The sequence below is a fragment of the Vibrio sp. A1-1 genome, from assembly GCF_021728175.1.
GTDB classification, from domain to species: Bacteria; Pseudomonadota; Gammaproteobacteria; order Enterobacterales; family Vibrionaceae; genus Vibrio; species Vibrio diabolicus.
On record NZ_JAKKCL010000012.1, the window covers coordinates 115,344 to 173,014 of the forward strand.

52 protein-coding genes and 1 pseudogene (2 of these 53 cut by a window edge) are annotated in these 57,671 nt (G+C 46.7%); 33 read left to right on the forward strand and 20 right to left on the reverse strand.

The genetic code is table 11. The annotated features are described in order from the left end of the window. The 3 genes from L3V30_RS16940 to L3V30_RS16950 all read left to right on the forward strand — a co-directional run. A protein-coding gene (locus L3V30_RS16940; protein ID WP_005395330.1) for an OmpA family protein crosses the window boundary here: on the forward strand, positions 1-570 show its 3' portion. Its footprint begins 411 nt before the window's first position; the window shows 570 of its 981 coding nt (coding positions 412-981); its start codon lies beyond the left edge, outside the window; its stop codon occupies positions 568-570. Between the two features lie 136 nt (positions 571-706). Continuing rightward, positions 707-1,576, forward strand: coding sequence for a LysR substrate-binding domain-containing protein (locus L3V30_RS16945; protein ID WP_046873851.1), 870 nt, complete (start codon positions 707-709; stop codon positions 1,574-1,576). A 161-nt stretch (positions 1,577-1,737) separates the two neighbouring features. Further along, complete coding sequence (locus L3V30_RS16950) at positions 1,738-2,511, forward strand: aminoglycoside phosphotransferase family protein (protein ID WP_150917127.1); 774 nt, start codon at positions 1,738-1,740, stop codon at positions 2,509-2,511. On the opposite strand, the gene L3V30_RS16955 is transcribed toward L3V30_RS16950, so the two are convergent. After that, complete coding sequence (locus tag L3V30_RS16955; protein ID WP_237309360.1) at positions 2,508-3,383, reverse strand: LysR family transcriptional regulator; 876 nt, start codon at positions 3,381-3,383, stop codon at positions 2,508-2,510. The genes L3V30_RS16950 and L3V30_RS16955 overlap by 4 nt on opposite strands. A gap of 256 nt (positions 3,384-3,639) precedes the next feature. Here L3V30_RS16955 and L3V30_RS16960 point away from each other — a divergent pair, with 256 nt between their 5' ends. After that, a complete protein-coding gene (locus tag L3V30_RS16960) occupies positions 3,640-3,876 on the forward strand; it encodes a hypothetical protein (RefSeq protein ID WP_046873848.1) in 237 nt (78 codons plus the stop codon). 77 nt (positions 3,877-3,953) lie between these two features. Here L3V30_RS16960 and L3V30_RS16965 read toward each other — a convergent pair whose 3' ends face one another. Both L3V30_RS16965 and L3V30_RS16970 read right to left on the reverse strand, forming a co-directional pair. After that, positions 3,954-5,450 (reverse strand): MFS transporter, encoded by a 1,497-nt coding sequence (locus L3V30_RS16965; RefSeq protein ID WP_237309361.1) that lies wholly within the window; start codon positions 5,448-5,450, stop codon positions 3,954-3,956. A 332-nt stretch (positions 5,451-5,782) separates the two neighbouring features. Beyond that, positions 5,783-7,153, reverse strand: coding sequence for an L-serine ammonia-lyase (locus L3V30_RS16970; protein ID WP_005395319.1), 1,371 nt, complete (start codon positions 7,151-7,153; stop codon positions 5,783-5,785). Between the two features lie 131 nt (positions 7,154-7,284). Here L3V30_RS16970 and L3V30_RS16975 point away from each other — a divergent pair, with 131 nt between their 5' ends. Then, a complete protein-coding gene (locus tag L3V30_RS16975) occupies positions 7,285-8,127 on the forward strand; it encodes a YdcF family protein (RefSeq protein WP_237309362.1) in 843 nt (280 codons plus the stop codon). Here L3V30_RS16975 and L3V30_RS16980 read toward each other — a convergent pair. Further along, entirely contained in the window at positions 8,117-8,773 is a 657-nt protein-coding gene (locus L3V30_RS16980) for a hypothetical protein (RefSeq protein WP_048624711.1), read from the reverse strand. The genes L3V30_RS16975 and L3V30_RS16980 overlap by 11 nt on opposite strands. Positions 8,774-9,022: 249 nt before the next feature. Next, the gene (locus L3V30_RS16985; RefSeq protein WP_005395313.1) at positions 9,023-9,289 is read right to left on the reverse strand and encodes a DUF333 domain-containing protein; all 267 of its coding nucleotides are present in this window, start codon (positions 9,287-9,289) and stop codon (positions 9,023-9,025) included. Between the two features lie 278 nt (positions 9,290-9,567). Between L3V30_RS16985 and L3V30_RS16990 the strand changes: the two genes are divergently transcribed. Further along, entirely contained in the window at positions 9,568-10,086 is a 519-nt protein-coding gene (locus L3V30_RS16990; protein ID WP_005395311.1) for an NUDIX hydrolase, read from the forward strand. A 436-nt stretch (positions 10,087-10,522) separates the two neighbouring features. On the opposite strand, the gene L3V30_RS16995 is transcribed toward L3V30_RS16990, so the two are convergent. The 4 genes from L3V30_RS16995 to flgA all read right to left on the reverse strand — a co-directional run bounded on the left by L3V30_RS16995 (position 10,523) and on the right by flgA (position 12,921). Further along, a complete protein-coding gene (locus L3V30_RS16995; protein WP_237309363.1) occupies positions 10,523-11,269 on the reverse strand; it encodes a lytic transglycosylase domain-containing protein in 747 nt (248 codons plus the stop codon). Beyond that, a complete protein-coding gene (gene flgN, locus L3V30_RS17000; RefSeq protein WP_006741304.1) occupies positions 11,250-11,687 on the reverse strand; it encodes a flagellar export chaperone FlgN in 438 nt (145 codons plus the stop codon). Before flgN ends, L3V30_RS16995 begins: the two co-directional genes overlap by 20 nt. Positions 11,688-11,707: 20 nt before the next feature. Further along, the gene (gene flgM, locus L3V30_RS17005) at positions 11,708-11,989 is read right to left on the reverse strand and encodes a flagellar biosynthesis anti-sigma factor FlgM (protein WP_006741305.1); all 282 of its coding nucleotides are present in this window, start codon (positions 11,987-11,989) and stop codon (positions 11,708-11,710) included. A gap of 134 nt (positions 11,990-12,123) precedes the next feature. Then, positions 12,124-12,921, reverse strand: coding sequence for a flagellar basal body P-ring formation chaperone FlgA (flgA, locus tag L3V30_RS17010; protein WP_237309364.1), 798 nt, complete (start codon positions 12,919-12,921; stop codon positions 12,124-12,126). Between the two features lie 77 nt (positions 12,922-12,998). Here flgA and flgB point away from each other — a divergent pair, with 77 nt between their 5' ends. From flgB to L3V30_RS17070, 12 genes are read left to right on the forward strand one after another with little or no spacing between them, the layout of a single operon-like run. Then, on the forward strand, positions 12,999-13,361 hold the full coding sequence (gene flgB, locus L3V30_RS17015; protein ID WP_005395306.1) for a flagellar basal body rod protein FlgB: 363 nt from the start codon (positions 12,999-13,001) through the stop codon (positions 13,359-13,361). 2 nt (positions 13,362-13,363) lie between these two features. Continuing rightward, on the forward strand, positions 13,364-13,798 hold the full coding sequence (flgC, locus tag L3V30_RS17020; protein ID WP_005395305.1) for a flagellar basal body rod protein FlgC: 435 nt from the start codon (positions 13,364-13,366) through the stop codon (positions 13,796-13,798). Further along, positions 13,798-14,481, forward strand: a complete 684-nt coding sequence (flgD, locus tag L3V30_RS17025) for a flagellar hook assembly protein FlgD (RefSeq protein WP_005395303.1) — start codon at positions 13,798-13,800, stop codon at positions 14,479-14,481. The genes flgC and flgD overlap by 1 nt, the downstream gene beginning before the upstream one ends. 27 nt (positions 14,482-14,508) lie before the next feature. Then, positions 14,509-15,705, forward strand: coding sequence for a flagellar hook protein FlgE (flgE, locus tag L3V30_RS17030; RefSeq protein ID WP_046873843.1), 1,197 nt, complete (start codon positions 14,509-14,511; stop codon positions 15,703-15,705). A gap of 12 nt (positions 15,706-15,717) precedes the next feature. Further along, entirely contained in the window at positions 15,718-16,449 is a 732-nt protein-coding gene (gene flgF, locus L3V30_RS17035; protein ID WP_006741308.1) for a flagellar basal-body rod protein FlgF, read from the forward strand. A 27-nt stretch (positions 16,450-16,476) separates the two neighbouring features. After that, positions 16,477-17,262 carry a flagellar basal-body rod protein FlgG gene (flgG, locus tag L3V30_RS17040; protein ID WP_005395297.1) on the forward strand — a complete coding sequence of 262 codons (786 nt, stop codon included), beginning with the start codon at positions 16,477-16,479 and terminating at the stop codon, positions 17,260-17,262. Positions 17,263-17,294: 32 nt separating this feature from the next. Then, complete coding sequence (gene flgH, locus L3V30_RS17045) at positions 17,295-17,966, forward strand: flagellar basal body L-ring protein FlgH (protein WP_005395295.1); 672 nt, start codon at positions 17,295-17,297, stop codon at positions 17,964-17,966. Then, complete coding sequence (locus L3V30_RS17050; RefSeq protein WP_031780462.1) at positions 17,966-19,087, forward strand: flagellar basal body P-ring protein FlgI; 1,122 nt, start codon at positions 17,966-17,968, stop codon at positions 19,085-19,087. The genes flgH and L3V30_RS17050 overlap by 1 nt, the downstream gene beginning before the upstream one ends. Before the next feature lie 10 nt (positions 19,088-19,097). Next, positions 19,098-19,646, forward strand: a complete 549-nt coding sequence (locus tag L3V30_RS17055; protein ID WP_005395292.1) for a rod-binding protein — start codon at positions 19,098-19,100, stop codon at positions 19,644-19,646. Next, a complete protein-coding gene (gene flgK / locus L3V30_RS17060; protein WP_237309365.1) occupies positions 19,647-21,020 on the forward strand; it encodes a flagellar hook-associated protein FlgK in 1,374 nt (457 codons plus the stop codon). An 11-nt stretch (positions 21,021-21,031) separates the two neighbouring features. Continuing rightward, positions 21,032-21,931 (forward strand): flagellar hook-associated protein FlgL, encoded by a 900-nt coding sequence (gene flgL / locus L3V30_RS17065; protein WP_074189795.1) that lies wholly within the window; start codon positions 21,032-21,034, stop codon positions 21,929-21,931. Positions 21,932-21,948: 17 nt separating this feature from the next. Then, positions 21,949-22,989, forward strand: a complete 1,041-nt coding sequence (locus L3V30_RS17070; RefSeq protein ID WP_012842382.1) for a hypothetical protein — start codon at positions 21,949-21,951, stop codon at positions 22,987-22,989. A gap of 88 nt (positions 22,990-23,077) precedes the next feature. Here L3V30_RS17070 and L3V30_RS17075 read toward each other — a convergent pair whose 3' ends face one another. Then, positions 23,078-25,732: a DUF2339 domain-containing protein gene (locus L3V30_RS17075; protein ID WP_237309366.1), complete on the reverse strand. Its 2,655-nt coding sequence runs from the start codon at positions 25,730-25,732 to the stop codon at positions 23,078-23,080. Between the two features lie 423 nt (positions 25,733-26,155). On the opposite strand from L3V30_RS17075, the gene L3V30_RS17080 reads away from it, so the two are divergent. The 4 genes from L3V30_RS17080 to L3V30_RS17095 all read left to right on the forward strand — a co-directional run bounded on the left by L3V30_RS17080 (position 26,156) and on the right by L3V30_RS17095 (position 30,349). Then, positions 26,156-27,955: a sodium:proton antiporter gene (locus tag L3V30_RS17080; protein ID WP_237309367.1), complete on the forward strand. Its 1,800-nt coding sequence runs from the start codon at positions 26,156-26,158 to the stop codon at positions 27,953-27,955. A gap of 239 nt (positions 27,956-28,194) precedes the next feature. Then, positions 28,195-29,214 (forward strand): type 2 isopentenyl-diphosphate Delta-isomerase, encoded by a 1,020-nt coding sequence (fni, locus tag L3V30_RS17085; RefSeq protein ID WP_109168875.1) that lies wholly within the window; start codon positions 28,195-28,197, stop codon positions 29,212-29,214. Positions 29,215-29,406: 192 nt separating this feature from the next. After that, positions 29,407-29,670 carry a DUF3012 domain-containing protein gene (locus L3V30_RS17090; protein ID WP_005395285.1) on the forward strand — a complete coding sequence of 88 codons (264 nt, stop codon included), beginning with the start codon at positions 29,407-29,409 and terminating at the stop codon, positions 29,668-29,670. A 280-nt stretch (positions 29,671-29,950) separates the two neighbouring features. Beyond that, positions 29,951-30,349 (forward strand): GFA family protein, encoded by a 399-nt coding sequence (locus L3V30_RS17095; RefSeq protein WP_005395284.1) that lies wholly within the window; start codon positions 29,951-29,953, stop codon positions 30,347-30,349. Between the two features lie 96 nt (positions 30,350-30,445). On the opposite strand, the gene L3V30_RS17100 is transcribed toward L3V30_RS17095, so the two are convergent. Beyond that, a complete protein-coding gene (locus tag L3V30_RS17100; protein ID WP_065645657.1) occupies positions 30,446-30,796 on the reverse strand; it encodes a rhodanese-like domain-containing protein in 351 nt (116 codons plus the stop codon). Positions 30,797-31,065: 269 nt separating this feature from the next. Here L3V30_RS17100 and L3V30_RS17105 point away from each other — a divergent pair, with 269 nt between their 5' ends. The 6 genes and pseudogenes from L3V30_RS17105 to L3V30_RS17130 all read left to right on the forward strand — a co-directional run bounded on the left by L3V30_RS17105 (position 31,066) and on the right by L3V30_RS17130 (position 35,324). Beyond that, a complete protein-coding gene (locus L3V30_RS17105) occupies positions 31,066-31,356 on the forward strand; it encodes a co-chaperone GroES (protein WP_005373989.1) in 291 nt (96 codons plus the stop codon). Between the two features lie 32 nt (positions 31,357-31,388). After that, positions 31,389-32,987 carry a chaperonin GroEL gene (gene groL, locus L3V30_RS17110; protein ID WP_237309368.1) on the forward strand — a complete coding sequence of 533 codons (1,599 nt, stop codon included), beginning with the start codon at positions 31,389-31,391 and terminating at the stop codon, positions 32,985-32,987. Positions 32,988-33,092: 105 nt separating this feature from the next. After that, positions 33,093-33,302: a hypothetical protein gene (locus L3V30_RS17115; RefSeq protein ID WP_005464025.1), complete on the forward strand. Its 210-nt coding sequence runs from the start codon at positions 33,093-33,095 to the stop codon at positions 33,300-33,302. A 154-nt stretch (positions 33,303-33,456) separates the two neighbouring features. Next, positions 33,457-34,428 carry a leukocidin/hemolysin toxin family protein gene (locus L3V30_RS17120; protein WP_237309369.1) on the forward strand — a complete coding sequence of 324 codons (972 nt, stop codon included), beginning with the start codon at positions 33,457-33,459 and terminating at the stop codon, positions 34,426-34,428. 135 nt (positions 34,429-34,563) lie between these two features. Further along, positions 34,564-34,893, forward strand: a pseudogene (locus L3V30_RS17125) (LysR family transcriptional regulator); the annotation flags it as partial. Between the two features lie 59 nt (positions 34,894-34,952). After that, positions 34,953-35,324: a VOC family protein gene (locus L3V30_RS17130; protein ID WP_005395273.1), complete on the forward strand. Its 372-nt coding sequence runs from the start codon at positions 34,953-34,955 to the stop codon at positions 35,322-35,324. A gap of 101 nt (positions 35,325-35,425) precedes the next feature. Here L3V30_RS17130 and L3V30_RS17135 read toward each other — a convergent pair whose 3' ends face one another. Then, positions 35,426-35,647: a hypothetical protein gene (locus tag L3V30_RS17135; RefSeq protein WP_176319108.1), complete on the reverse strand. Its 222-nt coding sequence runs from the start codon at positions 35,645-35,647 to the stop codon at positions 35,426-35,428. A gap of 123 nt (positions 35,648-35,770) precedes the next feature. On the opposite strand from L3V30_RS17135, the gene L3V30_RS17140 reads away from it, so the two are divergent. Continuing rightward, positions 35,771-36,298 (forward strand): TetR/AcrR family transcriptional regulator, encoded by a 528-nt coding sequence (locus tag L3V30_RS17140; RefSeq protein WP_237309370.1) that lies wholly within the window; start codon positions 35,771-35,773, stop codon positions 36,296-36,298. 44 nt (positions 36,299-36,342) lie between these two features. Here L3V30_RS17140 and L3V30_RS17145 read toward each other — a convergent pair whose 3' ends face one another. Beyond that, positions 36,343-37,293, reverse strand: a complete 951-nt coding sequence (locus tag L3V30_RS17145) for a helix-turn-helix domain-containing protein (RefSeq protein ID WP_237309371.1) — start codon at positions 37,291-37,293, stop codon at positions 36,343-36,345. Between the two features lie 184 nt (positions 37,294-37,477). Here L3V30_RS17145 and L3V30_RS17150 point away from each other — a divergent pair, with 184 nt between their 5' ends. The 4 genes from L3V30_RS17150 (at position 37,478) to L3V30_RS17165 (ending at position 42,440) form a co-directional block, all read left to right on the forward strand. After that, positions 37,478-38,890 carry an ethanolamine ammonia-lyase subunit EutB gene (locus L3V30_RS17150; RefSeq protein ID WP_237309372.1) on the forward strand — a complete coding sequence of 471 codons (1,413 nt, stop codon included), beginning with the start codon at positions 37,478-37,480 and terminating at the stop codon, positions 38,888-38,890. Further along, positions 38,883-39,767 (forward strand): ethanolamine ammonia-lyase subunit EutC, encoded by an 885-nt coding sequence (gene eutC, locus L3V30_RS17155; protein ID WP_237309373.1) that lies wholly within the window; start codon positions 38,883-38,885, stop codon positions 39,765-39,767. The genes L3V30_RS17150 and eutC overlap by 8 nt, the downstream gene beginning before the upstream one ends. An 11-nt stretch (positions 39,768-39,778) precedes the next feature. After that, positions 39,779-41,182, forward strand: coding sequence for an ethanolamine permease (gene eat / locus L3V30_RS17160; RefSeq protein WP_085343305.1), 1,404 nt, complete (start codon positions 39,779-39,781; stop codon positions 41,180-41,182). Positions 41,183-41,369: 187 nt separating this feature from the next. Next, positions 41,370-42,440 carry a nitronate monooxygenase gene (locus L3V30_RS17165; protein ID WP_237309374.1) on the forward strand — a complete coding sequence of 357 codons (1,071 nt, stop codon included), beginning with the start codon at positions 41,370-41,372 and terminating at the stop codon, positions 42,438-42,440. Between the two features lie 31 nt (positions 42,441-42,471). Here L3V30_RS17165 and L3V30_RS17170 read toward each other — a convergent pair whose 3' ends face one another. The 7 genes from L3V30_RS17170 to L3V30_RS17200 all read right to left on the reverse strand — a co-directional run. Continuing rightward, positions 42,472-44,952 (reverse strand): GH92 family glycosyl hydrolase, encoded by a 2,481-nt coding sequence (locus L3V30_RS17170; protein ID WP_237309375.1) that lies wholly within the window; start codon positions 44,950-44,952, stop codon positions 42,472-42,474. A gap of 89 nt (positions 44,953-45,041) precedes the next feature. Beyond that, complete coding sequence (locus L3V30_RS17175) at positions 45,042-47,498, reverse strand: GH92 family glycosyl hydrolase (RefSeq protein ID WP_237309376.1); 2,457 nt, start codon at positions 47,496-47,498, stop codon at positions 45,042-45,044. Between the two features lie 72 nt (positions 47,499-47,570). After that, positions 47,571-50,276, reverse strand: a complete 2,706-nt coding sequence (locus tag L3V30_RS17180) for a GH92 family glycosyl hydrolase (RefSeq protein WP_237309377.1) — start codon at positions 50,274-50,276, stop codon at positions 47,571-47,573. Positions 50,277-50,323: 47 nt separating this feature from the next. Next, positions 50,324-52,744: a GH92 family glycosyl hydrolase gene (locus L3V30_RS17185; protein WP_237309378.1), complete on the reverse strand. Its 2,421-nt coding sequence runs from the start codon at positions 52,742-52,744 to the stop codon at positions 50,324-50,326. A gap of 119 nt (positions 52,745-52,863) precedes the next feature. After that, complete coding sequence (locus L3V30_RS17190; RefSeq protein ID WP_237309379.1) at positions 52,864-55,695, reverse strand: GH92 family glycosyl hydrolase; 2,832 nt, start codon at positions 55,693-55,695, stop codon at positions 52,864-52,866. A 136-nt stretch (positions 55,696-55,831) separates the two neighbouring features. Then, positions 55,832-57,232: a fructose-specific PTS transporter subunit EIIC gene (locus L3V30_RS17195; RefSeq protein ID WP_152813424.1), complete on the reverse strand. Its 1,401-nt coding sequence runs from the start codon at positions 57,230-57,232 to the stop codon at positions 55,832-55,834. 11 nt (positions 57,233-57,243) lie between these two features. Next, positions 57,244-57,671 carry the 3' portion of a PTS sugar transporter subunit IIA gene (locus L3V30_RS17200; protein ID WP_237309380.1) on the reverse strand. It continues 13 nt past the right edge of the window, so only the last 428 of its 441 coding nucleotides appear in the window; its start codon lies beyond the right edge, outside the window; the stop codon is at positions 57,244-57,246.

Here is a 57,671-nt window from a genome sequence, read left to right on the forward strand (position 1 = left end):
GAGTACAAAATCAACTACAACTGGAGCCTACGTGCTGAATACCAACGTTACCAAGATATGTCTGATGACGTGATTGAAGATATGGATTCAGATTTCTTCGGTATTGGTTTTAACTACAAGTTCGGCTCTGAACCAGTAGTTCAAGAAGAAGTGGTTGAGGAAGTAGTAGAAACACGCCCTGCAACACGCATTGTTGAGCATGTTTACCCTGCTCAAACAACAGCGACAGTACAATTCGACCTAGAAAGTGCAGAAGTGAAAGATGCATCGACCCTTTCTGGTACCGTTGATCTGATGAACACTTACCCACAAGCTCAAGTTGAGATCACGGGTTACAGTGATACGACGGGTTCTGCTGCGTACAACCAGCAACTTACAGAAAAACGCGCGAAAGCCGTTGCTGACGAGTTCCAAGCAAAAGGTATTGCGGCTGAGCGTATGACAGTGAAAGGTATGGGTGAAGCTAACCCAGTAGCAAGCAACGAAACACGTCAAGGTCGTCAAATGAACCGTCGTGTTGAAGTAGTTGTCCCAGCGTTTGAATACCAAACCACTGAGAAAGCAGAATAATTCCTGCTTAAGAGACAGTTCCAAAAGCCAGCGTGTATCACGCTGGCTTTTTTGATCCCGCTTAACAAACTCAGCACTTTCATCAATTTGTCATCACCAGTTCATACCATGGCTACTGAGTATTTGGGAGAGTGTTATGCAAAGCTTACCGCCGCTTAATTTGCTCCGAGCGTTTGAAGCCACGGCGCGATTACAGAGCTTCACTAAAGCCGCAGAGGAGCTAAATGTGACCCGTGCGGCCGTCAGTCAGCAGGTGAAATCGCTAGAACTGCAGTTAAATGCAACATTATTCGAGCGCAAGGGTACGCACCTTACGCTGACCAGCTCAGCAAAAGAATACTGGCCTGTGGTTAACCATGTGCTTCAAACCTTATCAACCTCGACCCATCATTTATTTACTCGCCCACAGAACAAGCAAATTACCTTACATGTCGCCCACAGTTTTTGCTCGCAATGGTTAATGCCAAGGATGGCCGATTTTCAGCGTCAATTTCCAGATGTTTCCTTTAAGATCTCGACAACCGCGAATACGGTTCCAAACGCCAGTGCGATTGCAGATATAGAAATTATTAACGGAGATGGCGATTGGCAAGATCAACAAGCTATTCAGCTTACCCAAGAAAACTGGATCGTTGTAGCAAGCCCCGGCTTTATTCAGTTAAATCCGATTGATGACCTCACGAAGCTGTCTCAAACACCTAAAATCTGCACCGGCGGTTATCATGAATCTTGGCAGGTATGGTTTGCGTACCAAGGTTATCAAGGCAAGGTGAGCAAAGTGATAGCCGAATTTGAACATTCATTGCTTGCTATTCAAGCTGCAACCAATCAACTTGGTATATTGCTGGTGAGAGACTTTCTTGTTGAGGATGAGTTACAACAAGGGATATTAGTACAAATCGGAGATTGGCGTATGCCCAGCTCCGGCGCACACTATATGATGGTTAGAGCATCAGAAAAGTCACACGTAAACACCTTTGCCCAATGGTTAATACAAAGCCTTTGATGTTTTACGGTCTATTTTTACAGCGGTACTTATTCTTGCGATTTACCTAACAAAATGCGCGGTTTCATATAGGGTCAGTCAACCTTCTCTAAAAGCTTTGAGTGTATGATGAGCTAGCTTTACGTTATCTGATGCGCGCTTAATCCACACAGGATACTGTTATGGAAACAATGCAAGGCGGTAGAGAAAATGCCATCTATCGAAAAGGGAATTTGATATCTCGTCCTGCCAGTTATTGGACGATGACTATCCATCAGCTACTTACCTATCTTCATTCACGAGGCTTTACGGCATGCCCTAAAGCGGTTGGTATTGAGAAAGGAAAAGAGTGGGTTAGCTATGTTGAAGGAGAGACTTACAACTATCCATTGATTGGCAACATTGCTTCTGTTTCCGCGCTCCAATCTGCGGCAAAAATGTTACGCGATATGCACGATGCATCTGAGAGTTTCCTTAAGCAATATCAAAATGAAACGCTGCACTGGATGCTGCCACCACGAACACCACAAGAGGTGATTTGTCATGGTGATTTCATGCCATATAACGTGGCACTCCGTGGAGAGTTTGTCGTTGGTGTGTTTGATTTTGATACGGCGCATCCGGCGCCAAGAGTTTGGGACGTCGCTTTTTCGGTCTATGGTTGGGCACCATTTAAAACCGATGAGCGCGATAAAATGGGCTGTTTGGAGCAACAAATTCAGCGTGCAAAACTTTTCTGTGACGCTTATGGCTGTTCGAGATTGGAACGGGAAGAGCTGGTGGAGGTGATGACACATCGACTCTCCGCGTTAGTTGATTATATGAGAGGGGTCGCAGCTCAAGGTGATGATAGGTTTCAAGCGAACCTAGAAGATTGCCATCATACCGCTTACCTCAACGATATCGAGTACCTAAGAAAACATAGACAAGTCATCACCCTAGGACTTTTAGGTTAGGGCTGGGTGATATCTTTAATGACATTGAATAACCACTGGTTTATCGGGGCTTGCTGTTGTGATCGACGACAGCTCATCACGTAGCGAACATCAAGCTCTAACCCGCCAGGAAGCGCGATACTTCGGCAGCCCTTAGGCACATGTCCACTCATGGTTATACCAAAATGATCCGTTTGTAGGAGCACTTTTTGAATCATCGCAGGGTGTTCAATTTCTACCTTAGGTGTGGTTCTGAACCCCATATGGTTGAGCCTTTCCAACAACGGATATCGGTAGTCGTTCCATCCCGGCGTTTTGAAAAGTAAAAAGGGGTAGTTTTCTAGCTCTTGGAAATGTTGAGCGGGATGCTCATCTAGAACAAAAAATACGGCTTTTCCTCGACCTAGTTCGTTTTGAATAATTGACTGCGGAAGATCCTCATCAAAATAATGAATCGCAATAGCGTTTTCACCCTCAGTTAATCGCTTTTTCGCGTCGCTCCCCCAACGTAAACAAGAGAACTTTGCTTTTGGGGCGTGTTTTAGTAATTCTAAGTAAAACTTGTCACCAAAGTAATCCCAAAATAATGTGTTCGCATAAATAGTTATCGAGCCGTCAAAATTAGCGGGTGAAAAACTCTGTGGTTTGATGGAATCAATACTGGTGAGGATTTGTTCAAAATGTGGCATGTTCGCCTCGACAAAAGCGGTCGGTTCAAAGCCATTTTTAGTCTGAATGAACAAAGGGTCATCGAGCTGCGCTTTCATTTTTGTCAGGTTTTTGCTGATTGATCCTGATGTCTTTCCGAGTGAATCTGCCACCAATCGGACGCTACGTAACTCATACATCCGTTTTAGTACCAATACGTTTTGAATGTCCAGATTAATGCTCATACATCGTCTCATTTGTCTTCTGCTGAGAAATCATATCTCTGGATTGCTGAACAAAAGACAACGTTCGGTCAATTTAAGCATGCTGTCGTATCTTATGGTTTATTGAAGGCGACGGTGGACAGCAAATAGGCTTGGTCATATCAATTTAGTGGTTTGGATTTCCATTTGGTAAATGATGACTTTCCTCGTATGAACACGTTTCTGTTGTTACAGTTTTTTCATCGAAAGAAAGTAAGAACAAAAACAGAGGTGACGTATGAAAAAATTAATCGCACTTGGTTTGATGGTTTGCTCAACAAACATAGCATTAGCTGGCGATGGGTCATACACGGGCACGATTGATATGACGATGGCTACGAAAAATCAGGTCGACGTCGAACGCGCAGATTCTCAACTGACGCTGAAAGGTCGGAATGAAACGGCCTATGGCGGGGTAATCATCCATACGGATGCTGCTACACAAAAAATTGAACTTCGTGGTCGACGTGATTAATCGAACATGTTGTTGTTAAGAAAATGCCGCGAATATCGCGGCATTTTTTATATTTTGAGATAGGTAAATCATCAAACTCAGCTTTGAACTTCAACCCCAGCTTCGATCTCGACTGGTTGCGCTTGAGTATCGCTTTCTTTCGCCGCATCAAGCATCTTGCGAATAATGAGTGACGCTGCCATTGCGATAGCGACCATCACGACAGCAAGGACAGTGAGTAATTGGAAATAATCACCATATACGTTTTGTACAATGTCTTGTGTGATGGTCTGTCCTTTCTCTAACGCGATAGAGGTTGAAAATGCAGCACCAATAATACCGCTCAATGCGATTGCCACAGAAAATAGGCTAACAGAGAAGTTTTCGATGTGCTTCGGCGCGACGGAAAGAATAAACGCTACGACCATCGAACCCACGATGACTTCTGCAATCGCCTGGAAGAAGTGAATAGCGAGAAAGATTTCTGGCATGATCACGACATCTTCACCCACGGTAGTCACGGCAAACGTCAAGATACCAAACGCTATCGCGGTCAGTACAAATGCCAAGGCGACTTTTGTCGCGGTAGAGAGGTAGATATCGCGCTTTTCCAGCAACCCAAAAAAGCCAGCTACGATAGGACCACCAACCATACACCAAAGCGGGTTCATTGCCATTGCTGCTTCTGGTTCGAGCGGAATAAAACCAAATAGAGAGCCTTTTAATGTGTTGATAGCAACCATGTTCATCGAGGTCATCATTTGTCCGTAGTAAACAAAGAAACAGGTTGTCAGCAAGGTCACAATTAAGATGGTCCCCATCTTCAAAGACTCAGCTTTGCTTGCTTTAAGCATCAGAGATATGAAGTATGCGATCGCCGCCCCTCCGATGGCGTATACGATATTTTGGCCAATATCCATGTTTGAAAACATGAAAAATACCAACGCGATCATTGCCAATGAAATCAATGCAAAAAGTACCCAGTTTTTTAAACTTACGGTTTTTTGATCAAGCTCAGAGGCTACGCCAACAAGATCTTTGCGGAATACCAATAGCATGATCAATGCCGCTGCTGCCATAACAGCAGAGATGGTAAAACCGCCATTAAAGCCGATCACAAGGACAATCATTGGGAACAAATATTGACCTAAAAAGGCGCCAACATTATTCACTGAATAATTGATTGGGTATCCTCTTTCAAAATCTTCTTGTGATTTGAACGTTCGTTTATAGAGGCTAGGGTAAGAGGGTGACATCAGGCCGCGGCCATAACTGGCGAGCGCAATACCACACATTGAAAGTGGAACGTTAGAAGCAGAAGCCCCCAACACGAGTAATACGTAACCGGATGCAAAAGCGAAATATGCGATAGAAAGTGAGCGATAAGCTCCTAAAAACTTATCTGCAATAAAGCCGCCCGCGATCGCGAAAAGTGGCCCGATCGCCGAAAAAGCACCAACGATCATCATCGTATCGGCTTCGTTGTAATTTAGATCCTCTAGAAAAAATCGAGTTAGACTTACTAATACACCGTAAAATGATAAGCCAAACATCATTTGGCAGAACATCATGGATTTATTGAGTTTATTCCACATAATTTTGTACTCACATTAGCGGAGAAAGGTAGGTATTGTTATTTCTATTAAATAGTAATGAAACGAAAGATTGAGTATTGAAATAATTGTCGCATAACGTGGAAATGCTGCACTATATTTTCTAATGCTTATATGGCTAAATGCTAATGTGTTGTTCTAGATCAATTTGAATAAAGCAGTGCTTAATTCTATTTTTGTTTAATTTTGTTGTATTTGTTACTGATTGGAGCTAATGGGGTTTTATAGGATTACGGCAAATAAAAAGAGGTCTTGCGAGAAAGGAAATTGCTGACGAAGTGCATCGCCAGCAATGATATAGCGGGCTTATTTGACTATTCGCATGGCGGTGCCATATGAATGACGGCCAAGCCACCTAAGGAAGTTTCACGGTATTTTTTGTTCATATCTTTACCAGTTTGATACATGGTTTCGATAACTTTATCTAATGAAATAAGGCATTTGCTCGTGCGCTTTAATGCCATACGTGAGGCATTAATGGCTTTCATTGCGCCCATGGCATTTCTTTCAATGCAAGGCACTTGAACCAAGCCGCCGATCGGGTCACAAGTCATTCCTAATGAATGCTCCATCGCAATTTCCGCAGCAATACAAATCTGCTCGTTACTGCCGCCTCTGAGTGCCGTTAAACCAGCGGCTGCCATGGATGAAGAAACCCCGACCTCTCCCTGACAACCCACTTCGGCGCCGGAAATTGACGCGTTAGTTTTGTATAAGATGCCGATAGCGCCAGCGACTGCAAGAAAGTCTTTCAGCTGTTTAATATCAAGCTCTTTGATGAAGCGATGGTAGTACATCAATACCGCCGGAATAACCCCTGCGGCGCCATTAGTTGGAGAAGTAACGACTTGTCCTCCAGCTGCATTTTCTTCGCTAACCGCAAAGGCAAAGAGGTTAATCCAATCCATGATCTCCATTGGATCATTCTCAACTGCAGCGTTAGCTTCGAGCTTCTTCAAAAGATTTGGTGCACGACGAGTGACATTGAGACCACCTTCTAAAATCCCTTCCGTATCGAAACCACGTTGCATGCAGAGCGACATCACTTTCCAAATTTGTTCTGCTCTTTGGCTAATTTCTTCATCTGAGCGGAATGCCAGTTCGTTTTGTAGAATCATACCTCCCAAACTAAAACCGTTAGTCTCGGCTTTTTCCAGCATCTCATCCGCTGATGTGAAGGGAAATGGTACCGCGACTTCATCTTGTTGCGTGCCGTTTTCTAGTTCGTCAGCGGTGGCGATGAATCCGCCTCCGATGGAATAATAAATTTCAAACGCCACTTGGTCTCCCGCAGCGTCTAGTGCGGTAATCGTCATTCCGTTTTCATGCAGGGGAAGGTTGTCACTATGAAAGACGATGTCATGGTCGTAGCTAAACTCAATCTGGTGCGTACCAGCGAGCAGTAGCGTGTTGTTGTCTATAGTATTTTGTAGCGCACTTTTAGCGCTACTCATTTTGATGGTATCGGGTTTATTTCCCATCAAACCAAGGACAGTGGCTCGGTCTGTGTGGTGCCCTCTACCAGTGAGCGATAATGAGCCATAAAGGTCCACTTGCACCCGATGCACTTTCGCCATAGAGTCGCTAACTAGTTGAGTGAAATGGAATCCGGCAAGCATAGGACCATTAGTGTGGGAGCTAGAAGGCCCGACACCAATCTTAAATATATCGAAAATCGACAGCATAATTGACTTCCTTTAGCAGTGAACCTTTATAAAGGTCTCTAGAACAGTGTTGTTAACTAGATGTTAAAGCCTGTAGGCCGGGAGTGAAAGAAGATTTTTGTAACACTGCCAACTAAGCGCGAGATTTTGAAATGAAGTTAGACAATGTGGTCATTGTTTTAGGTAAACGCCTCGTCAATAGCAGATTGACCGTTGAGGGGGTAACAAGAGTCGAAGCGTTATCTAATGTGATTGCGTCATTGCCGACAGAGCGAACGGCGATTATTTTTTGTGGTGGATTAACGCAAGGTCAACGCATTTCTGAAGCAGATGCAATGTACAGTTATTTTAAATCTCTAAATGCGGCCGCTGTGCATCCGTTCCCTGAACATCAAGTACTTTTAGAAAATCGATCTTTGAATACGTTTCAGAACATGCGTTACGCTTCTCGCATTTTGTGTGATAGTGGTTTGTTCCAGTTATGGTCAGCGCGCCCGGTTGAGGTCACCTTGTTGTCGAATGACTACCACCTTGAGCGAATCATAGAAATCCAAACCTTGATGGATGAGCAGGGATTATTACGAGTACTAAAATCTGAGTGCGCCTCCATGGGCGTTACTCTCAACTTACCCTTGGATATCAACAAACATATCAGCGTACCATACCCACATAAAGGGCCTGTGGCGGCGGCATTTTTATTACTGGATGAACTCACGACTTACCGAGTTTATTTAGAAGGGGTCAAGCAGGGAGCATTTTTACGAGACTTATCGGTTGTCCGAAAGAAGCCGCTTATGATCGCGAGACATGCCATTCAGCAATTGCTCGCTTTACCACTCGATAAAGATAGTTTGCAACAGATTGAAGACATGAAAAAGGCCATCGAAATGACGGCCTTGGATGAATCTGTAGGAGCTGCGGAACAAGCGTTAAGGATCGTTCATCCGATATTAACTGCATTGAACCGCCGCTTGGATCCTGAGTCTATTCATTAAGTTCGCGTTTTGTGCGGACTGCGCTCAATGCGATCAAACAGTAGCAAAGGAGTTCCATGCCTTCTTCCGAAATATTTTTAACATCACGGATGTAGTTCTCGTCCATCACTTGTTGCCAAAAACTGCCCATGCCATATAAGCGAGAGAAGACCAACAATAGCATCACGGCACCAATTAACAGTTTCATGTGGGGCACCGTTAAGATGGTCGCCATTTCGTTCATGGTACCTTTACCACCTTGGTAAGCTTTGGCGCAAGCCAGTGCGGTTACAGCGAGCGCAGGGAAAACCCAAGAACCATGACGAATCATGTCTGTCCAATAGTCTGTTTCACGAATAATGAGCACCGCGAAAAAGCCGGCAATCAAAATGGCCGCATGCTTTAGCTGAGGCTGTTGTTTAGATAGGCTAAAAAATGACCATGATGCAATCGCGAGCATCACAAGCTGGAGTGTTTCTGTTATGGAAAGCTCACCAAGGCTTGAACCCAACACGACATAATCAAGGCGAAGACTGAGGTTAACGAGAATACTGATAGCGACAATCATCAATGCACTTAAACTCGATTTATAAATGATGCGCTTTGACTCTTCAGTAACAACGTTGCTTGGGGCTGACTCGGCTTCTTTTACTATTTGTGTTTTCATCTTGCTCACCTGTTCCAGAAAATGTGGAAGAAATGTGAATTAGTGTGATCTGTGTTTGGGATTTTATTGTCCAAGTGGAAAGTTATGTCAGAGGAATGTCAAGAATAGAACACTGTTCGATATAGTATCGATGTGCGGTAAAGTCAGAGGTATGTAAAAATGAAGTGAGAAAGTTTTGATAAATCAAATAAAAAAGGAGCCTAAAGGCTCCTAAGTGATAGAGGGAATCTGACGTGTCGACAAAAAAATTTAGTAGTCGCCACTCTCACTTTCTTTATGATTGTCGCGATAGTATTCCCATTGCTCGACACGATTATCGTCAGACAGCACGCAGTAAGTCACACGTTCGCCATTTTCCGAAACGGTATCCAACTCACCACCTTGCTGAACACAGTAAACGGCTGCAGGATTTGCGACGGAGGTATACTCAGTCGAGCGAGTGGCACCTTCGTAAGTTGAACAACCAGCCAGTACCAACGTTGCAGCCATAGCCATCATTAAATTTGTCTTTTTCATTCTTTATCTCCGCATGGGGTGGGCGAGTATTGTATTGATTATAGGCAACTTTCAGAGATTATTGTCTTATCGATGTTAAAAGTAAGAGGGACGTATAAGAATTTAGATATTCTCATCTTTTACTGGTTATCACGTCACACTTCTATTTGTTGCGGATTGTTACGAAGGTTAGAACCGTTGCGTTCAAACCAATGTCTTGAACGCATTTGGACCGACAACGATGATTTAAAGCGTGAAGTTCGGTAATATGCGCGCAAAACATGACAGTGGTATTTTCGATGAGACACTTAAAATCGACCGTTCATCCGGACATTGAGCACTTGGACGACAAAATTATTTTCCAGCGCAATGCGGCACGCGCCATCGTACTAGATGGTGAAGATGTGTTGTTGCTCTATACAGAGCGTTACCATGACTACACTTTGCCTGGTGGTGGTATTGATGATGGTGAAGATGTGATTGCTGGACTAGTTCGTGAACTAGAAGAAGAAACCGGCGCGCAGAATATCCATGGTATTAAGCCTTTCGGGATCTTTGAGGAATTTCGTCCTTGGTACAAAGACGACGCTGACGTAATGCACATGGTGTCGTATTGCTATACATGTAAAATCGATCGTGAGTTAGGTGAAACGGCTTATGAAGACTATGAAGTTAAAAATGGAATGCGTCCAGTATGGATGAACATTCACGAAGCGATAGCGCACAATGAAAAGACCATGGCAGAAAGCCCGAAAAAAGGCATGAGCATCGAGCGCGAAACGTTTTTGCTTCAGTTGATTTCTAAAGAATTACTATAAATAACTTAGCTTGCTTCATAGTGACTTACCCACTCATTGTTCTGTTGATAGGTCAGCTTTTAAATCGATAAAAAAAGTCCGGACTCCCCCCCGGAACCCGGACTTATTCCAGACGCGCAAGCGAAGCGTCATCTTGATATTTTAAATTTGTTTCGAACTATGAAAACAATAGCTGTTTTACATTTAGTGTGTAAATAATTATTAGGTCCAACCATTGGTTTTCATGTTTTTTGCAAACGCAATGTGACGCATATCTACCCAATTGGCAAGCGCAATTTGGGTACCTTTTAATAAACCACTACTCTTTCTTATCTTTGAGATACCTTACCTCAACTTTTTTGCACACGTTTGCATAGAGATCACGAGTTTTCAAATTGGCCGAACACGATCTTGTAATTTTACGTTTTTCTGACATTGGATTTTGTCGTGATTTTTATCACAAATTGACCAACGGAGGTAGTGGACTAAAGTCGATCAGCGGTTGCGAAACCATCGGAGCATCTGAAGCAAATAAGAGTAAAGGTTGAAATGATGAGGATTGTAACTGACCGATATCTATCAACTTTTCCAGCGCGAAGAATCGACTAACGTATTGGCGAGTCTCTTTAGGTAGTGTGAGCTTCTGGAAGTCGTTACTGCCTGCTCGCTGAATAGCGCGTGCGACACGCCCTTCACCTGCATTGTAGGCCGCTAATGTCAGCGCCATGTTTTGATCGAATTTGTTGTATAAAAACGTCAGATACTTGAGTGCTGCAGCTGTGCTTGCTTCTGTATCAAAACGATCGTCTTGTTTTGTATCTACAGTCAACCCGAATCGTTGAGCTGTTGCTGGTATCAGTTGCCAAAGTCCGGCGGCGTTGGCATGAGAAACGGCTTTGGGGTTGTAAGAGGATTCCAACATTGGCACTAAGGCTAGACTCTTTGGTAAAGAGTGGCTTTGCAGTTGTTTGAAAATGTGATGAATTACCAGGTTGGATGAATCGAGACGCTTGGCAATTTGTGGCTTGTATGGGGCTAAAACTTGATATTGCGTTTGAATATCAGCTGGGCTTGGTTTCGCCTGACTGGTGATTGAAAGGCAGGATAGTAAGGCGATAAAAATAAAAAGGCCTACAGTACTCAGCCGAGATGGCGACTGAATCTGTAGGCAAGACGAACATCGTTTAGAACGATTTATCTTCATAAGTGTGTTGCACAGGTTGTTTGAGTTGACTGACCAACTCATGGAACGCCGCAGAGCTGTGGCCATTGCTCTGATTGTATTGTTGGCACTGACTTACCAACGTTTCCAATAGCGCCCATTGTTTTCTAGCTTGCATACCTATTTGGGCAGGCAAAGCATTGAAAATTCGTTTTACGCTGGCGTCATTACACGCTAACCCCAGCTCTCGCATACACTGGCTTCTATCACTGGCTGAGCGGCTAAGTTTATTGAGTATTGGCATTTGTTTCTGAACATTGTTGCTCAGTGCCTCACCATCAAACTTTAAGTACAACGTTTTTTGCTGTTGAAGCAAAGGGATAAGTTGTTGATAGAGCTTGATATCCTCAGGTATTGAGCGAATAAATTGTTGAATTCGCTGCGATACTGCGCTTGCCATGATCTCTTCCTAGTGTGTTATTACTCGTGACCTGTATGGAATTGCATGATCGCCTTTGATAGTGCTTTGGTATCTAGGCTAAGTTCGCCACGCGCTAATGCGTTACGTACTTGTTCTACTTTTTCCATATCAACATCAGGTAGTGATGCCATTTCAGCTTGAGCGCGATCTATCGCTACGGTATTCGCTTGAAATGCAGGCTCGTGTACTTTGCTCTGTTCGACGACGTCGACAGGCTGTTTGCTTGCTTGCTGTAATTTTGTTTGTGGGACATGACCGCCCGCGACTTTGTCGATTTTCATGCTGTGGTCCTCATCATCATGTTCTAAATTAAGTAGGCGGTTAGGATGTGATAAACATTAAATATTTTTTTGTACTCGAAATTCAGCGTTACTGACGAGAGCCAAAATTAAAAAATGTTACTCTGAGTCCAAAATCAAAATTGAGTATGAACCTGGTTTAACCCGGTTACGACAGCTCTAATGACCTTGCCTGAACTTAGGTTTTCTACTTCAATTTGTTGCCCTTTCGCACCATCTTCTAAGGCGACTCCTTTCGTGCTGGCGCTAAATCCATTTTTGCTCGCAATCACTATGACTTCATTGCCTTTTTCGATTAAAGGTGGAGCCGATAAATTGGATGGGTTGACCACTTGCCCTGCGCGTAAACGGCGAGAGGTTTCTAAGCCTATTGCTTGTCCTGGGCGAGTATAAAAATCGTCTTGTCGCGAGATGGTGCGCGTTTCCAGTTTAACGTGCTTGGCAGTCACAACTTCATTTCGACCGACCGTGGTTGTGGCAACCAAGACAGGCAGTGTCAGAGAAGATTTTATCGTGACGTTAATTCGCCAGGGTGAAGCGATGTCATCGCAACTTACTGAGCGCTTAAGGTTTCCAACTGGCAACGCTTGATTGTCGCGACCAGTGATGACCAGAGGCGATTCACACTCAGGTAGGTGATTCGCCGAGCCTGGTACCCACATGTCGAAATCCAGTTGGTATTCTCCCCACTGGTTAGAGTGAGCATTTTGGGCCACTTCTTGTTTGAAATGCTCTGCTACAACAGATTTTATCTCCTCAACGCTTAGGGTTCTGCCAGAGGTGTTGGCGAAAGTTTGTCCTGGTATTAGAGCAAGCAGAGTTAGCATTAATGTTGAGGAAGTAAGCACTTTCCCCTTGCTTTTAATGCTTTCCGTGAGCCGGAAGTTTGACTTCCATCCTTGTTTGTAAATCATTGATATATATGGCTATTTTTTATGGCACGCATCTTGTTTGTATGTTGGCGTATTCGAGCCAACTGTAAGGAAGATGCATGGCGATCACATTTGAAAATGCTTTAGGTGTACATCCAGAGGCACTTAATTTTCGCGTTCAGCGTACCAAAGTCCTTGCCAGTAACCTAGCAAATGTTGACACCCCTGGGTATTTGGCGAAAGACCTAAGTTTCACCACCGTAATGAACCAGGTGGCTGCAGGCGGTGTGAACAAACCAGTGCCTAAGTTTCAGGTTCAGGCCCAATACTCGGTGCCTTACCAGAACAGCAAAGATGGCAACACTGTAGAACTGGGTGTTGAACAAGCGAAATTCACGCAAAACAACATGGACTTTCAAACTAGCCTGACGTTTCTCAACATGAAATTTAATGGCTTAACGAAAGCGATTGAGGGACGTTAATTATGTCATTCACTGATATTTACTCGATCACTGGATCCGCGATGACGGCACAAACTGTGCGTCTTAACACGGTCGCCAGTAACTTAGCTAACGCGGACGCGGTGTCTGCAAATCCAGATGACGCTTATAAAGCGCTGAAGCCCGTATTCGCGACTGTGTACCAAAAAGCGCAGCTGACAACGGAAAACGGGGTTTATCCCAATGCTGAAGTTCGCATTGTTGACGTTGTGAAAAATGCGGGAGAAGCCGAGAAACGCTTTGAGCCAAACAACCCGTTGGCCAATGGTGAAGGTTATGTGTATTACCCAGATATCGATGTCGTGGCTGAAATGGCAGACATGATGTCAGCGACACGTAGCTTCGAAACCAATGTTGAAGTGTTATCAAATGTGAAAAGTATGCAGCAAGGTCTGCTTAGATTAGGGCAGGGCAGTTAATGAGTCTCGCACAATATACACCTTTATCGTCTGATGCTCCTGTGAGCACTAAAGCAAAAGAGAACAATGGCATTGCACCAAATCCTAAAGATATGAACAGTGCTTCTTCATTAGAGAACGAATTCATTTCTTTGATGGTGGCGCAGATCCAAAACCAAGATCCACTTAACCCACTTGATGGCACGGAATACGTTGGTCAGTTGGCTCAATTCTCTCAAGTTCAAAGTACCGAGAATATGTCCAAGACAATGCAACAGAGCATGATTCTCCTCGACAACATGCAAGTGCTATCGACAGCGGGGCTCGTCGGACAAACTGTTTACGTCAACTCCAAAGAATTTGAGCTTGGTGAAGGCGTACAGAACGGAAAAATCGAACTCGCTCATAGCTCAAACCAAGTGACGTTAGTTGTGAAAGATGAGTTTGGTCAATCCACTAAAGTGCCATTAGGTGCTCACGGCAAAGGTGACGTCGACTTTTCAATTAATCCTGAAGAACTTGGTCTTAAACCAGGCAAATACTCAGTGGCAGTAGAAGTGCAAGAAGGGCAAGCAAGTCCAAATGTGCTCATGGCTGGCACTGTTGAGCAAGTGCGTATTCCAAATACTGGCGGCGCAGCATTAGTCAATGTCCATGGCGTTGGCAACGTTCCTTTCTATCAAATCACTCAGTTTGGTGCTTAACCAAATAGGGAAATCAGAGGTCTTTTTATGAGTTTTAACATCGCACTAAGTGGTCTGGACGCGACCAACACAGAGCTAAACACAATCAGTCACAACATTGCCAACGCATCAACGTATGGTTTTAAAGGTGGCCGCACAGAATTCTCCGCAGTATATAACGGCATGCAACCTGGTGGTGTAGAAGTCGCGTCAATTTCACAGAACTTCGACAAAGACGGCAGTATCTCAGGAACTGGCCGTGCGATGGACTTGGCGATCAACGGTGGCGGCTTCTTTGTCACTAAAGACAACATGGGTCAAACGCTATACACGCGTTCAGGTGTATTCGCGACAGATAAAGATAACTTTGTTACAGCTAACAGTGGCGCAAAACTGCAAGGTTACAGTGTGGATAGCAACAACAACCTGATGACAGGCTCTGTGGGCAATATCCAAGTATCTACGTCATCACTGAATGCAAAAGCGACAGACGGTCTTGATTTTGTTGCAAACTTTGATGCAAGTGCGTCTGCCATTGATAAAACGGTAACGCCGTTTAATCCGGACGATCCAAACTCATTCAATTCGTCTTACACCACAAAAGTCTATGACTCGCTGGGTAACTCGCACACGGTAACCCAGTACTTCACTAAGACCGCTTCTAACTCTTGGGAAGTGAATGTTCAAGTGGATGGTGGCGCAACACCAGTGACAACGGTACCAGTAACGTTTGACAAAGACGGCTCGCTTTCTTCACCGACGGCTCCGTTTAATGTTTCATTCCCTGCGGCAGGCGCAAACGCGATGAGTGTCGACATTAACTTGAAAGGCAGCACGCAGTTTGGTGCGAAATTCGGCGTAAGTACTAATAGCCCGAATGGTTACACATCCGGTGAGCTTGCAGGTGTACGCGTTGAAGGTAATGGCATGGTTTACGCGACCTACACTAACGGCCAATCACAGCTGCAAGGTCAAGTTGTACTTGCAGACTTCGCCAACACACAAGGTTTAGCAAAAGTGAGTGGTACGGCATGGACTCAAAGCTTTAGCTCTGGTGCGCCAATCATGGGTGTCCCTGGTTCAGGTACGTTGGGTGATTTAACCCCAGGTGCGCTAGAAGGTTCTAACGTTGACCTAACCAGTGAGCTTGTGGCGCTTATGACCGCACAGCGTAACTACCAAGCAAATGCGAAAACCATCTCTACCAGCGACAAGCTAACTCAAGCTTTGTTTAACGCGGTGTAATGGGAGTTTTGCATGGATAGCTTGTTATTTACTGCAACGTCAGGTGCGAGTCGAGTTCTTAAGGCTCAGCACGTGCGTTCAAACAACTTATCAAACGCTGATACTGCTGGCTTTCGAGCGGATATGGAGCGCGTGCGCAGTGTAGAAATGCAAGGCCCAGGTTTTGATGGTCGCACTATGGTTGTGACCAACTCTGCCTCAACGCGTTTTGATTCTGGCGACATTATGAAAACGGGACGCCCGTTGGATGTCGCCATCATGGGTGAGGGTTATCTTGCTGTTGAAACTCCTGCGGGTAACGAAGCGTACACGCGAGCGGGCAATATCCAAGTCGACACTTTTGGTGCCATGACCATCAACGGTTTTCCTGTTCTTGGTGAAAATGGGCCTTTGGTTGTGCCTGATTATCAAAAGATTGAAATCAGCGAGCGTGGTCAAGTATCCGTGATTCCACCAGGTGGTGGCGCAGAAATCGTCGCGGGAACGTTGAAGTTGGTTAAACCAGAAATGAACCAGCTTCAAAAAGAGAGTGACAGCCTACTGCACAGTGTAGATGGCGTGCCATTCGCTGCCGATGAAACCGTGCAACTTTCTCCTGAGCACATTGAGGGCAGTAACGTATCTGCCATTGATGAGTTGATTAGCGTGATGTCGTTAACGCGTAACTTCGAGATGCAAGTTCGCATGATGAAAACGGCCGAGACGTTGGCACAAGCTGGTAATAAATTAATGGCGGCGAGATAAGTCTCGCCCCGCAAGGAGTAATAAAAAATGCATTCAGCATTATGGGTAAGTAAAACAGGCATGGCAGCGCAGGACACGAAGATGACTGCCATTTCTAACAACCTAGCGAACGTAAATACAGTTGGCTTTAAGCGTGACCGAGTTGTATTCGAAGACCTTTTCTACAGCATTCAGCGTCAACCTGGTGCTCAAGTAGACCAAGTTAACGAGTTGCCAAGTGGTATTCAGCTAGGTAGCGGCGTTCGCGTAGTTGGCACGCAAAAAGTGTTTACGCAAGGTAACACTCAAAATACAACACAAGAGTTGGACCTTGCCGTTATGGGACAGGGTTTCTTTCAAATCGAAAACTCGGATGGACAGATCATGTACACACGTAATGGTCAGTTCCATGTCAACTCTGAAGGCTTGATGGTTAACAGCCAAGGCTTGCCGTTAGAGCCACAAATTCAGATCCCAGATAATGCCTCTTCATTCTCTGTTGGTGTTGATGGCACGGTAACAACAACGACGGCGGACGATCCAACGCCACAGCAGCTTGGTCAAATCACACTCGCAAAATTCATTAACCCAGCAGGCTTAGAGGCCGTGGGTGGTAACTTGTTCCGTGAAACGGAAGCCAGCGGCCCGGCAGATGAACTGATTGCTGGTGAAGATGGCGCAGGCCTCATCAAGCAAGGTGCATTGGAAGGTTCAAACGTACAAGTAGTGGAAGAGATGGTCGACATGATCACGACTCAACGTGCGTATGAGATGAATGCGAAAGTGGTCTCTGCTGCAGATGACATGCTGAAGTTTGTTTCGCAATCAATGTAAGTATGAAATTGGTGATGATGAAGGAAAAAGCAATGAAATGGCTTTCTAAGAGTTGGGCAGTAGCCGCCGTGTTGCTGGTGGGATGTGCCGGCCGTCAGGAATTTATTCCGCCTGAGCCAAATGCCGAGGAATATGCACCACCAACGCTCGATTACACGTTGCCGGAAACCCAGTCTGGTAGCCTTTATCGTCACCAATACACGATGACCCTGTTTCAGGATCGTCGTGCTTACCGAGTTGGCGATGTGTTAACGGTTCAACTATCAGAAGAAACCTCATCGAGCAAAAAAGCGGGTACTAAGTTTGGCAAAAGCTCAGCGGTTAATTTCGCGGCGCCGACCATAGGAACGAAAACGTTCGATGAGTTAGGGGTTAGTGTCGATGGCAGCCGCAACTTTGATGGCAGTGCTTCAAGCTCACAGGGCAATAAGCTGCAAGGTGCAATCACCGTAACGGTACACGAGGTGTTACCTAATGGTGTATTGCGTATCAGTGGCGAAAAATGGCTGCGCCTAAACCAGGGAGATGAGTTTATTCGTCTCACTGGCATTGTTCGTGTGGATGATATTAATCGCAGCAACCAAGTTTCTTCTCAACGAATTGCTGATGCACGAATTACCTACGCAGGTCGCGGAGCTCTGGCTGACAGCAACGCAGCCGGATGGCTAACTCAATTCTTCAACAGCCCATGGGTACCTTTCTAATGAAGACAATGCAATCTTTCTTTACGTCTTTCCTATTGGTGTTGACCTTGGGATTACCAACCACTTCACATGCCGAAGTGGAAATTCCGATCATGGACTTGGTCGATGTGCGCGGCATTCGAGAAAACCAATTGGTCGGTTATGGTTTGGTGGTTGGCTTAGCTGGCCAGGGTGACCGAAACCAAGTGAAATTTACTTCTCAATCTATCACCAACATGCTCCGTCAGTTTGGGGTTCAAATTGATGACAGTATGAACCCTAAGCTACGAAATGTGGCTTCTGTGAGCGTGACAGCAACCGTTGATCCAATGGCGGGCCCCGGACAAACTTTGGACGTGGTCGTGTCTTCAATTGGTGACGCGAAAAGCCTCCGTGGCGGTACGCTATTGTTGACGCCTTTACGCGGTATTGATGGTGAAGTGTATGCCATTGCACAAGGAAACGTCGTGGTTGGCGGTTTATCTGCAGAAGGGCGAAGTGGCTCTAAAGTCGAAGTTAATACGCCAACGGCAGGTCGCGTCCCGAATGGTGCGACGTTAGAGAGAGAAATCAAAACTGATTTCAACCAGCGTGATGAAGTTACTTTAAACCTGCGTAAACCAAGCTTCACGACGGCAAAAAATATCGCGCGTGAAATCAACAACACTTTTGGGCCTAACGTTGCTGTTGCGATCAATAAAGCGCGCATTGATATGCGTGCACCAAAAGATACCCAACAGCGCGTAGTGATGATGTCGATGCTTGAAGAAATGAGCGTCGTGGAAGGCCGCAAGCCGGCTCGAATTGTCTTTAACTCTCGTACGGGAACGGTCGTGATCGGTAAGAGTGTCAAAGTAAGTGAGGCAGCAGTGAGCCATGGCAACTTAACCGTGCGAATTTCTGAATCACAACAAGTCAGTCAGCCAAATGCGTTTGCAAATGGCGATACGAAAGTCGTTAACCAAACGGATCTTGATGTGAACGAAGATTTAGCTCAAATGGTGATTTGGCCTCCAGGCACGGAGCTCAACACTATTGTGACTGCGGTAAACAGCTTAGGTGCCACACCTACTGACTTAATGTCTATCCTGCAAGCACTGAGCGAAGCGGGTGCATTGAACGCTGAATTGGTCGTGATTTAAGGAGTTAAGGATGAAACTAGACAGTACCAATGAACAAACTCAACTGAATTCGATGCTGTATCACGACAACAGCGCACTTGCCAACATCAAGCAGAGTCGAGATCAGGAAGGCGCGCTTGAAGTAGTAGCGGGTCAATTTGAGGCGATGTTTTTACAAATGGTGCTGCGTCAAATGCGCAGCAGCAGCGATGTTCTAGCGGATAAAGACAGCCCGTTTGCGAGCCAACAGCAAGGCGTTTTCCGCGATATGTACGATGGGCAACTGGCAATGGAACTGGCAAAAAAGCAGAGCTCCGGCATTGCCAATATGCTCATCCAGCAACTTAGCCCCTCTATGCGCGAAGTCGCCTTTGATGCTGCGCGTAACATCTCATCTGCAAATGATGGTAAAGGTGCGAATTCTGAATCTATCTCACAGCTTGATGCTAACGAGATTGAGGGGAACTCAAGCTTATTTAATACCGCCTCTCAAGCCGTCGCCTCTGTAAAACAGGTGCTCGGTGAGGCCGGTATGACTACCGCGTTTTCTCAGCCGTTGATCAGGAAAATGGAGCTGTAAATGAACCTAGTTAATATTGCCCTTTCAGGTTTAGGCGCGAACCGCGTGGCCTTAGACGTAACGGCACAAAACGTGGCGAACGTGAATACTGTGGGCTATAGCCGTCAACAAGCGTTGATGGCATCAGTTGATGACGGAAAAGCCAACCGCTTAAGCCCTGGTTTAGGGGTAGAGGTCACCAGCATTCGCCGCGTTACAGACCAATTTCTGATTAAGCAAACGTGGTCAACTAACAGTATGGCGGCGTACGCTTCTGGTTACACCAGCAACATGAGCCAATTGGAAAATACGCTAGGGGCCGATGGCTTCAGTATTTCTGCTGGTTTGGACTCTCTAAACGCTGCGCTTAACGATGCCACGGTTAAGCCTGAGTCGATCCCTTACCGTCAACAAATCATCAACGAATCTGAAGCGTTGGCACGCCGCTTTAATACGCTGACCGAGTCTTTGCACAATCAACATAAAGATATGAGCGATCAGCGTAATGCGGCACTCAACCACGCGAATAGCCTCATGGAAAACATCGCGAAGGTAAACAAGCAGCTGGTTGAAATGCAAGGAACAGGCGGCAACCCATCGCAACTTATGGATGAACGAGATAAATTGATCGGCGAGTTATCTCAAACCATCGAAATCAGAAGAACAGAACAGCCTGACGGCAGTGTTCAGGTAACGTTGACCTCTGGTCAGCCACTTGTGATGGGCACGGACCATGGCAAACTCGCAGCCGTTCCAGACCCTAGTGACCCTTACGTAGCAGACTTACACGTAACATTCTCAAGCCAAAGTTTTGCGATTGGTGACTCTCTTGGTGGCAAATTAGGTGCGATTAACGATTATCAAACCGATGTATTAAAACCAAACCAATTGGCTTTGAATGACATGGCGAAAGCGTTAGCGGATGAATACAACGCTGTGCTCGCTACTGGACAAGATTTAAATGGTAACCCAGGTAAACCATTGTTCAGTTACGACCCTGCCAACCCAGCGGCAAGTTTGGATATCACTGAGTTAACTCCAGGTGAGCTTGCGTTTTCAAGTGATGGTACGCCAGGTAATGCGGATGTGTTGCAGTCGTTGATTAATTTAAGCAACAAGCCTGTTTCTGTGACTGGCTATGGCTCTGTGAGCTTGAATGACGCATTTAGTTCTATGGTGGGTCAAACCGCGATTAAAGCACGCCAAGCAGACGCCGATTACCAAGCTAAGTTAGCCATGAACAAGCAAGCACATGCGGCTCGTGACAATGTGAGTGCCGTTAACAGTGATGAAGAAGCGGCTAACTTAATGACGTTTGCTAATGCACACAATGCCAACATGAAAGTGATCAGCACAGCGAATCAGCTGTTCGATTCTGTATTGCAGTTATTCTAAAGGAAACCCAGATGCGAATCAGTGACAATCAATTTAGCCAAATGATGCTGCAAAGCCTGCAAGGTAACAATGCAGGTCTGGGGCACGTGCTACAACAAATGACGACAGGTGAGCGTCTAACTAAACTATCTGACGATCCAATGGCATCGATTAAGCTGCTTAATTTGGACCGTGAAAACAGCGCCATCGCCCAGTATCAAAACAATATCGCAAACGTCAAAACCACGCTTTCGAGTCAAGAAACACATTTAGACTCAGTGAAAGAGAGCCTAATGAGCATGCGTGATATTGCATTATGGGGCGCGAATGGCTCACTGACTGATCAAGACCGTACCGGTATGATCACGGAGCTAAAGAGCTATCGTGATTCAATTGAGTCGTCTTTCAATGCTCAGGATGAAGAAGGGCACTACCTATTTTCAGGCACCAAAACTGACACCCCTGCTATAAACAGTACAAGCGGTAGTTATGTCATCGAGGGCAACAGCGATAAACGTGTCGTGACGATTGCGAAAGGCGTAACGATGGATTCCAACATGACGGCAAAGGACATTTTGGACCTTGGTGGCGGCAAAAACGTACTGGATCAAATTAACAATCTAATTACAGAATTTGAGAACCCGAGTCCGAATTTCCAAGCTGAAGTGGACGCAAGCCTGAGTGCCATTGATGATACGTTGGCAAGCGTACTTGGCACGATGACGGAGATTGGTGGCCGACACAATAACCTAGATTTGGTTGGCGGTGCTCATGGTGAGAATAAACTGTTCGTCGATAAAGTATCAGGTGACCTCTCAGCTCTGGATTACGGTGAAGCATCGGTACGCTTGAGCAATTACATGGCGGCTTTGCAAGCAACGCAAGCGAGCTATGTAAAGATCAATGATCTATCGTTGTTTGACCGTCTATAAGGTTAGGAAGTTCTTTTATGGTAATGAGTACAGTAGAGGTTAGACCCCATAGCATACGCTTGGGTGGGCAAGAACAAGCCTCTATCATGCCGACCCGTTCTGCAGACTCAAGTACTGCAATTAAACCGCGCCCGGCGCAAGTTCAGGCTGACACTGCGTCAGCCTACTCTGTCTCTGGGATTCAACTGACCCAAGGTCAGCAGCAAGCGACGGCAGTGCAGATCGCATCGAAATCGTTGCAGGTGATTGGCAAAGAGCTGACTCAAATTAAACGTGGTTTGACGCAAGCGGTGAATCAAGGCGTGCAAAATGTACCTGGCTTGCAGGATACATTGGTTCGTTCTAAAGCCACCATTCAGAACGTTGTGGAGCATGCTCGGTTCGACGGCCAGAAAGTGCTCAACAACGAACTGCATTTAAAGCTAGATAAAGCAGACATTCGTCGCTTTTCTATTCCTGGCTTGAATGTGCATCGCTTAAGTGACAAAGCTGAGCAAATTCGTTTGGATTTCCCTCAGGGTCAAGCGGTAATGATTCAGTTCGATGGACAAGCCGATGGTGCTCGAACTGTCAAAATGCTTGACCGAAGCTTGATTGCTTTAGGGATGCGCGCCTCATTAGCTGACGATGGCAGCATTTTATTTGAAGCCAGAGACAACGCTTATCAGCAAATGCAGCAGAAAGTGATGGTCACGGGCGAAGGGCACCGTTTTCCTGCGGGCCAGCCGAACGTTCTAAATCTAAAGTCAGAGCCAGATGGTATTGCAGAACTTGGGTTTGATTTGGCATCACGCGATGGCATGAAACAGACGATTGCCAAAGTGAACCAGCACCTAAGACAAGTGCAAACGAGCTTGCAGGAAGCGAAAGCATTTCATGGAGAGTTGAATACTCAAATGCGCTCAATTCAAAATAAAACCGCGCAGCTTTCTGTGGATGATGTGAATGCAAAACTGGATGGTTTTGTGCAGAAGTCTGGTGAGTTTACCTCGACTTTCCAAGCGTTGAATGCACAAGCAAACGTGCGTCGTCATACGGTTGTTGCGTTGCTAAAATAACGAACACTCCAATGATTCCCGGCTTTGCATCGCTATCGCCCCCCAATAACGAGAACGGTGCACTGTCGGGAATCTCTCTTTGATTCATTTATGGTTCGAGTGCTTTTGCCACCGAGCGATTCAATTTCTGGAATAACCACCCAAGCGCGATTAAAGATGCTCCCAAACCTAAGAAGCTGATTGCTCTCCAGAACCCATCCAGAGAGCTAACATCCCATAAGAATACTTTTAGTGCGACAAAAGCTAAAACCACTAGACCCACGCGCTGCATCATCAACCCTCTGTGTGTCACACCGCGCCAAGTAAGCAATCCACCCACGAGCAAACCTGCTACTGAATAACTGAACAGTTCTGCCATGCTGGTCGGTTGGTACAGCATCATAGATGTGGTTTGCCAGAATTGACGGATAGACATGCCTAACCAAATAGCAGCAAGTGCAAAGCCTAGGCTGGCAACCGCAAATCGATGAACCTGTAACGTATTCCAGCCTCCAAAGGTTGCGATAAGTAGGATGCAAGCTGGCAGCAACCAGCCGACGCTTAGCATATTAATGACGGGAAGTGCTTGTGCTGAGACGTTGTCAGTCACCAATGGCGACTCTGCCGTATTAAGCAAAATTATCAGCAATGCGAAGGCACACCAAAGCAGGTAGCTGTAGGCTTCATAGATGCGGCTTAAGCGTTGTGCAAATTGGCTACGGTAGCTGTACACCATACCCATAACCAACGCTTGGTTAGCAAAAACGATGGCGCTTGCGAAATCAATGTGTCCCAAATAGCCGTACTGCCCAGTTAACCAGTAGTTGGTTTGGGTGAATAGCGCCATTAAGAATACATGCAAAAATGCGCCTTCAAACCAGTTGGTCAGTTCGAGGTCCACTTGCTTTAGCGTTGCTCGAGCATAGAGCAGGATGATGAGAGACGGTAGGTAACTCACAATAACCCAAGCCCAATGTCCTGCTTCTACGGGTTGCCATTCAGGGATGAAGGGTAAAAGTGTGAGGCGGATGACCAGTATCCCCATCGCCACTTTAATCGCCCAACTTGCGGGGCGAAATACCCCTGATTGCGTCTGCAACGCCATTACCGCAACTTGTATCGAGATTGCTGTCGTCAACCAGGTATCGCTTAACCAAACAAAGGCGACGCCTACGATTAAAGCGTGCATGACGGCAGAGCATTCCAATGCTAGCGAATGTAAGCGTTGACCAAGTACAACGTAATAAACGGTCACCAATGCGCAAAATGCAGTCCAGTGCCACAGGTAGCCTTGCATAAATTCGTCGACATAAAACAACGTCATCAAACTCATTGCTGGAGCCAGTACCAACAGAAGTACGCCGCTAAGTTGCGATCGGTCACTGAGTGACTGGCAATAAGTTCGACAGCAGATCAGTGCAATACTGGTGGCCAATGCGAGTAAGATACTGGCACCATGTTCTGGCATATACAAAGCGTCAAACGCGACAGTGAGGACAACAAGTGCGGTCGCAGAGACCAATATGGAAGGCAAAAATACGCGCAATGACCAACCTGTGCGAACCGCTGGGAGCCATACTGTCGCAACGAGCAGCGCATAACAGTACACCATTTGCAGTGTGTCCAATTCTGGCATTCTAGTGACAGCCGAAAAGGTCAATAACGCAATCGCGAGAGAGGTAGCGGTCGGCGGATTTGTCCACTTATTCTGGCAGTGATGATAACGAGGATTGAGTGTCCAACCCAGTCTTGGAACGGCGAAAATAAGATAAAGAGTAATGGAGAGATAAATAGCCAGCCAAGAAAAAAGTGTCTCAAGCGGCATGCTTTCAATGAGCAACAGCATCCAAACCACATGTGGAAGCGCGATGCTTGGAGAAATCCATGCACTACGCACTTTTTGCATTAGCAATGTTGCCGCGACCGATATCGCGCTGATATACCCAGCTAATAAGAAGTAATTAGGCTCGCTTCCACCAATCCATAACGGTGCGGTGTATCCACCAATCAGACCAAGCACCGCCATCAACGGCCCTTGCTGTAAAGATAGAGCCAAGCTACAAAATGCAGCAGCGGCTAAGATGATAAGCGAGACACTAGGCGTCAGCATTTGATAAACAACAAACGCAAAGATAACCGTGCAGTAAATGCCAGTTAGCCCGGTTCCGGTAACGGCGGCAGGCACATAAGTAAAGCCTTGGGCTCGTGTTGCTCGTTGAGGATTTTGTTGTTCTTTGCGGTGGAACCATTCGCCAACAAGCACCATAAGTAACGAGAGTACAAACGCAAAGGACACACGCATAAGTGGCGAAAACTCAATGTGACTACCAATAACCTGTACGAGATACCCCCCACCAATTAGCATTGCCAGCGCGCCCACCCAAACCAACCAGTTTTCTTGAATGTTGCTAAACAGACTCTGCACTCTACTTGGCAATATAGACTCTTGTTCTTGACTAAAAACGTCCAGTTGCATTTCGCTTGTCTGGTATTGAGCTTGATGTGTTGTGTTTGGATAAGATGCTCGGTCGGTAATCGGGTCATGCTCCTTAGAGGGTGAGGAGTTTGCCTCTTTTGTTGCCTCTTCAACGCTGGATTGTTGACGCGTTGGTTGGTTCGAGTCCTTATTTAGACTGACTCGCAGTGATGTTACCTCTTCACGAAGTTTGGTTAGCTCTTTTTCTAAAAGTGCTGCTCGGTTGGCGGCTTTCACTCCGATGAGGATGGCGAGCAACGCCATGAACAGTGCTAGTATTACGTACAATCCATTTCTCCTTGCGTACGTCGCGTGACACACGATTCTTAACTTTGAGCACGTACGCTAAAGCTTAGTCCAAGCGCTTTGCCTTAGCTTCATATAGTGCTAGGTTCCGCGCTTTCTTTAAGAATCATTCTACATAATGAAACTCAATGCGTAATGATGAATTCGACGAAGCGACATACTTGTGTGTCACTTTAAGATCTGATGAACAGAAATGAGTCGTTAAGTCATTGGGGTTCAACTATATTCATAATTCTGATGCGATACCCAAGTGACCTCAAAAATGTGCATTTCAGAGGCATGCTGTCGAATAGTCGAAGGTAAGCCGTTTAGTCTGCATGCCAAGTCATGCTTATTGAACCGCACGCCCGAGGTTATTTGGGTATAGCGCATTCACGCGAAAAAAGACAAAACGGGTAATGATTAATGCAAGTGGGTAATGAAGCGCTGGTTCTATCAGCGGTTGGGGTCATTGGTTTAGGTTGTCAGTGGTTGGCATGGCGATTGCGCTTACCAGCGATTTTATTTTTGCTGCTAGCCGGGTTGATTGTCGGGCCATTTATGCAGTGGTTAAATCCAGATGAGATTTTAGGGAATTTGCTCTTTCCGTTGGTTTCATTGGCGGTTGCGGTGATTCTTTTCGAAGGCAGCTTGACCCTAAACTTTAAAGAAATTCGCGGTGTGAGTGGCTCAGTCTGGAGTATCGTTTCCATCGGGGCCATTATTTCGTGGGCAGCAACCAGTATTGCGACGCACTATTTCCTCGGTTTTACTTGGGAGCTCGCCATGTTGTTCGGCAGCTTAACCGTGGTAACAGGTCCGACGGTGATCGTGCCACTTCTTCGGACGGTAAGACCCAACAGTACGCTTGCCAATATTTTGCGTTGGGAGGGGATCTTGATTGATCCACTCGGTGCGCTTTTTGTTGTGATGGTTTATGAGTTCATCGTATCGCACAGCGCGATAAATAGCGCCGAAGTGTTCGGAACGCTCATTGCCGTGGGTGTCATTCTTGGTGCGGCCTCTGGCGCAGCAGTCGCAACGATTATGCGCCGTGCGTGGCTACCGGAATACTTGCAGCCATTTGCGGTTTTGATGATCGTGCTCGGCGTATTTTCCGTCTCCAACCATATCGAGTCTGAAGCCGGATTACTCACGGTTACTGTAATGGGTATGTGGCTTGCCAACGCAAAGGGCATCAATATTCAACAAATTCTACACTTTAAAGAGCACTTGACCATATTGCTGATCACCGGCCTATTTATTTTCCTTGCTGCACGCATTAGCTTGGATGATTTTGCTGCGCTGGGTAGTGGCGCGTTATTGCTGTTTGTATTTATGCAGTTGGTGTCGCGCCCGTTGTCGATTTTCCTCTCAACCATCCGCAGTAACTTGAGACTTAAAGATAAACTGTTTCTGTCTTGGGTTGCACCGCGCGGTATTGTCGCTGCCTCTATTTCGTCTCTTTTCGCGATCAAATTGACCGAATACGGTATTGATGAAGCGATTTTACTGGTACCTATGACCTTCATGGTGATCATCGGAACGGTTGTTTTACAAAGTGCAACGGCACGTCCTGTCGCATTGATGTTGGGCGTCGCGGAGCCAGCGCCACGCGGCTTCTTGTTGATTGGTGCTAACCGAGTAGCCAGAGAAATTGGTCAAGCGTTGGCACGCTATGACCGCCGCATATTGATGACCGATTCTAACTGGGAGTACATCAGTCAAGTTCGTATGTTGGGGCTGGATTACTACTACGGGAATCCGATTTCTAGTCACGCAGATGACAATTTGAACCTGATAGGGGTGGGACAAGTCGTTGCATTAACGCCTGACCAGCATTTCAACATTATGGCTTGCATGCAATTTGTCGACGAGTTTGGTGAAGATAAAGTTCACTGCTTGCAAAAAGTGAAAACCAACGGCAATGGTAGCGAGAAGCACTCCGTGGCTCAGGAGTACCACGGTAAATTGCTGATGGGCGGTAACGTAAGCTATACCCAGCTGGCCAGTTTGTTGAGCCGCGGTGCAGAGATAAAACACACGAAATTGAGCGACAACTTTACGTATCAAGACTATTTAGCGCACCACAAAGGGAACTCGGTAGTACCGTTGTTTCACGTTGAAGAAAAAGGGAAAATTCAATTCTGTGATGATCCTGAGCAGTTTACTCCAACCACCACAAGCACCGTTGTGTCTCTGATTCTGTCAGAAAGCGCAAAGTAAATTAGAGAAGTATGCGGCCCATTTTTATCGTAGTGTCTCGCACGCTGATTACTTCAACTTCGTGAAACACTCGCCTGCTTGTTTAAAACGGAAGGCGAGTTTCTCTTCCTATAATGTCAGAGTAAGTCGTGATTCATTACTGGTTTCGGAAAAGTAATCTCGTGAATTCAGAAAATTCGCATTGACGTTACTGATAAGGATCGCAATACTGCGCGACTGTTTTACTTTAGGGTGACATTATGGCTCCGCAAACTAACCGAAAAGATTTACATCTAGACGCTGTTTTACATCATGACATGAGCATGAAGCATAAAACGGCGGGCTTTGAGTCTGTCGAGTTTGAACACTGCGCGCTGCCAGAATGTGACTTTCAGGCGATCGACCTATCGACAGAGTTTCTTGGCCACCGACTGGCGCTGCCGTTTTTGATTAGCTCAATGACAGGTGGAGCGAAAGACGCTGAAGTGATCAATTGTCGTTTGGCTGAAGCTGCCAGTGAATTAGGCATTGCGATGGGCGTGGGTTCGCAGCGTATTAGCTTAGAAGATCGCCAACACGCAGGTCTAGGCAAAACCATTCGTGATTTAGCCAAAGATGTGCCGCTTTATTCTAACCTTGGAGCCGCTCAATTGCGCGACAAAGGTAAACTTGATAATGCGCAGCGTGCGGTTGAATCCATTCAAGCGGATGCGTTGTTTGTACACGTAAACCCAATGCAGGAAGCGTTTCAGAAAAATGGCGACCATAATTGGATTGGGGTCTTACACGCTATCGAGCAGCTTAAATCTCGCGTGAATGTTCCGATCATTATTAAAGAAGTCGGTTTTGGTATTAGTGGTCACGTTGCGCAGCGATTGGTTGACGCCGGTGTGGATGCCATTGACGTAGCGGGCGCGGGTGGCACAAGTTGGAGCGCGGTTGAAGGCTATTGCCAAGATAACCCGAAAATGCAGCGTGCAGCCGAACTTTTCCGCGATTGGGGCATCCCAACGGCAAAATGTTTGACTCAAATACGAGCACAGTATCCTACATTACCTTTGATCGCCTCAGGTGGTGTGCATAACGGACTTGAAGCGGCGAAAGCCATACATTTGGGCGCCAATCTCGTTGGGCAAGCGGGCGCAGTTTTGAAAGCGGCTACCATAAGCACTCAAGCGGTGGTCGAGCACTTTGAGCAAATGGCGTTAGAGTTACGTTTAGCATGTTTTGGCACGGGGTCTTCTAAGATCAGCGCATTAACGCAAGCGCGCTGCCTATAGGTGTTTATGGTGTCATTTACGCAGCTTGGCTCAATAATTTTTCGGTGTCTTAACACGTAGACTGATAATTTCGTTATAGTTGATACAAAAGTCACTTCAACAAGTGACTGCTTAGTTCAGACCGTTGAATGGGCATTTGTTGAAGCGATTGAGTTTTATTTTAATATTGTTTGCAACTGGAACCTTAAATTTATGAAAAAACTAGTCATGCTGATGTTGGCGGCTTCTGCTTTAACCGCTTGTAGTGATGAAGTGGGCACTGAAGGCTGGTGTAACGACATGCGCGATAAGCCAAAAACAGAATGGACAGCAGACAACGCAGTAGACTTTGCGAAGCACTGTGTTCTTCAAGATGGTGTGGGCAGCGAGCAATGGTGTGAGAACTTGAAAGATAAGCCAAAAGGTGACTGGAGTGCGAACGAAGCCACCAGCTTTACTAAGCACTGCATTTTCTAAGCACTACCCTTTCTCAACACGGCGTCTCTCATTAAGAGTGATGACTGTGTTAGACAAAATATTAAGAAAACACCAAGCGTCTTGCTTGGTGTTTTTGTATCGACAATAGCTTGAGCTCTCACGTGCTGAGCACACCTATCTTTCCTCTGAGTAGAGTGTTTTACATTTTCGTTTCATTTTTGAAAACCTGTATTACCTGCCTTTAATTTTTCGCATTGCAGTGGCATGGTGTCGGTGTATTCGTCTAATTCAATTAGATTCATAACAAAAAGGGACTCAAATGGAAGTACTCAAAGGCTCATGTCTGTGTGGTAAGGTGAAATTGGAAGTGGCAGATGAATTCAAGTACATGGGAAATTGCCATTGCTCGGAATGTCGAAAATTTACTGGCTCTGACTATTCATCGGCGGGCGGTATTGCTCTAGATAAGTTGCTAATTATCCAAGGAAAAGAGGATATTCAAACTTATCAGAAAAGCGAAAATACCATGTTATGTTTTTGTCGCCATTGCGGGTCGAGCCTGTATTCGAAAAAGAACAATGGGATTGTCAATATTCGCCTAGGTGTCTTGGATGATGCACCATCCCACAAGCCAAATTTCCATATTTTTGTCGCGTCCAAAGCGCCGTGGCTTGAGATATCGGATAACCTGACTCAGTTTGAGGCCGGGCCCAAATAGAGTAGTAGCGGAAGAGAATTATTTAGTAACAGAGGGCGTTGCAATAAGTCTGCAACGCCCTCTGCACTTTTATTTTTGAAATTAGAACAGAGATGATTATTTTGCGTCTTGCAGTTCTTCTAAGCCACCTGCATTGTGCAGATTCGTGAATCCTTGCGATTGCAAATATTGATACGCTTTACCTGAGCGGTTACCACTGCGGCAGTACAATACGATCGCTTGATCTTTATCGACGTCTTGGAAATGTTTATCAAGCTCAGATAAAGGGAAATTGACCGCATTGTCTAAATGCCCCTCAGAGAATTCTTGCGGCGTGCGTACATCGACAATCATTGCGCCTTTCTCAATCAGTTGCCACCCTTGCTCAGCACGCTCAGAAGCCGCAACGCTGAAAGAAAGCAAGCCAACGCACAATGTTGCAAGAAACAGAGATACGACCTTTTTCATTGTTTGATTATCCTTTTTAAGAGTATGTAACCACTCTAGATTTGATTGAACACATTTTCCATCATAAAGAGGTTTTAAGTGGTCGTGAATGTCAAAAGTTTCGATAGAAGATTTTATTCAATTCAATAAAAAATTTTTATGAAATCCACCTCTTGAACTCCAATTTTTCGACCTTATTATTCTCATCGAAAGCGAGCGGTCGACTCGCAAATCCATCTTGATGTTTATTCTGTCTTTTATTTTTGGTTCCAAGTAGGAGGCACTTAAAAATGAAAATTCGTCCTTTAAATGACAAGCTAATTGTTGAAAGACAAGAGGTGGAAAATAAATCTGAAGGGGGAATCGTTTTAACTTCTCAGTCGGTGAAAAAATCAAACCGCGGGAAAGTCATTGCTGTTGGTTTAGGTAAACGCCTCGAAAATGGCGAACGCGCTGCGATGGAAGTCAAAGTGGGCGACCAAATCATTTTCAATGACGGTTACGGCGTGAAAACCGAGAAAATTGACGGCGCAGAATACTTGATTCTGTCCGAATCTGATGTGTTAGCAATCGTTGAGTAATTATTTTTGTAGTAGTTTTTGAGGAGATAATTATGGCTGCAAAAGACGTATTATTTGCTAATGACGCACGTCAAAAAATGCTGAAAGGTGTGAACTTACTGGCGGACGCAGTAAAAGTGACACTAGGCCCGAAAGGCCGCAACGTTGTGCTTGATAAATCTTACGGCGCGCCAACCATTACCAAAGATGGTGTGTCGGTAGCGAAAGAAATCGAACTGAAAGACAAGTTCGAAAACATGGGCGCACAAATGGTGAAACAAGTGGCGTCCAAAGCGAATGATGAAGCGGGTGACGGTACAACGACGGCTACTGTACTGGCGCAATCTTTCATCAACGAAGGTCTTAAAGCGGTAGCTTCTGGCATGAACCCAATGGACCTAAAACGTGGTATCGACAAAGCCACTGAATCGGCGGTTGAAAAACTACGTGAAATGTCTAAGCCATGCAGCGACAAAGAATCCATTACCCAAGTGGGTAGCATTTCTGCAAACAGCGATCGCGCGATCGGTGAAATCATTGCAGAAGCGATGGAAAAAGTGGGTCGCAATGGCGTGATTACGGTGGAAGAAGGCCAAGGTCTAGACAACGAATTGTCTGTGGTTGAAGGTATGCAATTCGACCGCGGTTACTTGTCGCCATACTTCATTACTAACCAAGAAAATGGCAGCGTAGAGCTAGACAACCCTTACATCCTATTGGTGGACAAAAAAGTCAGCAGCATCCGCGAGCTATTGCCAGTGCTAGAAGAAGTGGCGAAATCTTCTAGCTCGCTATTGATCATTGCTGAAGACATCGAAGGTGAAGCGCTAGCGACATTGGTTGTGAACAACATGCGCGGCATCGTGCGTGCGACTGCGGTGAAAGCACCTGGTTTTGGTGACAACCGTAAAGCGATGATGGAAGACATTGCGGTACTAACCGCAGGTACGGTCATCTCTGAAGAAATCGGCCTAGAACTCGAAAAAGCAACGCTAGAGCAACTAGGTAGCGCGAAGAAAGTGACCATCACCAAAGACACAACAACTATTGTGGGTGGCGCAGCAGAAGCAAGCGCGATTGCTGATCGTGTGGCTTCGATTGAAAAACAAATCGAAACAACCACTTCTCAATACGACAAAGACAAGCTTCAACAACGTGTTGCGAAGCTTTCTGGCGGCGTAGCGGTGATCAAGATCGGCGCTGCAACCGAAGTTGAGATGAAAGAGAAGACAGACCGCGTGGACGATGCGCTACACGCTACTCGCGCAGCGGTTGAAGAAGGTATTGTTGCTGGTGGTGGTGTTGCCCTAACTAAGATCGCGAAAGAATTGGCGGATCTAAAAGGTGACAACGATGACCAAAACGTGGGTATCCGAGTTGCGCTACGTGCGATGGAAGAGCCTCTCCGTCAAATCGCAACTAACGCAGGTGACGAAGCTTCAGTCGTAGCGAATGCTGTCAAAGCGGGTGATGTCGATTACGGTTACAACGCTGCAACAGGTGAATACGGCAGCATGATCGAAATGGGTATCTTGGACCCTGCGAAAGTAACACGCTCAGCGCTTCAATTCGCAGCGTCTGTTGCTGGCTTGATGATCACCACTGAAGCGATGATCACCAACCACGTTGAAGACAAAGAACTTGATATCTAACGTTACCAATCGTTAGTGATTAAGTAAGTGTTAAAACAACAATAACATTGCAAAACCTAAGCGGGCTCGCTTGAGCCCGCGAATCAGTCATTTGAGGTAAGTGTTATGACCCGTTTACCTGCGTTTTCTTTCTCAATATCTGAGCCGGGCGGTAATGAAGCTTCGTCAACGTGGCCGACGGCTATTCACTTCCCCCTCGTTCCAGCTGGGCCAGAGTTTTCGATCGAAAATGCTCTGCCTAAACGTCCGACAGTGACGATATTCACTATCGATCTGTCTCAGTTACTTAAAGGGGACGCTCGGGTCATTCATTAACTGCATTGAAACAGCCAACGTAAGTTGGCTGTTTTTTTTCATTTCTGGGTGTAGGTCAAATTATTGATAATGTGAATCGTTTTCGTTTGATTGTTGCTACTTGTTCAATGTGTTAGCTTAAATTGGGACTGTTCCCAAGTAAGGTAATAAAATAATGAATAAGAAAATACTGCTTCCCTTAATGTTAGGGATTTCCGCTACTGCCGCTGCTTCTGATAACAAGGTTGTAGAAAGTGTCTTGATTGATGACATCGCGCTAGAAGGTTACGTGAAGAAAAGCTATGAGGTCGTGATGCAAAGCGAGCCTGAGCTTTTCCCGTACGCGTTTCGTGGTAGCCGTGTGCAGATGAAGTTACTGGTTGAGTTATTCCATAACTCAAAGAACGACAAAAAAGCGGCTCGCGTGATCACTCTAGGGAATGGTTATGTACCAGGTAAGCCGGGTGTAAAACACACTTTTGATGCAGCGATTGTTGACCGTTTTACTCAAAACTACCCAGTTGCGTTCGATTACAGCATCTATCAAGCTGGTGGCACGCCTGTATTTAGTGAGGATTACTCACCGCAAAACGAAGCCAATGATGTTTCGATATCGACAACCACGGTTGCACCGTCTATCGGCTTAACCGCGACTGCAACACCGGGCTCGGCACCAAGTTTTTCTGGCTCGTTGACGACCGATCTCGGTGTGGCTTATACCTCTCGCTACTCAAGTAAGGATTACGTCACCGCAGCCAAACCAAAGGCTTCCATGGAACGCGGTATGGGCGTTAAGTGGATCACCTCTCTTAGCCAAATTTACACCAACGATTACCAGTACTACGGTAAATGGGCGGGTGTTTACCACTACACAGGTTGTTCAAATGAGAACCTATTACCAGAAGAGAACTTGCCGCGTTTGATCTACGGTTTCAAACCGAAATTCCAGTACGTGTTCACACCAGAATTTGAGCGCGGAGAAGAGCCAAAAACGGAGATGATCGCACGAGCTGGCATGAAAGAAGTTGAAGAAGGTTTCTCTCGCAATGCGTGTAACTGGTACGATCAAGGCACAACGAGCCACTACACTGAGGCACAAATTCGCTTCACGATTGATTGGGATAAGCTCACCGTTATCACTCAATAAACGTTTCACTTATCAGACCTAAGGTTTGTGGATTGTAATGCGGCTCTAGTAGCCGCATTTTTTATGGTCGAAATCTGATCGCAAGCGCATTAAGTCTTTAAGCCCAGCATCGCGCCGAAAATGACCAATCCCGCCCCACATGCTTGGGCGGATTGGCAGCAATCAACACGTTGTGAAACCTTCAACGGTAACACTCAGCAATCATTTGCGCATTTTTATTTTTGCATACAAGCCGCGGTGGAGGGCTTAGGCGCGGCGATGGGATCGTATCCTTTTGTTATGGACGATATTAAGCGCGGTAATTTGGTCGCGCCATTTGGTTCTGTGCTACAGGTTTGCAATTATGTTTTATTGAGCCAAGATAAAAAGCGTACAGAACTCGAACATAAATTCATCGCGTGGTTACAAACGCAAATGGTAGAGTGTGTACCACTGCCATCGCAGCAAAATACGCAAGGCGAATAGAAGGCGTAGAGCGTGATTACGTCAATCAGTTTGATGGAAAAGGGCTTAGGAAATTGGAAATGGAAAACCTCAATATTGTTGAAATCAAATCATTTGTTCCAGCGAAAGATTACGCGCTCTCAAAACGTTTTTATGAGGCGATAGGCTTTGATATGGCGTCAGACTTCGGTGATGTGGCGTACTTCTCTCAAGGCAGCTGCGCGTTTCTTTTACAGAATTTTTATGAGCCAGAACACGGCAACAACTTCATGATGCACTTGCTCGTAGAAGACGCAGAAAGCTGGCATCAGCACTTATCCAAAGTGGGCCATGAGGAATTTGGCTCGCGTTTGACTGAGCTGGTCGAGCAACCTTGGGGCATGCGCGAATGTTGTTTGTTTGACCCTAGTGGCGTTTTATGGCGAATCGGTCAGAACATGAATACTGACTAACGCCAGTCCTCTTTTCAGAACATCTATATCGCGCAGGTATTGATATCTAGATACCTGCGCGTTTTGTTTTTTGCTTAACCTTGCCAACGTTTTTAGCGCACTCACGCTTTTTTCGAGGTGGTGTGCGATGGACTGACCCCAAAAAGCTCCTCAAGCAGCATGGCTTTGAGTTCCGCCCGGACTTCTGTCCCTCCGATTAACGCCAAAAGTGCGAGTCCACCTGGGATGAGAATCACCATCAATATGGGTCTTAAAATATAAGAAAAGCAGAATATGGTCGGCAAGAAAATCAATCCTTGGCCTAGTTTGTTTAATACGTACATGAGCGATTCCTTTTGTTTTTATATGAAATTGAGCGTGCTCATTTTTATAATTGAGCGCGCTCAATTTGTCAATGTCAGCCGCTCAAGGTATGATCCTTTCAGGCTCATTAAGCAGATACATCAATGACGAAGCGACAACAAACCAGAGACAAAATCCTAAAAGCCGCGTGGGCATCTTTTGCTCAGAATGGCTATGACATGACGACCACAAGGCAGATTGCGAGAGAAGCAGGAGTCGCCGATGGTACGGTGTTCAGCCACTTCCCGACCAAACTGTCGATTTTGCGCGAAGGGATGCTGACGCAACTGCAACAGATCAGCCAAGAGGCGCTAGTCAGTGTGGAAGGTAAGACAGCTATCGACATTGGTTTGGCGCTGACGGAGAAATACTATCGCTACTATTTTGCGAACGTCGAGTTGAGCCGAGCCTTGTTGAAAGAGGTGATTTGGGATTTGGATTATTACCAGTCGTTTAACCAAGCTTTGTTTCAATCTGCGAGCGTAAGTTCGGTTCTTGAAGACAAAATGCCGTTGATTTTTGACTGCTACTTCATGACGCTAATCGCACATTTGAGCCGAGCAGAACCGGATGTTGAAGCCGCGCTTACAGATCTTCATGCTAAGTTTCAGCAAATCATTGCGACTACATAAAATGGCCCCAACGCAGAATCTGAAAGAATATACTGCCTGTCATTTTATTTGCTGGACTCCCATTTTCTCGTTTCAGTTGGCGTCTCACCAAATAGCCGCTTGTAGCTTTGGCTGAACTGCCCGAGATGAAAAAAACCAAAGTCAAAAGCGATTTCTGCAATTGTTCGATTATCTTCAGGGCTTTGTAGCACTCTACGTACTTGATTCAGCCGCATTCGGTGTATGAATTGCTTTGGCGAAGTATTACAGCAATGTTCAAAGGTGTACTGCAGTGTGCGGCGACTGACGTGCACAGCGTCACACAGTTCACTGACGGTGATCGGAGTTCTGTAATCTAAGTCGTGTAGCTGTTGCTTTATGCGGCGCATCACATGCTGACGATGAGAGATTGATATCGGGTGGCTTGCGCTTGGTGAACTGATTGAGAACAGTTCGAGAACGATGTCTTTTAAAACCACCTGATGTGTGCTGTCAGACCATCGCGATTCAGTGGGACCGAGTAAAGTACCCAAGTAGAATTTAAGTTGTTGAATGTGCTTTTCTGTTAGTCCCGCTAAGTGCGGTGTGTTGCAGCCGATACCGTCTAACTCGAGCTGTTTTTCTATGATTTGAACCAGTTTTCTGTCGAGTACTATCCCATAGATAGAAAACTGTTCAGGTGTCATTAACTCAAAATCTGCACCACCTTGTCTAAGCAAAAGCTGGCTTGCATTAAACTTGCTGTGATTTAGGTGTAGCGGTTTATTTTCCGCACTCAAACCCAACCAAATACCTCCCTGTTCAACCCTGCATTGCTGTCTTAGTGAGCGGTTACTGTCTTCTCGAAATACATGGAAATTGGGAAATCGTCGTTCTCGAATTTGACCTAAAAATCGGCCATCGCTGAGTTGATCGTATTCCTGTTGCCAGTTTATTAGGCTTGCAGCTTGTTGGTTTGCATCCTTTGTGTGATGGATGCACAGCATTGGTGCAGTTTGGGGTGTTTGGTCACTCATCCTTGTGATGCTCATTCCTTTTTTGTGAGTCATGTTGGAGCAGTATTTACATAACTCATTGTTTATTTTTGGTTTATGAATGTTGCCAGTTTTTGATAACGCTACGGAACACATTTGGCAATACTTTCTTAAAGCTTATTGATAGTTCAGCAAAAAGCGAACCAAATAGTGAAGAGGAAGAGCAATGACGGCAACTTATCGTCGGCAACAAGGCAGTAAAGTCTATACCTTTAAGTCATTGGCTGACTTGATGGCGAAAGCGACACCGGAGCGATCAGGCGATGCGTTATCTGGGGTTTGTGCTCAGTCAGCGGCAGAACGTGTAGTCGCACAAATGGCGCTGTCTGAGTTACCACTTAAAACGTTTCTTAACGAGGCGGTTATTCCATACGAAAGCGACGATATCACTCGCCTAATTATCGATACGCATGACCTTGAAGCCTTTAAACCGATTGAGCACTTGACGGTCGGAGATTTTCGAAATTGGCTGCTGAGTGAAGAAGCCGATGGTGAAACGTTGGCTAAAATTCGTCAAGGTTTAACACCAGAAATGGTGGCCGCAGTCAGTAAGATTATGCGCAACCAGGATTTGATTCTCGTTGCTAAAAAATGCCAAGTTGTCACGGCTTTTCGGAATACGATTGGTTTGCCGAGTCGCCTGTCTACTCGCTTACAGCCGAATCACCCCACTGATTCTCTCAACGGTATCGCAGCGACCATTTTTGATGGTCTGATGTACGGAAATGGCGATGCGGTTATCGGTATCAATCCGGCAACAGATAATGTGCCTCAAGCTATTAAGTTAATGAACTTAATGGATGAGGTGATTCAACACTATCAAATACCGACTCAGTCTTGTGTGTTAACTCATGTCACGAACACGATCGAAGCCATTGAAATGGGTGCACCAGTCGATCTCGTTTTTCAGTCGATAGGCGGCACGCAAGGAACGAATGATACATTCGGAATAGACTTATCGATTTTGAAAGAGGCCCATGAAGCGGCATTGTCTTTGAATCGAGGTAGCGTAGGAAACAATGTGATGTATTTTGAAACCGGACAAGGTACAGCGTTGTCTGCGAATGCATTTCATGGGGTCGATCAACAGACTTGCGAAGCTCGTGCTTATGCTGTCGCGAAACAGTTCGATCCTTTGTTGGTTAATACAGTCGTTGGGTTCATTGGCCCAGAGTACCTGTTTGATGGCAAACAGATCATTCGTGCTGGGCTTGAAGATCATTTCTGTGGGAAGCTGCTTGGTTTACCTATGGGTTGCGACATCTGTTACACCAATCATGCCTATGCCGATCAGAATGACATGGATAATTTACTGACACTGTTAGGCGTGGCCGAGTGCTCTTTCATCATGGGTATTCCAGGGTCTGATGACATTATGCTCAACTATCAAACTACCTCATTTCACGATGCCCTTTACGCAAGAAAAGTACTCGGTCTGAAGCCAGCTCCAGAGTTTGAACAATGGTTAATAGAGATGCAGATTTTCGAGAGCGTGCAAGACGTTCGGTTAAGTGAGCAAGTCTCTCGCTCGTTTTCGGGAGCAATTAACCAACTGAATAAGGGGTATTCTCATGGGTAAAGTGATCACCATTGCTCAGTCCACACAAGATGAGTCTGAAGTTGTCACACACAACCCTTGGGGCAAGTTACGCGACTTCACCTCTGCTCGGATCGCTCTGGGTCGCAGCGGGAACAGTGTACCAACCAACGAGTTACTCTCATTTCAGCTGGATCACGCCCAAGCTATGGATGCAGTGCATTGCAGTTTAAATGTTGACTCTCTCGTTGCTGGTTTGTCGGACTCTTACTCGATTCTTGAAAATACCTTAGAACCTCCAGTGGTAGTGAGCAGTCAAGTGAGTGACCGACTTATGTACCTGCAAAGGCCCGATTTAGGACGGCAACTCGATGAATCTTCTTGGCAAGCGCTCAACTTGATAGCAAATGAGCATAACACTGACATTGATCTTGCGATTGTTATTGCTGATGGACTTTCTTCCGTCGCAATTCAAAACCATGCCGTGCCTGTTGTTACTCGATTGATTTCTCTTTTAAGCGCTGATGATGAACATCAATGGAAATTCGCACCTATCACAATCGTAAAGCAAGGAAGAGTGGCGGTAGGGGATGATGTTAGTGAATGTTTTAACGCCAAGGCCGTGCTGGTTTTAATTGGAGAGAGGCCAGGTCTGACTTCTCCGGATAGCATGGGTATGTATCTCACTTGGGGGGCTAAACGAGGCTCTAAAGACTCCCAGAGAAACTGTATTTCCAATGTGCGCCCTCAGGGGCTCAATTATGACGATGCCTGTGAACGTGCATTTTACTTGCTTAAGGAGGCTCGAAAATTACAACTGTCAGGAGTGAACCTGAAAGATCGCTCCGACATCAATGAGCCAGGTGGCGCAAGCGTTGAAGATAAACACAGCGACAACTTTTTAATTTCATCAAAGTAGAAGGATTTACTATGTCTAAACATCAGGAGTACTTGGCCAAAAGGCAGCTAAAAAGAGGCACCGCAGGTTGGATTTTACTTGCTGGCTTAGGTGTCTCGTATGTTATATCTGGTGACTTCGCCGGTTGGAACTTTGGCATCGCTCAAGCAGGATGGGGAGGCTTTCTTATTGCTGCTATCGCGATGGCAGTAATGTATTTCACGCTAGTATTGTCTTTAGCTGAAATGTCTGCGGCTATTCCTGCTGCGGGTGGTGGTTACAGCTTCGCAAGACAGGCGATGGGGCCGACAGGTGGCTTTTTCACTGGCTTATCAGTTTTGATTGAATATGCGCTCGCGCCTGCTGCGATAGTAATTTTTATTGGCTCAGCAGTGAATGAATTGGTTGGTATCGATGGCCCTGTTGTTTACGCACTTTTCTACGCCGTCTTTATCGCTATTCATATGGCAGGGGTTGGCGAAGCTCTCAAAGTAATGATGGTCATCAGCGGTTTGGCTGTGTTAGCCATTCTCATTACTGCAGGTGTGCTTATTGGTCACTTTGATGTGAACAACTTATTCGATATTGCTCCGGCGACGGCTCAGGCAACAGAAATCTTGCCGTTTGGGTGGTATGGCGTGTGGGCGGCGTTGCCATTTGCAATGTGGTTGTTTCTTGCGGTTGAAGGTGTACCTTTAGCGGCAGAGGAAGCAAAAAATCCGGCGAAAGATGTTCCAAAAGGCATCATTGGTGCGATGTTGTTTTTATTACTAACCGCAACTCTGGTAGTCGTTCTTTTGGCTGGTGCGGTTGGTTCAAAGGTCATAGGCGATAGCGCGGTGCCATTAGTTGACGCGCTGAAGCTTACAGGCAATTCAACGATAGCAATGGCCGTGAACTTACTTGGATTGGCTGGTCTTATCGCTTCTTTCTTCTCTATCATTTATGGTTACAGTCGCTTGGTGTTTGCGCTTTCCCGCGCGGGTTATTTGCCGCAAACTTTGTCATTAACCAGTGACAAAAAAGTGCCTTCTCGTGCGCTTTTGGTTCCGGGAGTTTTTGGGTTCTTGGTTTCTCTTACGGGGGAGGGGGACTTAATCTTGGCGATGGCTGTTGTCGGTGCGACTGTATCGTACGCATTAATGTCCTTGAGCCATATTTTATTGCGAATTAAACAGCCGGAGTTAGCTCGCCCATATAAAACGCCTGGCGGGATAATTACTTCGAGTATTTCTCTGGTGCTTTCTTTGATCGCAATGACAGGTGTTTATGCTTTTGATCCCTCAGCCTTTTTCATGACAATGGGATTGTTTCTTATCGGTGGTGTTTATTATGGGTTGTACAGCCGCAACAAATTGGTTGCAGCAACCGCCGAGGAAGAGTTTGCGATGCTTTCTGTTGCAGAATTAGAGCTTGAATCAGATGTAGCACGATAGCCATTTCAATTCTTGTTCGCCACTACATCAAGGGAGCCATAGGCTCCCTTTGTCATTTCTATCAAAAGTGCATAGCGCACAAATGCATCACTTTAACTTTATAAGTGGTTAATCATGTGAAAGTCTAGTCTGGATAACTATGGCGCAGAGCCATCACAGGGAAAGGTTAAGTTTTCAAGGAAAGATCATGATAAACAAGGTATTTAATACACTTTTGGGAACAGAGTTACCGATTATTCAAGCGCCAATGGCCGGCGTGCAAGACAGCCAAATGACCATAGCTGTCAGTAATGTTGGCGGGCTTGGCTCGTTACCTTGTGGAATGCTGAACAAAGACGCCATCGTAAAAGAACTTCAACTTATCAAACAGGCAACCAACCGACCGTTCAACCTCAACTTCTTTTGCCATGAAATGCCGGAATACGACGCTAACAAGCACGAAGAGTGGCAAAAAACGCTGCAACCGTATTTTGCTGAAGTTGGTGCAACCGTACAGGCTCAGCCAAACGCTCCGACAAGGATGCCTTTCAATCATGATATTGCTAACGCGATTGAACCATTTGCACCGCCAGTGATCAGTTTCCACTTTGGTTTGCCTGCCGATGACTTGTTAGCGCGAATTAGAGGCTGGGGAGGGAAGATCCTTTCGACAGCGACCACTGTGGATGAAGCACTGTGGCTGGAAGCAAAAGGCGTTGACGGCATTATCGTTCAAGGCTTGGAGGCTGGTGGACACCGAGGCATGTTTTTGTCAGATGATTTATCTACTCAACTAGGCTTGATGGCGTTGTTACCGCAAATCGTCAAGCGCGTGAATTTACCTGTTATTGCAGCAGGAGGAATAGCCGATAGAAACGGTGTACAAGCCGCGCTAAAGTTAGGAGCAAGTGCCGTGCAGGTTGGCAGCGCCTATTTGTTGTGTGATGAGGCAAAAACCTCGTCTTTACATCGATATGCGATTGCCAGTGAGCGCGCGCAGCATACGGCGGTGACTAATGTTTTCTCGGGCAGACCAGCACGAGGCATTGTGAATCGCGCGATGTCGGAGCTAGGCTACATCTGTGAGTCTGCGCCGAAATTCCCATATGCTTCCATTGAAATGACTCAGTTAAGAGCGCTTATGGAGAAGCAAAACCGAGATGAATTTACGCCGTTGTGGTGCGGACAAAATTCGTCGGGTTGCAAAGAAGTTCCGGCAGCAGAAATGACACTATCATTAGTGGAAGGGATTGATTTGAACTTATGTTCCTCAGACTGATTTGGCCTGAGGAACACATTTCAAGTGAAGGTTATTGAGGCGCTTTCATCGCTTCAGATTGATCGCTCGTCATCACGAAGTGCAACTCACCACCCGGTTTGAACTCGGAGTGGTCGAAGAAGAAACCGTTATCCAAAGCTTTGCCATTGATGGTGACAGACTTGATGTATATGTTGTCATCGGCGTTGTTCTCTGTGGTGATGGTGAACGTACCGCCTCTCACCGGAATCACCGCTTTGTCGAATAGCGGACGACCCACAGTGTAAATAGGTTCTGCTGCGTTTACTTGGTAGAAGCCTAATGCAGACATCACATACCACGCGGACATTGCGCCTACGTCTTCGTTACCAATGACGCCTTCTGGAGCAGCAAAGTACATGTCATCCAGAATGTGGTCGACGACTTGTTGCGTCTTCCATGGTTCTGCAGTCCAGTTGAATAGGTAAGGAATGTGGTGCGAAGGCTCGTTACCAAACGCAACTTGACCAATCAAACCAGACATATCCGGTGTTTCTGTGCCTTGGCTTTCTGCGGTGAAGGTGGCTTCTAGGTTTTTCTGGAATTCAGCATCGCCACCCATGATGGTCTTCAAGCCCGCGATGTCATGCGGTACAAACCAAGTCCACTGCCACGCGTTACCTTCGGTGTAGTTGCCTGTCTCGTGTTCTGTACCGTATGGGTCGAATGGCGTCATGAAGGTTTCATCAATCATCACTGGGCGCATGAAGCCAGTTACACCATGTTCTGCGTATTCCGTTGGGTTGTAATCGAAGTACTTTTTGTAGCCTTTTGAGCGTTCAAGGTATTGCTCTTCCGCTTGAGTATCACCGGCTGCTTTGGCGATTTGCGCGATAGCCCAATCGTAGAACGCGTTTTCCAGACCGTAAGAAACAGACTCAACCGTGTAGTCTTCAAATACTGGCTCACCATCGACACGTTGGATGGCAGGCGTGAAGCCGTTTTTCTCAATGTAGTCGATGTGCTTGGTTAAAGTGCGATCCAATACGCCCTGATCCCAATCGGCTTGCAATGCAGGGTAGTTCTCGTAAGTCGAAGAGTTGATCGCGGCTTTCAGCGCCAGCTCTTTCTCTTGTTGAGTAAACTCTTCTGGGAATTTGGTGATCGCATCCGCAATCACTGCTACCGCTGGGTAACCGACCATGGTGCCTGTCTCGTCGCCTAAGTGCTCCCATTTCGGTAGCAAGCCGCTTTCAGTGTACTTCTGAACTAGGTTCTTCGCGTATTGCACCGCGCGAGTTGGCTCTGTGATGGTTTTCAGTGGGTGTAATGCACGTTGGGTATCCCATAGAGAGTAAACCGAGAAGTTTGGCTGTTCTTCCGTTGCTTGACCGTAAGCGATGGAGTATTCCCCTTCGCCTTCACGAATTGAGCCTTTGCCCATGCCTCGGAATCGACCATCCACGTCTTGATGCACCATCGGCGCAATTTTGGTGTGGTAAAGCGCAGTGTAGAAGATCTCTTTCTGATCTTCCGTACCCCCTTCGATAGAGAAGTTCAGTGCTTTTGCCCATTTCTCACGTGCGTTGTTACGCGCAGTATCGAAAGAGACATTCGCTTCGGCATCGTAGTTGTTTTCTGCGCCTTGTGGGTCAACCGCAGATAACGCCACTTGAGCATTCAATTCTTGTGAGCCTTCATCTTCAAATTCGATGTAGGCAGTGACGTCCGCTTTGACACGCTTAACTGGATTACCTTGGTCATCGTAAATCAATTCGGAAACGTGCTCTGCCGATAGACCGTCAACAGGCTTACCATTGGCAAGGATGTAGACGTCTTTGATCTTCTTATCGAAAGTCGCATAGAAGAAGATTTTTTGGTTTTTCGCCCAACCAGAGAAGTGCGCTGCATCGCGCTCGCCCGTGATGGTATGGCCGTCTTCGCTCACCGTCAGTTTGTTGCGCAGAGAGGTCGAACCCCAGTCACTGTTTAGGATGGAGTTGAGGTCAATCTTCAAACGTTGTGGTTGACCTTGCGGATAGGTGTAACGATGGAAGCCGACACGTTCAGACGCCGTAAGCTCCGCTTTGATGCCGTTTTCTGCAATCTTCACAGAGTAGTAACCTGCTTCTGCCACTTCAGAGGTTTTGTCCATCTTGACCGAAATCGCTTCTCGGTAGTCGTCGCTGTCTTCGATGTATTTAGCTTTATCTTCGGTAAACGGTAGGAACAGAATGTCACCTAAGCCGCCCATACCCGTGCCGGATAGGTGAGTGTGGGAGAAGCCAAACAAGGTCTTTTTATCAAAGTGGTAACCTGATGAAGAGTGCCAGCCGATCAGCTCGGTATCTGGAGAAAGTTGCACCATGCCTTCTGGCACAACAGGACCCGGGAAGGTGTGTCCGTTAAAGCCTGTCCCAATGAATGGGTCGACGTATTTTAGGTTGGAAGTATCGACGCTTGGTGAGGTGTTATCGTCGTCATCGTTGCAGCCAGCCAAACCAATAACACTTGCAATCACTGCGGTGGCGATAGCGGTTTTCGTAAAGTTCATAATCTTGATTCCTTAGGCAGGAAGCGCGTCACTTCCTGCCACTGAGTTAATCTATCTGCTTATTCTTTAAACACGAATTACATAAAACGTTACTGAGCTTGAAGCGCTTCTTGCTTGTCACCCGTCATGACGAAGTGAAGCTCACCGCCCGCTTTGATTTCGCTGTGTTTGAAGGTGAAGTTGGCATCCAGCGGTTTGCCGTTGATGGTTACGGACTTCACGTACTTGTTGTGTGGGCTGTTGTTGTCTGCGATGACTGTGAATTCGCCGCCTTCCACTGGAATGGTGATTTCATCAAACATAGGGCGACCGATGGTGTAGACCGGATCCGCAGGCGTCACTTGGTAGAAGCCCATTGCCGACATCAAGTACCAAGAACTCATCTGACCCACGTCTTCGTTACCAATCAAACCAGTTGGCTCGCTGGTGTACATCTCTGACATGATGCGGTCTAGGTACTCTTGCGCTTTCCATGGCTCATCCGTTAGCGCGTATAGGTAAGGAATGTGGTGCGATGGCTCGTTACCGTGCATGTACTGACCGATGTAACCCGTTAGATCTGGCAGCTCTTCACCTGTGTTTGAAGAACGCGCATTGAATAGTTCGTCCAAGTCTTCACGGAACGCTTTCTCTGGCGTGGTGTCTTTGCCTTGCGCCAAGTCGGCTTGGTAGATTTCTTGTTTCAGGCGGGTGAAATCGTGCATTGGTTGGAACTTCCATTGCCACGCGTTCCCTTCGGTGTAGGCAAACTCGTCCACGTAGTAAGGGTCGAACGGTAGCAGTGGGCATTTCTCTTTCATCACGCCAGAGCCTTCCGGCCATTCAACCATTTCACACTCATCCAAACGCTCTTCATCAATCGGTTGGTTGAACTCCAAAGGCGGTTTGTTTGGTGATGAGCTAAGCGGGTGGTTTTTCGGACGTAAGAAGCCTGTCTCGGCATCCCAATGGTTAAGCCAGTTGTCGGCACGAGTCATAAACTCTTCTTGCAATTTTACATCGCCAGCCATGCGCGCGATTTCTGCCATTGCCCAGTCACCATAAGCAAACTCAAGCGTGTAAGACGCACTGTTCCAGTAGCCGTGATGAACAAAGCCGTTTTCTTCGTACACTTTCACTTGCACAACGTTTGCTGCGCCGATGTTGTTGTCTTCCGTCCAATCAGGGAATTCAGACGCCTCGTGGTAACGCACCGTAAACTCAGCCGCTTCTTTGGCAAGTTGTGGGTCGATGTCTAAACCTTTTGCCATCGCGTCAGCAATGATTGAGACCGCAGGGAAGCCGATCATAGTGCCCGTGTAGTGGCTGTGCAGTTCCCATTTCGGCAAGATGCCACCGTCTTCGTATTTACGAATTAGATCGTTGGCAAACTCTTCGGCACGTTCTGGGTCGATGATGGTTTTCAGTGGATGCGCTGCACGGAAGGTATCCCACATGGAGTACACGGAGTAGTTTGGTGTGTCACCCGCGTCTTTTTGAATGCGAGTACGCATCGCTGGGTATTGACCGTCGACATCTTGGAAAATCATTGGCGCGATAGAAGCGTGGTAAAGCGCGGTGTAGAAGATCTCTTTTTGATCTTCTGTGCCGCCAGATACCATCATGCGGCTAAGCTCTTGGTGCCATGCGTCGTTGGCTTGAGCGCGCGCAGTATCAAATGACACACCTTTCGCTTCTGCTTCTAAGTTCTTCTCCGCACCTTCTGTGCCTGTCGGTGACAAGCCTACTTGGATTTCTAGCGGTGTTGATGATGGTGCGAATTCTAGGTAAGCGATGGTTTTCACTGCGTCGATATTGTCGTTGTTTACATCGATTTCCGTTTCTGCGCCGTCAACTAGAGCAATGGCTTTGACGATAGGTTGGTTGAAGGTGGCGTAGAAGTAGACGTGTTGGTTGTTCGCCCAACCGTTCGAGCTACGTAAACCGCGAATGGTGTAAGCGTCGATAAACTCCAAATCGCCCTTCATGGTGCGGTTGTTGAAGTGACCTTTATTGAGAGTGTGGTCTAAATCGAACTTGATGTGTGGCGTAGTGCCTTCTTTGAAGGTGTAGCGGTGGAAGCCAACACGTTGCGTGGTGGTTAGCTCGGCTTTGATTTCACCTTTGTTCAGTTCAACCGCATAGTAGCCCGCTTCTGCAGTTTCGTTGTCTTTATCGAAGGTGTTGAAAACGGCGTTTTCTTTCTTGGTGAAAGGCAGAACTAAGATATCACCAAGGTCGGTAATGCCTGTGCCAGAAAGGTGAGTGTGGGAAAAACCATACACTGGGATTTCAGTCAGCTTGCCGTGGTCGAAGTAACCTGCAGCAGAGCCCCAGCCTTCCATTTCGGTATCAGGAGATAGTTGTACCAAACCGTAAGGCACAACCGCCCCCGGGAAGGTGTGACCATCTGCGCCTGTACCAATCAATGGGTTGACGTATTGGGTTAGCGTGGTGTCGAGGGATGGTGTACCAGATTTGCTGTTGTCGTCATCACTGTTACAACCAGCAAGACCAAACATGGCAGCGAGAATAGCGGTAGAGATAAGGGTTCTTTTTAGTTTCATTTTTTTGGTTCCACTGAAGTGAAGTTTTTTAGGGGGCTAGATGCCCCCTTTCGTTATTTGGATGGGTATCGGTTACTGCGCTTTCATCGCTTCAGATTTGTCTGAAGTCATGACGAAATGCAGCTCACCACCGTCTTTCAAATCGCTGTGCGCGAAGCTGAAGTTGTCACTCAATTGTTTGCCGTTGATGGTCACCGACTTAACGTAGATGCTCTCTTGGCTGTTATTTTCTGAGGTGATGGTGAATTTACCGTCCGCGACTGGAATCACGGCTTTGTCGAACAGAGGACGACCGATGGTGTAACTTGCTTCGCCCGGTGTGACTTGGTAGAAGCCCAATGCAGACATCACATACCACGCCGACATCTGACCGACGTCTTCGTTACCAATCAGACCTTCATGGGTTGGGTGGTAGAACTCGTTCATCGCTTGGTCGATGATTTCTTGTGTCTTCCAAGGCTCTGCCGTCCAGTTGTATAGGTAAGGCACGTGATGATCTGGCTCGTTACCCATCACGAACTGACCGATGTAGCCAGACATGTCGTGTGATTGGCTCGTATCGGCGTTGGAGTCCGCATTAAACAGCGCATTCAAGTTAGCGAGGAATGCCGCTTTGCCTTGTTCGGTTATGTCTTCAGGAAGAGAGAAGTCAGTGCGGTCGATGTGCTCGCCGCCCATCACGTTAGCCAGACCGTTCAAGTTGTGCGGTGCAAACCATGTCCATTGCCATGTGTTGCCTTCAGTAAAGTCTTCGCCTCGGTGTTCGGCGCGGTAAGGCCAGAACACGTCACTTTCGTTGAGTGCTTTGCGGTCTTTACACGCGTTGTAGTCCATACCGTCTGGGATAGACAACGCCATGTTCTCGTCCAAACATTCGGCTTTCAGGTTGTTTGCCCAAACCTTGCTGCCGCTGTTGATGTAAGCCGGACGCATAAAGCCCGTTGCACCCAATGCGTTGCCTTTAGTGTCTTGCAGTTTGCCGTATTGCTCTGGGTTGTAATCGAAGTAGTTCTTGAACGATTCAGAACGAGCCATGTAGCGGTCGTACTGCTGGTCGTTGCCCGCAAGTTTAGCGATCTGAGCGATACACCAGTCGTAGTAAGCATTCTCAAGACCGTAAGACACCGATTCGTTCACGAGCTCGTCGTATTTATCGACTTTCAAGCCTTCCACGTAACCCGGTTTTTCGCCAGAGTCCGGCGCCCATTTAGTGTTGGCTGGAATAAAGCCGACGTCTTCTTGGTAGTCGTTATGACGCGTCATTACTGTGAAGCGTTTGTCGCCGTTCCAAGCATCTTGGTAAGGCACCCAGCTTTCAGTTTTATCAAGGTTAAAGTTGACCGTTTCGTCAGCGGCTTTCAACGCCAAATCAAACTCAGCTGCGGTAAAGGCTTCTGGGTGTTTGACCATGATATCGGCGATAACTGAGACTGCAGGATGACCGACCATTTCACCAGTGTAATCCGAGTGCAGTTCCCATTTTGGTAGCACGCCACCCGTTTGGTATTTGTTCAATAGATCGCGTGCGTGTTCAATCGCGCGGTCTTTGTCGATGATGGTTTTCAGTGGGTGTGCGGCGCGGAAGGTATCCCACATTGAGTACACTGAGTAGTTCACTAAGCCATCTTCTGCTTGGTGCACTTTGCCATCCATGCCACGGTATTTGCCATCCACGTCTTGGTATAGGAATGGAGCAACAAACGTACGGTAGAGCGAGGTATAGAACATGGTCTTGTCGGCTTTGTTGCCGCCTTCCAGTTCAAACTCGCCAAGGATGTTTTCCCAAGCCACACGGTTTTGTTGTACGACGTTGTCGAAGTCCCAGCCGTTAGTGTCTGCTTCTAGGTTCTTCAGTGCGCCGTCAACGCCAGTACCAGAAATTGCTACTTTGACCACCAATGGCTCATCGCTCTTGCCAAAGTTCAAATGTGTCAGGACATCGTTTGCGCGTTTTGCCAAACGTTCTGGGTCAGGTTCTGGCTCGCCCGGCATTGGTTTGTGCTCTGCGTAACCGCGGTAATCTTCTAAGCCGACTTCGGTAGCGTCAGTTGGAGTCAGTTTGCTCTCAGAAGCCAGCTTGGTGTACAGGTTCTCTTCAATGATTGGATCAGAGAATTCTGCCGCGAAGAACACGGTTTGCCATTGACCCCATTCGTTTGAGGTACGCGCGCCTACGACGGTAGTGTCGTTAACGCGTTTGTAGTAGATGTTGCGAGAGTGGTTGCCGTATTGCTCCAGTAGTTCGTGTTGCAGGTCGATACGCACTTTACGATCTTCACCCGGTTTAAAGGTGTAACGTTGGAATGCCACGCGGTCGGTTGCCGACAGTTCAGCTTTTACGCCAGTTTCTACAAGGTCAATCGAGTAGTAACCAACCTCTGCCACTTCCGAGCTTTTATCCATGGTCACGGCATCGGTATTAAAGCCTGTGTATGGCAAGAAAGCGAAGTCGTTTAGGTCGCCTTTACCTGCGCCGGAAATGTGGGTCATTGAGAAGCCAGAAAGCAGGCTGTGCACAGGATCGTATTCGACAGGTGAGCCTTTGCCATTCCAACCGTTTGGATCGAAGTTATCTGGTGATGGCTGAATCATACCTTCTGGCATAACTGGAGACGGGTTAACGTTGCCAAGACCTTTAGTGCCGATCAAGGTATCAACGAATTCCAAAGTAGGGGTAGAGATAACTGGAGTTTCTGGATCAGAGTCGCTGCTACAACCAGCAAGACCAAGCATGGCGGTTAACACTGCAGTAGAGAGTAGGGTTCTTTTTAGTTTCATTGTTTTTATTCCACGAGAAAAGGGGACACAAGGTCCACTCAAAATCATTATTCGCCTAGGTTGGCTTGCATTGCTTCAGACTTGTCAGCTGTCATCACGAAGTGCAGTTCGCCGCCTGCTTTGAATTCGCTGTGCTGGAAGGTGTTGTAAACATCCAGAGGCTTACCGTTGATGGTTACTTCTTTGATGTACATGTTGTCTGGACCGTTGTTCTCAGCCGTTACCGTGAACGTGCCAGAACCAATGTCTACCGTCGCTTTGTCGAAGATTGGACGACCGATGCTGTAGGTTGGATCGGTTGGCGAGATTTGGTAGAAGCCCAGTGCCGACATCAAGTACCACGCCGACATTTGACCCACATCTTCGTTACCGATGATGCCGTCTGGCGTCGGTTTGTAGAACTGGTCGTAAACTTGGTCTAGGTATTCCTGCGCCTTGTAAGATTCTTCAGTACGGTTGTACAAGTAGATAACGTGGTGCGAAGGCTCGTTACCGTGAATGTACTGACCGATGTAGCCAGTCATGTCTTGGTGCGCTTCGCCGCCATTTGGATCGGCAGTAAATAGGTTGTTCAGCTTGTCGTTCAGACCTTGTGTGCCGCCCATGATTTCAGTCAGCTTGTCCAAGTCTTGCATGAACGCCCATTGCCACTGCCACGCGTTACCTTCTGTGTAGTAGAACGCGTCAGACTTGTAAGGGTCGAAGTCAGTTGAAGCGTATTTCAGTGCACATGGGTCACCTTCTTTCAGCTCTGTTGGTACGAAGAAGCCCGTGCCGTCTGCGTTACCTGCTTCTGCATCCCAGTGTTTCAAAGAGTTGTAAGAACGAGCTTTGAACTCTTCATACGCGTCCATATCGCCAGCGGCTTTTGCCATTTCTGCGATCGTCCAATCGTAGAATGAGAATTCCAACGAGTACGATACTGAGTTCCAGTTCGGGTAACGAACACACTGTTCTTTCTCGTGGTAGTTCAACTGACCTGCCATGAGTGAGCTTAGGATGTCGTCATGAATCTGTGGGTACTCATGCGGTGTGTAGCGAGCTGATTTCACTGATGCGGTGTAAGCTTGCTCTGCATCAATCAAGCCTTTGGTTACAGCATCGCCTAAAATCGCTGCCGATGGGTAGCCGATCATGGTGCCAGTTTCTGAGCCGTGACCTTCCCATTTCGGCAATAGACCAAACTCGTCGTTAGATTTACGAATCAAGTCTTTCACGTAAAGCGTTGCTTGATCTGGGTCGATGATGGTCCACATTGGGTGAACGGCGCGGAACGTATCCCACGTTGAGTAAATCGAGTAGTTTGGCGTGTCGCCATCTTTCAGTGTGCGCACTGTGCCAAGCATATCCACGTATTGACCATCCACATCGTAGAACTCGATTGGCGCGATCATCATGTGGTACATGCCAGTGTAGAAGTTGGTTTTCTCTGCGTCTGTGCCGCCTTCTACTTTGATTTTCGCTAGCTTCTCAGCCCACGCGTATTCCGCGTCTTCTTTCACTTTTGCTAGGTCGAAACTTGGTGCTTCCGCTTCTAAGTTTTTCTGTGCGCCTTGCCAGTTAACTGGAGAGATACCCACGCGGATTTCAATTGGCTCTTCGCCTGTGCCGAAGTTTAGATAAGCGGTCAGATCATCGCCTGAGTAAACCGAGCCATTGAGCATTTCGCGCGTTGGTTCTAGATCTTGTTCGCCCAACAGTGCTTTGGCGATTGGTTGGTTGAATTTCGCGTAGAAGAAGATGTCTTGACCTTGGTGGTCTTGCCCTTGGAACCAGCCTGTTGATGTTTTACGACCGCGAATGGTGTATTCGTCCACCACTTCTACTTTGTTCTTCAAAGATTTGCCGTTGTTGTTCATTAGGGTATGACCTAAATCGAACTTCACGTTACGGTCAGCGCCATCAGCAAAGGTGTATCTGTGCAAACCAACGCGTTTGGTTGCGCTCAGTTCCACTTCGATTTGACCTTGGTTTAGCTTGGTTTTGTAGTAGCCTGCGCTTGCTTCTTCATTGGCTTTGTCGAAAGAGTTCAGCTGTGTGTTCGCCATGTCTGTGTATGGCAGAACCAAGATGTCGCCTAAGTCCGTTGCGCCTGTACCTGAAAGGTGAGTATGGGAGAAGCCGTACAGCGGAACGTCGGTGTTAACTACTTCGCCAGTTTCGTAGTTAGATGAATCCCAGTAGCCAGAAGCTGAGTGCCAAGGGTTAAGCCCTGATTCATGGTCTGTGTTAGAGCCGATGAAAGTATCTGGAGACAGTTGAACCATACCTGCCGGTACCGTCGCGCCCGGGAATGTATGACCAGAAGCTGCTGTGCCGATCATAGGATCGACGTATTTCAACACCGCGAGATCAACAATTGGATCGCCCGGCAGTGAAGAGGAAGAATCGTTGTCGCTGTTACAGCCAGCTATGCCACCCGTCAGACCAACCAGGATAGCCAAAGAGATAAGATTACGTTTAAACATGTGCATACCGTTTTGTCGTTATTCGTATATAAAAAGTGTTTATAAAGGACTGCTTATAAAATTTGCTTGTAGGGATAGCCGGGAGATGCGTTCCCCCGGCTGAGTTGTCACTATTGGGATTAACGAGAACCTGCTGGCATCTCGTCTTCATGCAAGAACTCACCGATGCCTTGTGCTGGTGGAAGATCTTGCTCTAGAGAGCCCCAACGTTGATTTGGTTTGTCGCCCATCACGAACTCCAACTCACCGCCGTACATGATTTCGTCATGAGTCAGGTAAGTACGGTTGAAGTCTTTGCTGTTATAGCGAGCCGATTGAATGAAGATGTTTTCGCGGCTAACGTTCTTCGCAGTCACCGTGAACTTCTGGTTGTTGCCGACATCGATAGACGCGCTTTCAAACAGCGGAGTACCGATTTCGTAGATGCCAGAAGAAGCGTTCACTGGGTAGAAGCCAAGTGCACGGAACACGAACCACGCAGAGAGCGTACCGAAGTCGTCGTTACCACAAATGCCGTCAGCGGTGTTCTTGTAGCAAATGTTGGTTGCTGCGGCGATGGCTGCCTGACCTTTCCAAGGTTGACCGACGTAGTTGTACAAGTACGGCACGTGGATATCTGGTTCGTTACCTTGAACGTGCTGACCAACGTTACCTGTGTTGAACACTGGGAATTGGTTGTCGCCTGCGTTGCGGTCTGGGTAGGTTGACCAGTACTCATCCAAGCGTGCTGCGAACAAGTCACCGCGTTCTGCTTCAGGGTTTTGTGTCTTGTCGAAGCGTGTCATCAGGTCAATCAAGCCATGAATGTCGTGCTGAACACTGAACGAGTATTGCCAGCCGTTCGACTCAGAGAATGACCAGTTGAACATGTCTGGACGCCAGTCTTTACCAACCGCGCGACCAGTGATTGGGTCTACCCAACCCGCATCGATAAACTCGCCATCGTAGTCACGGGCTTTGAACCAACCTTGGTATTGCTTACCACCGAAGTCGAATTGCGCTTGCCAGTTTTTAGAACGGTTAGCGAACTCGGTGTAGCGTGGATCTTCTTCACCGAAGACTTCTTTTATCGATTGCGCGATTGCCCAGTCGTTCATTGAGTATTCAAGCGAGTAAGATGCTGTCCAAGAGTCTTTAAATGGTGAGTGACCGCCGTAAGAATCTGGTGGAGTATCGTGCAATTGCGCTGGCACGTAACCTTGTTCTTCGTACTCTTTGATCCATGCTACGCCTTGGCTCGTTGCGGCGCGCGCGTCAGTGATCATCGCTTCAACTAAACGTTCTTTAACGTCTTTGCGCTCTGCTTCTGTGAAGCCAAGATCGATCATGCGTTTTTCTAGTGAGCCTTTCGACAATACATCATGAATCACAGGCGTTGAGTGCATGCCCATCATCATGCCGGTTTCGTTGCCTTTGAATGTCCACTCAGGCAGGCGACCTTTGCGCACGTTGCCTTTGTCATCCACCCATTCTTCTTCGGCGTAAGACAGCATAGACAGCACTACGTCTGCTAGGCGGTCAGGTTCAAGGATCGAAGACAGCGGTTGAACTGCGCGGTAGGTATCCCACAAAGAGAAAGTGTCGTAGCGCGTGAAGTCTGCTTTGCCATCTTTGTTGGCATCGGCAGTGCGGATTGACTCTTTCAGCGTATCAATCTTGTCGCCCCAAGGTGTGTTGCCATCTGGGTAAGCGTTACGACCTTGGTGAACTTGGCGGTAGCGACCATCTAAGTCAGAGTGAATGGTTTGACCTAGGTACGAGTGGTACATCGCGGTGTAGAACGTCTGTTTGTAATCTTCGTCGCCAGAGACTTGGATCTTGCCGAGTTCGTCTTCCCATTTCTTCGTTGCCGCTTCGCGTACTTGGTCGAAGTTCATGCCAGCAACTTCTGTCATGTTAAGAGAAGCACCTGATTTACCGTTCTCGCCAATCTCAACGTTTGATAGCGCCAATTTCGCTTCAACCGTTAGGCCGTCTTTGGAGGTATCGAACTCAACGTAAGCGCGTGCGTATTGGTACTTGCCGCGTGTCTCGTTACCGATTTCCGTAATGCCTTCTGGCACGTCCATGTAACGACCTTGCTCTTTATCGTAGTAAGCAAAGCGAACGTTTTTGATTGGTTGGTCGAATTCCATTACGAAGAATTCTTTTTGGCTTGGTGCCCAACCATCAGAGAAACGGTGACCTTCTAGACGGTTATTGTCTTTGTCCCATTTCAAGTAAGAATCTGAGGTGTAGTCCCAGTTAATTTTGAAGCCGGTGTTCACGATGATTTCTGACTTCTCATCACGAGGGAAGGTGTAGCGGTGTACACCAACGCGATCCGACGCCGTCAACTCAGCTTTGATGTCGTAATCCAATAGGTCGACTTTGTAGTAGCCTGCTGTCGCTTGCTCGTCACGATGTTGGAAGCGAGACGCTTCAAGGTTTAGCGTTGCCGAACCTTCATCAATCATGTAATCCGAACGCGAGTTGATTGGCATGACGAGAATGTCGTTCAAGTCGCCAGCACCTGCTCCGGAAAGGTGGGTATGAGAGAAACCGGAAGTACGAGCGTCGTGGTAGTAGTAGCCTGAAATGTATTCCCAGCCGTTAGAACCGTTGTTTGGAGAAAGCTGCACCATGCCGTGTGGTGTGGTTGCACCAGGGTAGGTGTTGCCTAGGTTACCTGTGCCGATGAATGGGTTGACGTAGCGTGTTACGTCCATATCGGCGAAATCTACCGGGATGTGAACGCCCATGTCGATTTCAGGTGTTTCTGGGTTTGGCTTGTCATCACAGTCGCCATCGCCAACTGGAGGACATACTGGCTTGCCGCCGTCAGGAATATCCGGCAGTGCAGGGTTGGTGTCACCGCCTTCATAAATGTTGGTTGTGTCGTCGTTACAGCCAGTCAGACCGACTAGACCACTTAAAACTGCGCAAGCGAGTAGGGAAGGTTTGAATTTCATTTTTAAAGCCTTGTAAATTGCAGGGTTATATAATTAAAAAATCAGGGGTATTACTAAAACTTAAAAACTTAAAAACTTAAAAACTTGAAATAGAGCCCTTTGGGGGAAAGGGCTCTTAGGGGGAGGAGCTTAAGGTTTAAGCTTTCACAAGAGTCGCTGCGTTACGCATCGCTTCTTTCGTTGAACACTCAACAACGTTTGCTTTTGCAAAGCGGTGAGCGTCTTTTACTTGGATATCGTGAGCTAGAATAACCAGCTTCGCGTTTGCTACATCTAGGTCAGTGATGCGGTTCTGGATACCGTTTTGACCTTGAGTTTCTACTTTGATCTTCAGACCCGCTGCTGCACCTGCTTTCTCTAGTGCTTTCGCTGCCATGAATGTGTGTGCTACGCCAGATGGGCAACATGTTACTGCTACGATGTCGTACTCGCCTTCGCCTGCTGCTGGAGCCGCTTGAGCTTGTGCAGGTGCTGCTTCTACGATTTCGTCTTCTGCTTCTTCTTCAGCAACTGGTTTCCAGAAGCCAACGATAACTGCTGTTGTTAGTGAGCCTAGTGCGATACCCACAACGTACATTGGGATGTTGCTTGATACAGGTGCTGTGATTAGACCGCCCCATGGTGCGTGTAGTAGAACGTCTGTTAGGAAGCCGAACACACAGCCAACGATACCACCAGCAACGATTGAAGGAAGAACGCGTACAGGGTCGTTTGCTGCGAATGGGATAGCACCTTCAGAGATACCGATAGAACCCATGATTGCTGCTGCTTTACCTGCTTCTTGCTCTTGCTTAGTAAACTTCTTCTTGAATAGGAATGTTGCTAGTGCCATACCTAGAGGAGGCGTACAGATTGCGATACCAACACCGCCCATTAGCCATGGTTGAGTATCAACTTGAGTTTGAGCGAATAGCGTTGCTACTTTGTTGATTGGACCGCCCATATCGAATGCAGTCATACCACCAAGAATCGTACCTAGAACCACTTTAGAAGCGCCAGCCATAGAAGCTAGGAATTCGTTCATAGAAGCCATGAAGATCTTGATTGGCTCACCGATACCCCAAAGAACGATACCTGCAGAGATAAGCGTACCAACAAGCGGGTAGATAAAGTAAGCGCCCAACGCAGTCATGTTAGCAGAAAGAGGGATCTTCTTAAGTTGTAGAACTACACCACCAGCGATAAAACCAGCGACGATACAACCTAGGAAGCCGCCGCCCATGTCAGCCATGATGCCAGAAGAGATCATCGCTGGAGCAAGTGCCGGTTTGTCTGCAATTGAGTAACCAATGAAGCCACCAAGAATAATTGGGAACAGCACCAGACCTTTAATACCGATATTAGAAATATCCGCCAATAACCCGTCTGCAGGAACCGCACCTTTACCGGATGCCATTACCGCCAGAGCCAGTAGTACACCACCCGCAACGATAAATGGAAGCATGTGAGAAGTACCGAATAAAAGGTGACCTTTCATGGTACTTAGGAGTTTTTTGAAATCGCTATTATTGCTAGCTTGAGCTGTGATTGTACTCATAATTTCACGCCTTATGAATTAATTAAAATATTTAGTATTTGGTTTTCGTCTTTTGCGTTATGAATATCTTCAATAAACTCTTCGCTAAATTTTCCGAATAATTCTTGAAGAACATAAATATGGTGGTCGGCACCGTTATCAGGTGAAGCAATCATGAAGAATACGGTTGGCTTGACTCCCTCTTCGTCGCCATACTCGATGCCTTCTTGCTTTACGCCAACGGCAATTGCAGGCTCTGTAACCGCTTTGCTTTTTGCGTGTGGGTAGGCGATGCCGTCCATTGAAGTCACGCTTAATGCTTCACGTGCTTCGATGTCGGTTAAAAAAGCCTCTTTGCTGCTGATTCGATTATTTTCGAATAGCATTTGTGCTAGCTCTTCAAAGACTTCTTTTTTATTATTTGCTTGAAGGTTGCCTTTAATTAAATTGACGTTTGTTA

What these genes read in the sequence shown, in the direction of transcription:
- L3V30_RS17095 (WP_005395284.1), top strand. Translation starts at nt 29,951, where the DNA reads ATGGAAGTACTCAAAGGCTCATGTCTGTGTGGTAAGGTGAAATTGGAA.
- flgN (WP_006741304.1), bottom strand. Translation starts at nt 11,687, where the DNA reads ATGGCAAGCGCAGTATCGCAGCGAATTCAACAATTTATTCGCTCAATA.
- flgH (WP_005395295.1), top strand. Translation starts at nt 17,295, where the DNA reads ATGAAATGGCTTTCTAAGAGTTGGGCAGTAGCCGCCGTGTTGCTGGTG.
- L3V30_RS17050 (WP_031780462.1), top strand. Translation starts at nt 17,966, where the DNA reads ATGAAGACAATGCAATCTTTCTTTACGTCTTTCCTATTGGTGTTGACC.
- L3V30_RS17145 (WP_237309371.1), bottom strand. Translation starts at nt 37,293, where the DNA reads ATGAGTGACCAAACACCCCAAACTGCACCAATGCTGTGCATCCATCAC.
- L3V30_RS17170 (WP_237309375.1), bottom strand. Translation starts at nt 44,952, where the DNA reads ATGAACTTTACGAAAACCGCTATCGCCACCGCAGTGATTGCAAGTGTT.
- fni (WP_109168875.1), top strand. Translation starts at nt 28,195, where the DNA reads ATGGCTCCGCAAACTAACCGAAAAGATTTACATCTAGACGCTGTTTTA.
- L3V30_RS17190 (WP_237309379.1), bottom strand. Translation starts at nt 55,695, where the DNA reads ATGAAATTCAAACCTTCCCTACTCGCTTGCGCAGTTTTAAGTGGTCTA.
- L3V30_RS17140 (WP_237309370.1), top strand. Translation starts at nt 35,771, where the DNA reads ATGACGAAGCGACAACAAACCAGAGACAAAATCCTAAAAGCCGCGTGG.
- L3V30_RS17055 (WP_005395292.1), top strand. Translation starts at nt 19,098, where the DNA reads ATGAAACTAGACAGTACCAATGAACAAACTCAACTGAATTCGATGCTG.
- L3V30_RS16960 (WP_046873848.1), top strand. Translation starts at nt 3,640, where the DNA reads ATGAAAAAATTAATCGCACTTGGTTTGATGGTTTGCTCAACAAACATA.
- flgA (WP_237309364.1), bottom strand. Translation starts at nt 12,921, where the DNA reads ATGATTTACAAACAAGGATGGAAGTCAAACTTCCGGCTCACGGAAAGC.
- L3V30_RS17070 (WP_012842382.1), top strand. Translation starts at nt 21,949, where the DNA reads ATGGTAATGAGTACAGTAGAGGTTAGACCCCATAGCATACGCTTGGGT.
- L3V30_RS16945 (WP_046873851.1), top strand. Translation starts at nt 707, where the DNA reads ATGCAAAGCTTACCGCCGCTTAATTTGCTCCGAGCGTTTGAAGCCACG.
- L3V30_RS17080 (WP_237309367.1), top strand. Translation starts at nt 26,156, where the DNA reads ATGCAAGTGGGTAATGAAGCGCTGGTTCTATCAGCGGTTGGGGTCATT.
- flgL (WP_074189795.1), top strand. Translation starts at nt 21,032, where the DNA reads ATGCGAATCAGTGACAATCAATTTAGCCAAATGATGCTGCAAAGCCTG.
- flgD (WP_005395303.1), top strand. Translation starts at nt 13,798, where the DNA reads ATGAGTCTCGCACAATATACACCTTTATCGTCTGATGCTCCTGTGAGC.
- L3V30_RS17130 (WP_005395273.1), top strand. Translation starts at nt 34,953, where the DNA reads ATGGAAAACCTCAATATTGTTGAAATCAAATCATTTGTTCCAGCGAAA.
- L3V30_RS17105 (WP_005373989.1), top strand. Translation starts at nt 31,066, where the DNA reads ATGAAAATTCGTCCTTTAAATGACAAGCTAATTGTTGAAAGACAAGAG.
- flgK (WP_237309365.1), top strand. Translation starts at nt 19,647, where the DNA reads ATGAACCTAGTTAATATTGCCCTTTCAGGTTTAGGCGCGAACCGCGTG.
- L3V30_RS16985 (WP_005395313.1), bottom strand. Translation starts at nt 9,289, where the DNA reads ATGAAAAAGACAAATTTAATGATGGCTATGGCTGCAACGTTGGTACTG.
- flgG (WP_005395297.1), top strand. Translation starts at nt 16,477, where the DNA reads ATGCATTCAGCATTATGGGTAAGTAAAACAGGCATGGCAGCGCAGGAC.
- L3V30_RS17185 (WP_237309378.1), bottom strand. Translation starts at nt 52,744, where the DNA reads ATGTTTAAACGTAATCTTATCTCTTTGGCTATCCTGGTTGGTCTGACG.
- eat (WP_085343305.1), top strand. Translation starts at nt 39,779, where the DNA reads ATGTCTAAACATCAGGAGTACTTGGCCAAAAGGCAGCTAAAAAGAGGC.
- L3V30_RS17150 (WP_237309372.1), top strand. Translation starts at nt 37,478, where the DNA reads ATGACGGCAACTTATCGTCGGCAACAAGGCAGTAAAGTCTATACCTTT.
- L3V30_RS16980 (WP_048624711.1), bottom strand. Translation starts at nt 8,773, where the DNA reads ATGAAAACACAAATAGTAAAAGAAGCCGAGTCAGCCCCAAGCAACGTT.
- flgM (WP_006741305.1), bottom strand. Translation starts at nt 11,989, where the DNA reads ATGAAAATCGACAAAGTCGCGGGCGGTCATGTCCCACAAACAAAATTA.
- groL (WP_237309368.1), top strand. Translation starts at nt 31,389, where the DNA reads ATGGCTGCAAAAGACGTATTATTTGCTAATGACGCACGTCAAAAAATG.
- L3V30_RS16995 (WP_237309363.1), bottom strand. Translation starts at nt 11,269, where the DNA reads ATGAAGATAAATCGTTCTAAACGATGTTCGTCTTGCCTACAGATTCAG.
- L3V30_RS16950 (WP_150917127.1), top strand. Translation starts at nt 1,738, where the DNA reads ATGGAAACAATGCAAGGCGGTAGAGAAAATGCCATCTATCGAAAAGGG.
- L3V30_RS17090 (WP_005395285.1), top strand. Translation starts at nt 29,407, where the DNA reads ATGAAAAAACTAGTCATGCTGATGTTGGCGGCTTCTGCTTTAACCGCT.
- L3V30_RS17175 (WP_237309376.1), bottom strand. Translation starts at nt 47,498, where the DNA reads ATGAAACTAAAAAGAACCCTTATCTCTACCGCTATTCTCGCTGCCATG.
- L3V30_RS17100 (WP_065645657.1), bottom strand. Translation starts at nt 30,796, where the DNA reads ATGAAAAAGGTCGTATCTCTGTTTCTTGCAACATTGTGCGTTGGCTTG.
- flgF (WP_006741308.1), top strand. Translation starts at nt 15,718, where the DNA reads ATGGATAGCTTGTTATTTACTGCAACGTCAGGTGCGAGTCGAGTTCTT.
- L3V30_RS16970 (WP_005395319.1), bottom strand. Translation starts at nt 7,153, where the DNA reads ATGCTGTCGATTTTCGATATATTTAAGATTGGTGTCGGGCCTTCTAGC.
- flgC (WP_005395305.1), top strand. Translation starts at nt 13,364, where the DNA reads ATGTCATTCACTGATATTTACTCGATCACTGGATCCGCGATGACGGCA.
- L3V30_RS16990 (WP_005395311.1), top strand. Translation starts at nt 9,568, where the DNA reads ATGAGACACTTAAAATCGACCGTTCATCCGGACATTGAGCACTTGGAC.
- L3V30_RS17180 (WP_237309377.1), bottom strand. Translation starts at nt 50,276, where the DNA reads ATGAAACTAAAAAGAACCCTACTCTCTACTGCAGTGTTAACCGCCATG.
- L3V30_RS16975 (WP_237309362.1), top strand. Translation starts at nt 7,285, where the DNA reads ATGAAGTTAGACAATGTGGTCATTGTTTTAGGTAAACGCCTCGTCAAT.
- eutC (WP_237309373.1), top strand. Translation starts at nt 38,883, where the DNA reads ATGGGTAAAGTGATCACCATTGCTCAGTCCACACAAGATGAGTCTGAA.
- flgB (WP_005395306.1), top strand. Translation starts at nt 12,999, where the DNA reads ATGGCGATCACATTTGAAAATGCTTTAGGTGTACATCCAGAGGCACTT.
- L3V30_RS17195 (WP_152813424.1), bottom strand. Translation starts at nt 57,232, where the DNA reads ATGAGTACAATCACAGCTCAAGCTAGCAATAATAGCGATTTCAAAAAA.
- L3V30_RS16955 (WP_237309360.1), bottom strand. Translation starts at nt 3,383, where the DNA reads ATGAGCATTAATCTGGACATTCAAAACGTATTGGTACTAAAACGGATG.
- L3V30_RS17135 (WP_176319108.1), bottom strand. Translation starts at nt 35,647, where the DNA reads ATGTACGTATTAAACAAACTAGGCCAAGGATTGATTTTCTTGCCGACC.
- L3V30_RS17120 (WP_237309369.1), top strand. Translation starts at nt 33,457, where the DNA reads ATGAATAAGAAAATACTGCTTCCCTTAATGTTAGGGATTTCCGCTACT.
- L3V30_RS16965 (WP_237309361.1), bottom strand. Translation starts at nt 5,450, where the DNA reads ATGTGGAATAAACTCAATAAATCCATGATGTTCTGCCAAATGATGTTT.
- L3V30_RS17165 (WP_237309374.1), top strand. Translation starts at nt 41,370, where the DNA reads ATGATAAACAAGGTATTTAATACACTTTTGGGAACAGAGTTACCGATT.
- flgE (WP_046873843.1), top strand. Translation starts at nt 14,509, where the DNA reads ATGAGTTTTAACATCGCACTAAGTGGTCTGGACGCGACCAACACAGAG.
- L3V30_RS17115 (WP_005464025.1), top strand. Translation starts at nt 33,093, where the DNA reads ATGACCCGTTTACCTGCGTTTTCTTTCTCAATATCTGAGCCGGGCGGT.